This window comes from Taklimakanibacter albus (genome assembly GCF_016595235.1).
Classification (GTDB): domain Bacteria; phylum Pseudomonadota; class Alphaproteobacteria; order Rhizobiales; family Aestuariivirgaceae; genus Taklimakanibacter; species Taklimakanibacter albus.
In genome coordinates this window covers 2,157,400-2,213,463 of sequence record NZ_JAENHL010000008.1, presented here as the reverse complement: position 1 = coordinate 2,213,463, position 56,064 = coordinate 2,157,400, and the positions used below count along the sequence as shown (strand labels likewise).

Below are 56,064 nucleotides of genomic sequence, written 5' to 3'. Positions count from 1 at the left end.
TGCGGTAATGCGGGACCAGCGCGTGGGCATTGGAATGCGAGAAGATGAACGGCCGTGCGCAGATTTCGATCGCCTCCATGCTCGTGCGGTAGCCCGTATGTGAGCCATCGACGATCATGGCGGCGCGGTTCATCGCCTCGATGAGACGGATCCCATAGCGGCTGAGCCCGGCATCGGTTCGCTCGACGCAGCCGTCGCCCACGAGATTCTTCTGATTATAGGCGAGAAGCACATGGCGGACACCGAGCTCGGCAAAAAGCTCGACGAGCTCGACCGAACCGTCGAAAGGCTCGGTGCCCTGAAAATGGAAGCCGACCGCCAGAAGGCCCTTCTGCTTGGCCGCCATGATCTCATCGGCGGTGGTCGCGAAGCTCAGCGTGTCAGGCCGGGCGGCGATATGATCTTTCACTCGGGCGATATGCCGGATGGTCGAATTCAGCGAATTCTCCGGCACGCTGACCGTGAGCGACACGAAATCGACACCCGCTTTCTTGAAGCGGGGCAAGGTGATGTCCTGGTCTACCATATGATCGGTGAACCAGGGCAGCGTCATGTCGCAGATGATCGGATTATCCAGTGTCTCGATGATAGTCATGATCAGGTGTCGAGCCAGACCTGCTCGGCGCAGCGGCTGCCCATCTGGTCGCTGTTCGGATTGGGCCGGAACCCGCCGACGCGCGGGGTATGGGCATCAATATTGTCGGCGAAGACCGGAATCAGATAGCCGCCGCTTTCCCAGACCAGGTTCTGCATGCGGGCATACATGCCTTTGCGGGCCGCGACATCGGCCGTCGCGCGCGCCTTCACCAGCAGGGTGTCGAATTCCTCGTTCTTCCAGAATGTGTCGTTCCACGGCGAATCGCTCTTGTAAGCGAGCGACAGCATGAGGTCGGCGGTCGGGCGGCCGCCGAACCAGCTCATATAAAATGGCTTCTTCATCCAGATATTGTCCCAGTAGCCGTCATCCGCCTCCTTGACGACATTGACCTCGATCCCCGCCGCTTTGGCCGATTGCTGGAACAGCAAGGCCATATCGACGGCGCCGGCGAAAGCGCCGTCCGCCGCGCTGAGATCGATTGCGAGGCCGGTGAGGCCGGCCTTGCCGAGATAGAATTTCGCCTTGTCGGGATCATAGGCATGCTGCGGCAAAGCGGCGAAGAGCGGATCGCTTGCAGGCACCGACTGATCATTGCCGATACTGCCATAGCCGCCCAGCGCCAGCCTCAGGATGGCGTCGCGGTCGATCGCATGTTTGAGGGCGAGCCTCACATTGCTGTCATTGAACGGCGCGACACGCGTGTCCATGACGAAGCAATAATGGGTGCGTCCAGGCGACGACACGACCTTGGCCTTGCCCGAGCTCGCGAGGCGTGCGGCGGAACGGCTGTCGACGCGGTTGATGATGTCCACCTCGCCGGCCTGCAGCGCATTGAGCCGCGCCGTCCAATCATTGATGGCGATGACCTCGGCCGCATCGACGTAAGGGTGGCCGTCACGGAAATAGCTCTTGTTGCGCTCCGCATAGGAACGCACGCCCGCATCGAAGCTCTTCATGGCGAAGGGGCCGGTCCCGATCGGCTTGCTCCAGTCGCGGAAACCGTGGGGCACGATGCCCAGATGATAGTCGGCAAGGACATAGGGGAAATCCGCGTCGCCGCCGGCCAGCTCGATCTCGACGGCCGTCTTGCCGTCGCTCGCGATGCGCTTGATGCCGCTCAGCAGCGCCTTGGCGCCGGATTTCGAATCCGCCGCGATATGCCGCGTCAGGGAGTAGACGACATCGTCCGCGGTGAGCGTCTTGCCGTCGTGGAATTCGACCCCGTGGCGGAGCTCGAAACGCCATTTGTCGAGCGTGGTATTGCTGCTCCATTTTTCGGCGAGGCCTGCAAGGAGCTCGGTCTTGTCGTCGAGATCGACAAGGCAGCTATAGACCTGCTGGTTCAGATTGGCGCCGACGGAGTTCTGCGTCGTCGCCGGATCCATGCTGTCGGTCGTGCTGGCGCCGCCGAGTCCGAGCCGGAGCGTGCCGCCGCGTTTCGGCTCGCTGGCCTGCACGAAATGTCCGCCCGCAAGGAGACCAAGCCCGCCAATGCCGGCGCCCAGCAGCGCGCGCCGGTTGATGCCCTGCTGCCCTAGTATGTTTCCGCGCTTGTTCTGCGTCATCGCCGTTTCCCTCTTCATCACGTCGGGTGATTTGTTGATTCACCGCAGGGCTTTGGCAAACGAGATTAAGAGCGGCAGGGGTGTGAGCTTTATTCACAGGCGCTTTGATCGTTTCTTCCGCGGGGATTTCCCATCGGCGGGGGTATTTCGCAGGATGGGTTCGGCGGGCGGCCGGCGCAGCTGCGTTTCGGAGAACAGCCAGTCGATGAAGGTCCGCACCAGCGGCGAGCGATTGAGCTCGCGCCGATACACGATATAGAAAGCTTCGGGCGCGACGATGTTGAGATCGAGCGGCACGACGAGGCGGCCTTCGGCAAGCAGATCGACGCCGGTTAGGCTGTCGCACAACGATAAGCCGTGGCCATGGATCGCCGCCAGCGTCGCCAGATGCGCATCCGACATCACATGCTGGGACCCTGTCGCCAGTTCCGGCAGACCCGCGGCGCCGAGCCAGGTGTTCCATTCGCGTCCGTCATCGGCATGCAGAAGCGTGTGTTTGCTGAGATCGGCCATGCTGCGGATCGGCTGCGTGTTGATCAGAGCCGGGCTGCACACCGGAAAGAGTGATGGCTCGAACCACAGCTTCCAGTCGCGATTGGGCCACGCCTCGATCCCATAGGTGATCCAGACGTCAATATCCGGCGCATTGACGCGCTTCTTGTCGTTCGAGGCGATCAGCTTCAGCCGGACTCCCGGATGTCGTTGCGAGAAACGGCTGAGGCGCGGAATGAGCCAGAAGGTCATCAGCGACGGCAGGCAGCTGATCGCGAGGTCTCCTTCGGCGCTGGGCTGGGTGAGGAGCGACACCGCGTCGGTGATCGAGGCGAAGGCCTGGGTCACGCGCGGCAGCAGGGCGGCGCCCTGCGGCGAAAGCCTGATCGCGCCGGCATCGCGGATGAACAGCGCGGTCTTCAAGGTCTTTTCGAGCGCCCGAACCTGATGGCTCACCGCGCCATGGGTGACATTGAGCTCGGCGGCGGCGCGTGACATGGAAAGATGGCGGGCCGCGGCTTCGAAGGCGCGCAGCGGATTGAGCGGCGGCAGTCGCTTCGCCATCGTCACTTCACCGGCAGCGCATGCGAGCGTTTCACCTCGCCGAGCGCGAAGCTCGATTCGATCGAGGCGACGCCGTCGAGCCTGGTGAGCTTCTCCTTGAGAAAGCGCTCATAGGCTTCGAGATCGCTCACCACGATACGCATCAGATAATCGCGCTGCCCGGTCATCAGAAAGCAGTCGACCACTTCCGGCCAGCGCGAGATCGCCTGAGCGAAGCGGTCGAGCTCTTCCTCGCGCTGGCGCTCGAGCTTGACGGAGGCGAAGACGCTGATCGGCAGGCCGACCTTGGCCGGATCGATGACCGCGGCATAACCCTTGATGATGCCGGCTTTCTCCAGATTGCGCACCCGCCGGGCGCAAGGCGAGGCCGAGAGCCCCACCTTGTCGGCGAGCTCCTGCACCGGCATGCGCCCGTCCATCTGCAAGGCGCGCACGATCCTCAGGTCGATATCGTCGAGTTTCATTGTTGGTGATTTCTGCTAATATTTTGATCCTGATAGATGGATATCGCCAATAGCAGCTATCAGACAAGCTGAAATTGGTAAAACTCTCTGCGTCAGTTTTGTTAGCTTGAAGCCCCTTCCGGAGCTGACGATGACCGATCCCCGCTTACCCCTTCTGTCCGATCTCGAGCGCAAGGTTCTGTGGCTCGCCACCTGGACCATCCACAACGCCAACAACATCCGGCCCAAGACCGACGGGTTGAAGGTCGGCGGCCACCAGGCGTCTTCCGCCTCGCTCGCCACCATCATGACGGCGCTTTATTTCGCCGTGCTCGGGCCTGAGGACCGCGTCGCGGTCAAGCCGCATGCGAGCCCGATCTTCCACGCCATCCAATATCTCTTCGGCAACCAGACACTCGAAAAGCTCGAAGCCTTCCGCGCTTATCACGGCGCCCAGTCCTATCCGTCCCGCACCAAGGACATCGACGATGTCGACTTCTCGACCGGCTCGGTGGGCTTGGGCGTCGCCCAGACGCTCTTCTCCTCGCTCGTGCAGGATTATGTGCGCGCCAAGGGCTGGGCGGCGGAACGTCCGGAAGGCCGTATGGTGGCGCTCATCGGCGATGCCGAGATGGATGAAGGAAATATCTTCGAGGCTTTGCTCGAAGGTTGGAAACATGGCCTGCGCAACACCTGGTGGATCGTCGACTATAACCGCCAGAGCCTCGATGCGGTGGTGCGCGAGGGCCTGTGGCAGCGTTTCGAATCGATCTTCCGCAATTTCGGCTGGGATGTCGTCATCCTCAAATATGGAAGGCTGCTCGAGGAAGCTTTCGCCGAGCCGGGTGGTGAACGTCTGCGTGACTGGATCGACAGCTGTCCCAATCAGCTTTATTCGGCCCTGACCTTCCAGGGTGGTGCCGCCTGGCGCAAGCGCCTACGTGACGATATCGGCGACCAGGGTCCGGTCTCGCAATTGATCGAGCGCCGTTCCGACGACGAGGTGGCGCGGCTGATGAGCAATCTCGGCGGCCATGATCTGCCGTCCTTGCTCGAAGCTTTCGAAGCGGCGCAGAAACATGATCGGCCGGTCTGTTTCATCGCTTACACCATCAAGGGCTTCGGCCTGCCGCTCGCCGGTCACAAGGACAATCATGCCGGCCTGATGACGACGACGCAGACGGAAACCCTGCGCGAAACCTTGAAAGTCAGGCCCGGCCATGAATGGGAGCCTTTCGAAGGTCTCGCCACGCCGGCGGCTGAGCTCGCCGCTTTTCTCAAGAAGGCGCCGTTCATTCAGAAGGGTGCCCGCCGATTCGCGAGCCCGCGCATCGCGGTGCCGGCCGAAATCACCACGGCGCAGCCGGCGACGGTCTCGACGCAGGCCGGCTTCGGCAATCTCATGAACGAGATCGGCAAGAGCGACGGCGATCTGGCGCGCCGCATCGTCACCACCTCACCCGATGTGACGGTCTCGACCAATCTCGGCGCCTGGGTCAATCGCCGCGGGCTGTTCGCGCGCACCGAGATGGCCGACACCTTCAAGAAGGAACGCATCGCCTCGACCTTCGCCTGGGAATTCTCGCCCGAGGGCCAGCATTTCGAGCTCGGCATCGCGGAGATGAATCTCTTCATCATGCTGTCGGCGCTGGGGCTCTCGCATTCGATCAATGGCGAGCGTCTCATTCCCATCGGCACGTTGTATGATCCCTTCATCGAGCGCGGCCTCGATGCGCTCAATTACGCCTGCTACCAGGATGCACGTTTCATTCTCGCCGCCACGCCGTCGGGCGTCACGCTGGCGCCGGAAGGTGGCGCCCATCAATCGATCGCGACACCATTGATCGGCATGGCGCAGGACGGTCTCGCGAGCTTCGAGCCGGCCTTTGTCGATGAGCTCGCGGTTATCCTGCGTTTCGCTTTCGACTACATACAGCGCTCGGGCGAGGCCGAGGTCGATGAGACGACGTGGCTGCGCGATGCGGTCGGCGGCTCGATCTACTTGCGCCTCTCGACGCGGCCGATCGACCAGCCGACGCGGGCGATGACGCCCGAGCTCGCCGACGGCATCGTCAATGGCGGCTATTGGATGCGCAAGCCCGGCCCCAATGCCCAGGTCGTCGTCGCTTATACGGGGTGCCTCGCGCCCGAGGCGATCGAGGCCGTTGGGCTCATGGCGGAAGACCGCCGCGATGTCGGCTTGCTCGCCATCACCTCGGCCGACCGGCTCAATGCCGGCTGGACCGCGGCGCAGCGCGCCCGCGAGCATGGTCTCGTCCATGCCAGGAGCCACATCGAGCGCCTGCTCGCCGAGGTGCCGTCGCATTGTGCGCTGGTGACGGTGATCGACGGCCATCCGGCGACCCTCGCCTGGCTTGGCGCCGTCCACGGCCACCGCACCCGCTCGCTGGGCGTCGAGCATTTCGGCCAGACCGGCACGATCGATGATCTCTACCGGCATTACGGCATCGACGCGAATGGCATCGTGGCCGCCGCCCAGGCCGTCTCGCCCGGCCGGCCGATCCGTCAGCTCAAGCTGATGAGCTGAGTGACCTCTTCATCACGGCGAGGACGCGATCTCGCGCCAGGTCTGCATCTCGCGCACGCTGTCGATGAAGGTCCGGATGAACGGACTGCCCAGGCGCTCGACCGAATAGGCGGCCGCCAGTGCCGTCGTCTCTTCCAGATCATTCGGCTGATGAAACACGACGCCCGATGCGTCGCGCTTCAGCGAGGCGGGTACCAGGGATACGCCTTGGCCCGCCGCGACGAGCCCCAGAATGGTGAGCATCGAGTCGCCGATCTGATCGATCTCGGGCGAGAAGCCGGCTTTGCGGCAGGCGACGATGATGGAATCGAACAGGCCAGGTCCCAAGGGGCGGGGGAACAGCACGAATCTCTCGCGCGCCATATCGGCGAGCTTCAATTGCGGCCTCCCGGCCAAAGGATGGTCGTTCGCCAGAATGAGCGCCAGGCGCTCCTGCACCAGGATCTCGATATTGATGCCGCGCCCGGGCACCGGCGGGCGCAGGAATCCGACATCGATTTCGCCGCTGCGCAGCATGTCGCCTTGCTGGCTGGTCGAGCCTTCGACGAGACGAAGATCGATCTCGGGATGAGCGCCGCGAAAATTGCGCAGGATCGGTGCCATCAGCGACGTCGCCGAGCTCACGAAGCCGACGGTGAAGGTCTGCGCCGAGTCTCGCTTGGTCAGGAGCAGCGCGATATCGACATCGCTCAAGATGCGCCGCGCGCGCGGCAGAAAACGCCGGCCGGCCGGCGTCAGGCTGACACCGCGGCGATTGCGGACGAACAGCGCGACACCCAGCTCTTCCTCAAGCTGGCGGATCTGCTGCGACAGCGGCGGCTGCGAGACATTGAGCCGCTCGGCGGCGCGGCGGAAATGCAGCTCCTCCGCCACCGCCACGAAATACCTGATATGCCGAAGCTCCATATGGCTTAGTTTTTCTTGTTATGAACGCTAGATTTTCTCAAGAAGGCCCGAAATAGTCAATCTAACTTCTTGAATTCTAAGAATTATATTTGAGAACTGTCTTTCAGTCCAGTGATATTCCATGAATATCACAGCTTCCAAAACCGATATTGGACGATTTTCCCGGCGGCTCATAACGATACAGGCCATCCAAGCCGTTCAGGAGGCCGCTTATGTCCAATCTCGCGCAACAGATGCTCATCATCGACGGGCTGCAGGCGGATGAATGCGACGAGAGCGTCTTCGCCGAATGGCGCAAGGGCGGTGTCACCTGCGTGCACATGACCTGCATGGAATATACCTTCGACAATACGCGCGCTGCCCTGTCCGCTTTGTCGCGTTGGCGCCGCGCCTTGCGCAATCATGCCGACCTGATCCGCCCGGCCCGCTGCGCCGACGACATTCTCTCAGCCCAGGCCGAAGGCAAGACCGCCGTCCTGCTCGGCTTCCAGAATACCTTGCCGCTGGAGGACGATCTGGCGCTGGCCGAGATTTTTTACGATCTCGGCATTCGCGTGATCCAGCTCACCTACAATCATCAGACTCTTATCGGTTCGGGTTGCCAGGAAACCGTCGACACCGGCCTGTCGCTGTATGGCAAGCGGCTGGTGAAGGAGATGAACCGGCTGCGCATGCTGGTCGACACGTCGCATTGCGGCCTGAAGACGACCATGGATGCGATCGAGACCTCCGAGGCGCCGATCGCGGTCACGCATTCCAACCCGGCGAGCTTCGCCAGTGACGTCGAGCTCACCCATCGGCTGAAGAACGACGAGACATTGCGCGCCCTTGCCAAGCGTGGCGGCATGTTCGGCATGGCACTGTTCCCGGCCATGCTGCCGGGCGGCATGCGCTGCACGCTGCAACGCTTCTGCGACATGGTCGAGCATCTCGTCGGTATCGTCGGCATCGAGCATGTCGGCCTCGGTACCGATTTCGTCTGGCAGCGGCCGCTGTCCTACATCAAGCAGGTGCGTACCGGCCGCAGCACTTTCGACTGGGCGCCGGTCGTGCCGCCGAAATGGCCGGACTGGATGAAAACGCCGGCGGACTTCCCGCGCATCATCGACGAGCTCTCCGGTCGCGGCTGGAAGGACGACGATATCGCCCGCTTCATGGGGCGCAACTGGCTGGATTTTTATCGCCGGGTCATCGGCTAAAAAAGGGAGCGCGACATGACACGCAAGGACGTCGATACGCTCATCAAGAATGCCTTCGTGATCACGATGAATCCGCGCCGCGAGATGATCGAGCGCGGCGCCGTCGCCATCACCGGCACCCGCATCGTCGCGGTTGGTCCCACCGATGAGCTCATGCGGTCGCATTCCGCCCGCCATCAGATCGATGCGCAGGGCGGCATCGTCCATCCGGGCTTCATCGACACGCATGTGCATTTCATGAATGCGGCGCGCGGCGCTTTTCCCGACACGATGGACCTGTCGACCTCGATGAACATCTACCGTCAGTGGTGGGACGGCGTCGATGACGAGGATGAATATGCATCGTCGCTCTTGAACTGCATCGAGATGCTGTCGAACGGCACGACCTGCTTCCTCGAGGCGGGGACCGTGCACAACCCGCATGCCGCCGCCGAGGCGGCCGAACGTGTCGGCATGCGTGGTTTTGTCGGCGATCCGTTCCTGTGGGACATGCCGGCCGCACCAGGCGTGCATGTCATGTCGCGCGCGCCCCGGGCACTCGACCGCAGCCTTTCACTGCTCGGCTCGCAATTGAAGCGCAACAGCAAGCCCGACGGTCTGGTGCGCGGCTGTGTCGTCCTGTTCGGTCTCGGCAGCGCGTCGGATGAGCTGGTGAGGACCGCCAAGCGTATCGCCGATGAGAACAATGCGATCTTCTCGCAGCATCAGTCCTTCGGGCCGAACGACGCCGCTGCCGATGAGAGGCGTCTGGGCAAACGGGCGCTCTGTCACTTCGCCGATATCGATGTGCTCGGGCATAATTGCACCTTCAGCCATATGAACGATCTCTCCGGCGACGAAATGGCGATGGTGCGCCAGGCCGGCATGTCGGTGGCCTGGTGCCCCGGCACGGCGATGACGCTCGCCACCGGCGCGACCGTCAAAGGGCCGCATCTCCATATGCATCGCGACGGCGTGAATACCGCGCTCGCTTCCGACGGCGCCAATTCGGCCTGCCGCTATGATATCGGGCTGCAGGGCCTGCTGGCGCTGCTCGCCTCGCGCGAGCGCACCCAGAAGCGCGATTCCTTCTCGGCCGAGGATGTCATGGAGCTTGCCACCGTCAATGGCGCGCGGGCGCTCGGCATGGCGCATGAGATCGGTTCGCTGGAAGTCGGCAAGCGCGCCGATATCGTCATCCGATCGACCGACCTGCCCGAGGCGCAGCCGGGCGTCGATCCGCTGCAGACGCTGGTCTATTGCTGCGGCTCGAAATCGGTCGCCTCGGTTCTGGTCAATGGCGAGACCGTCTGGTCAGCCGGCCGGCCCCGGCGCATCGAAGCGGCGCAGATCTATGAGCTTGCCCGTAAATCGACCGACCGCATGTGGACCAAGCTCGGCCTCAGCCGCCAGTCGCGCTGGCCGATCGTGCAATAGGCGAGGTGCGATATGACCCTGTTGCCCGAAGGTCCATTGGTCGACGCTTCCTGGCTCGCGGCGCATCTGTCCACACCAGGCCTGCGCATCATCGATTGCCGGCATCGTTTCGACGATCCGTCCTACGGCGAGCGCGCTTTTCGGTCGGGACATATTCCGGGCGCCATCCATTTCCGCCTCCAGTCGCATCTCACCGGCACGAAGGGAGACGGCCGCAGTCCCTTGCCGAGCGAAGCTGAGTTCGCTGCGGTGGCGGGTGACGCCGGCATTGGCGGCGGCGATAACGTCGTCTGTTATGATGACGGGCTTGGCGGCATTGCGGCGCGTGCCTGGTGGCTGTTCCGGCACTTCGGCCACGACAAGGTGTTCGTGCTGCGCGACGGCTTCGCCAGCTGGACCGGCGCGGTCGAAACCGGTGAGACCGCAAGGCCCGCGCCTCGGTCATTTCCCATCCGTCCGTCCCTCATGTCGCGCATTCGCGCATCTGAAGTCCTGGCGGGCCCCTCCACCGCGATCATCGATGCAAGGGGCGCGCCGCGTTTTCGCGGCGAGGCGCCGCCGCTCGATCCCGTAGAGGGACATATTCCGGGGGCCATCAACATCCCGGTCACCGCTACGCTTCTCGAAAATGAACGCCTGCAGCGTGTGATCGCCTCGGCGGACCGCATCATCGCCTACTGCGGCTCCGGCATCGTCGCCTGCAACATCGTGCTGGCCTGCGCCGAACTCGGCCGCAGCGATGTCGAGCTTTATGCCGGCTCATGGAGCGACTGGGCCCAGCGCCGCCTTCCCGCCCAAGCGGGCGAAGAAATCGAGCCATTGCAATTTCAGCACGGAGGTTCTTGAGATGACACGCAGGATAGTGCCGGACAGCCACGCTTTCACGCCTTCGATTTCCCGCCGTCGCCTGCTGCAAGGTGCAGCCGCGCTCGGCATGGCCGCAGCTCTTCCTGGCTTGAGCGGCCAGAGCCGCGCCGCCGAACCCAAGCGCGGCGGCCATCTCGTGGCCGGCATCGCCGGCGGCTCGACGACCGACACGCTCGATCCCGAGACCTTCAACGACACTTACATGGTGGTCGTCGGCTCATCGACGCGCGACAATCTCACCGAGATCGCCGCGGATGGCTCATTGCGCGCCGCGCTCGCCGAAAGTTGGGAGCCCTCGAAGGACGCCAGGACCTGGACATTCCGCCTGCGCAAAGGCGTCGAGTTCAGCCATGGCAAATCGCTGGACAGCCAGGACGTCATCGATTCGATCAATTCGCATCGCCGTCCGGACTCGAAGTCCGGCGTGAAGGGCAACCTCACCGACATCGAAACGATCACCGCCGACGGCAAGGATGTCGTCGTCGTCAAGCTTGCCAGCGGCAATGCCGATTTCCCGTATCTCATGACGGATTTCCATCTCAACATCCTGCCGTCGAAGGACGGCAAGCCGGATTGGGCTGCGAAGGCCGGTACCGGCGCCTATGTGCTCGAGGAGTTCAATCCCGGCGTGCGCAGCCGGCTCAAGCTCAATCCCAATCGCTGGGATCAGGCGAGCGGCTTCCTGGAATCGGCCGAGCTTCTGCATGTCAACGACGTCGCGGCGCGCCAGGCGGGACTGATCAGCGGTGAGCTGCAGGTGGTGAACCGGATCGACCTGAAGACGGCCGGCCGGCTCAAGTCGAACAGTGCGGTCCGCATTCTCGATGTGCCGAGCCTGGCACACCACACCATCCCGATGATGGTCGACCAGTCGCCCTTCGATAACAAGGACGTGCGGCTGGCGCTCAAATATGCCATCGACCGTGAGGAATATGTCGCCAAGATCCTCATGGGCTTCGGCCGCATCGGCAATGACCAGCCGATCGGGCCGGGCTCGACCTATCGCTTCCATGCCGATGACGTGCCGCAGCATGCCTATGACCCTGACAAGGCAATGTTCCATCTCAAGAAGGCCGGCATGGACAGCCTGAAGGTCGATCTCCACACGTCGGATGGTGCTTTCACCGGCGCCGTCGATGCGGCCATCTTGTTCCAGGAATCCGCCCGCAAGGCGGGGATCGAAATCAATGTCGTGCGCGAGGCGAATGACGGCTATTTCTCGGACATCTGGCCGAAGACTTCGTTCCGTTATGCCTGGTGGTCGCAGCGCGCGACCGAGGACCAGATGCTGTCGGTGAATTATGCGGCGGATGCGCCGTGGAACGACACCCATTGGAAGAACGAGCGCTTCGAGAAGCTTCTGCATGAAGCGCGCTCTGAGCTCGATGACGAAAAGCGGGCCGAGATGTATCGCGAGATGCAGATCATCGTCAGCGACGATGCCGGGACGATCATTCCCGCTTTCATCAACAATGTTCATGGTGTCGCCGCCGCGGTCGCCACCGGTGACCAGATCAGCTCGAGCTGGGAGCTGGATGGCGGTCATTTCGTCAAGCGTTGGTGGCTGGCCTGATCGGGGAGGCCGGTCATGCCGCTTCTGCCGGACACGGATGGCGACGCGCAGCTGCAGTTCCTGAAGCTGGCCTGGCAAGGCGTGCGCCGGCGTCTCTGTGGCGCGCAAATTTCGATCAGACAGACAGGGAGTGAGGACATGCCTACGATCCACGTTGAAATGCTCGCCGGACGCTCGAATGACCAGAAGCGGGCGCTGGTGAAGGGGCTGACGGAGTGCTTCACCTCGCATTGCGGTGGCACGCCTGCTTCCGTCCAGGTCGTGATCTCCGAATTCGGCAAGGATCAATGGGCGGTTGGCGGCGAACTGATCAGTGATAGAAAGACCTGACCAAAAGAGAGGCCATCCGTTTGCGTATCCTGCTCGTTCTTAGTCATCCGCGGCAAGATTCGCTGACGCATGCCGTCGCCGAGGCCTTTTGCACGAGCGCCCGCGCGCATGGGCATGAGGTCGAATGGGCGGATCTCTATCGCGAAGGTTTCGATCCGCTGCTGCATGAGCCGGACGAACCCGACAGGTCCGTCATCGGCAAGCGGTATTCGGACGCCGTGCAGGCCGAGATGGCGCGGGTCGATCGCAACGAAGCCATCGTCATGGTGTTTCCGGTCTGGTGGTGGTCGGTGCCGGCCATGCTCAAAGGCTGGATCGACCGCGTCTGGAATCGTGACTGGGCTTATGGCGCGAGGACATTGCCGCATCGGCACGGCCTGATGATCGGCGTGGCTTCATCGACCGAGGCGAGTTTTGCCAAGCGGCGTTATATCGACGCCATGCGTATTCAGCTCGAAACTGGGACGATGGCCTATTGCGGCATCGCGAACTCCCGGCTGGAGCTTCTTTATGAATCGACACGAAATCCGGCGGCATCAGCCGACCTGGTGCGTCGGGCGCACGAGCTGGGGAAGCACTTTCCGTCCAGCGCGTGATCAGGAAAAGTGGATGCCGGTTTTCCGTCCGATCACGCGCCAACTAAAGAACCCAAGGGCTTCACACGTTAAGACGATGCTCGAAATAGGCCTGATGCTCGCGTGACAGCCTGCAGGCGAGCTCGACATCCTTTGCTCCAATCGCATCGACGATCGGCTGATGACTCAAGGCCGCCGCCATGAAGTCGATGCCGGGCTCCGACAGCGTGACACGTGTGTGGATCTCGAGATGCAGCGAATCCCATAATTTCAGCAAGAGCTCATTGCCGGCCGCCGCCACGATCATGCGATGGAAGGCGACGCTGTGGCGGATCATCTTCTCGATGTCCCGGGTAGCGGCGGCCTCGCGCATGAGGTCGACCTCACCTTGCAGGGCCGCGATATCGAGCAATGGATTCACTGTGGCGAGCCGGGCCGCCGCTTCTTCGATCGCGCCACGCACCAGATAGATCTCGCGCTGCGCGCTGGTGGCGAAAGGTTTCACGAAGGAGCCGCGCCGCGGTTTGGCCGTCACCAGCCCGGCCATTTCGAGATCACGCAACGCCTCGCGGATCGGCATCTGGCTGGTGCCGAATTCCTCGGCGAGCCGCATTTCGACGAGTCTTTCACCGCTTTTGTAATGGCCGGTTGCGATACGTTCGATGAGCGTCTTGCGGATGCGGTCGGCGAGGGAGGGAGCGCTGGTCTGGGAGGTGTCGTTCATTTGGGGATTGATTATCGATAATCGTTAAGTTAGCCTTGACGCACAATAGCGCATGATCCGGAAAAGTGGAATCCGGTTTTCCGCAAAGATCATGCGCAATCGAAAGAACCGGACGCGCGATGAAAAGCGCCAACCGGCCTGAAAATGGGAGGTTGGAATGTCCGTCACGCTTTCGGCGGCCAAGCAGGCACGCCTCGTTCCAGCAGTGCAGGCCAAAGGTGGCCGCATCATTGCCGGCGGCACGCTCATCGTCGCCGATCTGAATTACGGGGCGGACTCCGTTGCTCTCATCACCCTCGACAGGCTGGGCCTCGACAAGATCGCCGTGAAAGGCGGCAAGGTGACCCTCGGCGCCATGGTCACCATGGCGGCGGTCGCCCGCGACCGGCGGCTCAAATTCCTGCATCCCGTCGCCGATTCCATCGGCGGCCCGGCGGTGCGGGCGATGGCGACGATCGGCGGCAATCTCTTCGCCCCGTCGCCTTATGGCGACATGGCCGCGGCCTTTCTGGCGCTCGATGCCGAGATCTCCTTTCATGACGGCAAGGCGACGCGCAAGCTCCCGATCGAGACCTTTCTCGCGCAGCGCCGCAAGCTCCAGAAGCACTGTGTCGTCTCGATTTCCTTCGCTGCTCCGAGCGCCGGCACCTTTCACTATGTGAAGGTGGTGCGCCGCAAGCCGGTGAGTGCGTCGGTCGTCACCATCGCGGCGGTCATTCCTCAGAAGGCCGGCAAGATAAAAGGCGCCCGTATCGCGCTCGGCGCCATGGCGGCGAACGCCATCCGCGCGCGCAAGGCCGAAGCCGCCCTCGAAGGCCGCAAGCTTGGCGACGACATCATCGCCGCCGCGGCGAAGCTCATCGCCGCGGAAGCGTCACCCGCCGACGATGCCTATGCCACGGCCTGGTATCGCCGTGAGATCGCGCCTGTGCATTTTGCCCGTCTCCTTGCCGCATAAGGGAAGAGAAGCATGACCAAGGTTGCCGTGGAATTCACGCTCAACACGCGGGAGCAGAACGAATTCGTCGAAACCGGCTCGACGCTCCTGTCGGCCTTGCGCGACAGGCTCGGCCTCTATGGCACCAAGGCCGGCTGTCATCAGGGCACCTGCGGCGCCTGCACCGTCATCATCGATGGTGAGCCGCATCTATCCTGCCTCACGCTCGCCGAGCGCTGCCGGGGAAAAGATGTCACCACGCTCGAAGGCCTGGCGCCGGCTGGCGCGTTGCATCCCTTGCAGCAGGCTTTCATGGACGGTTTTGCCGCCCAATGCGGCTTCTGCACGCCGGGCATGATCCTCGCCGCCAAATGTCTGCTCGACCGCAATCCAGACCCGACGCGCGACGAGGTCGTCGATGCGATCTCCGGCAATATCTGCCGCTGTACCGGTTATGAGCCGATCATCGCCGCCATCCTGACGGCCGCCCAAGGCTTGCGCAAGCCAGCCCGAAAGCGCGCGTGAGGGAGGTGGCCATGGAGTATCGCAAGGACTACTTCGCCGAGACGCAGACCCAGGACCTCACCGAGGTCGGTGTCACGCGCCAGCGCTCCGACGCGCTGGGCCATGTCACCGGCAAGACGCAATATTATGCCGATCGTCAGTTCGCCGGCCTGCTTCATCTCAAGATGGTGCGCAGTCCCCATCATCACGCCCGCATCAAGTCGATCGATGTGGCGAAGGCGCTGAAAGTGCCGGGTGTCGTGCGCATCCTCACCGCCAAGGACGTGCCGCAGAATATCTACACCATTCTCTGCCTCATCCAGGTCGAGCCCAATGACGAGCCGGTGCTCGCCTTCGACAAGGTGCGCTTCAAGGGTGAGCAGATCGTCGCCGTGCTCGCCGAAAGTGAAGCCGCGGCGCGCGACGCCGCCGCCAAGGTGAAGATCGTCTATGAGGTGCTGCCGGCCGTCTTCGATGTCGAGGAGGCGCTGAAGCCCGGTGCGCCGCTCGTCAATGAATATCATGGCCGCAACTACTTCACCTATGAAGGCCATCATTGCCGCCGGGTGCGTCATGGCGATGTCGAGCGCGCTTTTGCGAAAGCCGACCATGTCGTCGAGGAGATGTATCAGTCGTCGCCCATCGAGCACGCGCCGACCGAGACCACGGGCTGCATCGTGGTGCCCGACCAGAATGACCGCTACACCTGCTACTCCAACACCCAGGCGCTCTATTTCACCCTCGACAATACGGCGCTGATCCTCAATTCACCCTTCCATAAATTGCGGCTTGTCGGCGGCACGGTCGGCGGCGGCTTCGGCGGCAAGGTCGATGTCATCACCGAGCCGATCGCCTTTCTCGCCGCCATGCTGACGAAGCGGCCGGTCAAATATGAATATAGCCGCGAAGAGGAGATGCAGGTCTCCTCGCCCCGCGCCGCCGAGCGCATCTATATCAAGGACGGCCTGATGAAGGACGGCCGCATCACCGCCCGCAAGGTCACGCTTTATGTCGATGCCGGCGCCTATTCGCGCCACTCGCCCTATGGCACCACCAAGGCCGCCGCCCATATGCCGGGGCCTTATACGATCCCCAATGTCTGGGTCGACTGCCATTGCGTCTACACCAACCGCACGCCGTCGAGCGCCATGCGTGGCTTCGGCGTGACCATCGGCGACTTCGCGCTTGAAGTGCAGATGGACAAGCTCGCCCGTCTGATCGGCATGGACCCGATGGAGTTCCGCATCCTCAACGCCTATCGCGACGGCGACATGAAGGCGCATCAGAAGCAGGTGGAGGGAGCGGCCCTCGTCGAATGTGTCCAGGCGGCGGCCGATCTCGCCCGATGGCCGATCGATGATCGATCCAAAACGGCATCATCCCTGAAGCGGGAGGTATGACATGACCAGGAAACGCGGCCGCGGCATGGCGGCGGTCAATTACCCGACCGGTATGAATCTGGGCGGCGATCCCTCGCAAGCGCTCATCCACGCGACGACGACGGGCAGCTTCGTCGTCACCTTGTCGAGCGTCGATCTGGGGCAGGGCCTCAAGACGGTCATGGCGCAGATCTGTGCCGAGACGCTGGGCGTCCCGACCGACAATATCATCATCGACACCGCCGATACCGATACCGGTCCTCATTGCATGGGCACTTTCGCCTCGCGCGGCACCCATCGCATCGGCAATGCCATCATCATGGCGGCCAAGGAAGCGCGTGCCGTCATGCTCGAAGTGGCGGCCGAGGAGCTGGAGGTCGATTCGAACGACCTCACCACCGACGGCGCCGGCACCATCCATGTGAAAGGCAGCCCGCAAAAGTCTATATCCATATTCAACGTGGCGCTCGCCGCGCATTTCAAGCACGGCAAATCCATCTCCGGCCGCGGCATCTTCCTGCAGCCGCGCTCTTACCCCGAGCCCGAGACCGGCAAGATGACGCCCGCCACCTGTTACGCCCATGCCTGCACCGTGGCGGAGGTCGAGGTCGACACCGAAACCGGCGAGGTCGCTGTCCTGTCGCTCAAAAGCGCTTATGAAGTCGGCCGCGCCCTCAATCCGCGCATGGTCGAGCAGCAGATCATCGGCGGCGCCTGGATGGGCATCTCGCATGCGCTTTATGAGACGACCGAGCCTTATTATCCCGACCGCGCGCATGGGCCTGTCGATTTCAACCAATATCTGATGCCGGGTCCCGGAGATCTGCCGGAATTCGCCAATGTCGTCATCGAGCGCCCGGCGGCGGACGGTCCCTTCGGCGCCAAGGGTGTCGGCGAGATGACCGCCAACTCACCCATCCCGGCGATCGCCAATGCGATCTTCGATGCGGTCGGCGTGCGGGTCGATTCGCTCCCCATCACACCTGAGAAAGTCCTGCGCGGTATCCGCGCCTTGAACGCTTGAAGCCAGAGAGGAAGTCCCATGCTGAAAGTCATGTCCCTGATGAAGCGCCGCGCCGATATGAGCTTCGCCGATTTCCGCCGCTGGGCGCAGGCGGATCATCCGATCCTTGCCCAGAAGCTCCCGGGCCTGCGCGGCTACCGCATGAATGTTCCCAAAGAGGAGAACCCTGACAATCCCTATGATGCGGTGAGCGAAATGTGGTTCGACAATGCCGAGGCGCGCCTCGCTGCCATGGCGACCGACGCCGGCAAGGCGGCCGGCGGCGATGCGGCATCGCATTGCGCCAGCCGCTTCCATCTGCTCGTCGACGAGAAAGTCTTTGTCTGAGCCGGGCATCGCATCGCCTGACGATCTCGCGGCGCGCCTCGCGCGCGAGCTCTATCTCGCCGGCGAGGAGCTGGCGACCGCATCCTTCCTGGCGCTCAAGCTCGGCAAGCCTCTGTTGCTCGAAGGCCTGCCGGGCGTCGGCAAGACCGAGGCCGCCAAGGCATTGGCCTCCGCTCTCGGCGTCGAGCTGATCCGTTTGCAATGCTACGAGGGCATCGATGCCGGCCACGCGCTTTATGAATGGAATTACGCGCGCCAGTTGTTGGCATTGCGCCGCGATGCCGCCACCGATCTCTATTCGGACGAATTCCTGATCGAGCGGCCCTTGCTACGCGCCCTCAAGGCGCCGGAGCGGACGCTGCTCCTGATCGATGAGATCGATCGCGCCGATCACGAATTCGAAGCCTTCCTGCTCGAATTCCTGTCCGATTTCCAGATTTCCATTCCCGAACGTGGCACCTTGAAGGCTGCTTCGCCGCCGGTGGTGATCCTGACCTCCAACCGCACCCGCGAATTGCACGAGGCCTTGCGGCGGCGCTGCGTCTATAGCTGGATTGCCTATCCCGAGCCCGAGCGCGAGGCGCGCATCATCATGCTGCGCACGCCGGAGCTTGCCGAGGCCACGGCACGTGCCGTTGTCAGCGCGGTAAACGGTCTGCGCCGGCTGCCGCTCGCCAAGGCGCCCGGCATTTCCGAAGCCGTCGACTGGGCGAAAGCCGCGCAGATGCTCGAAGCCGGCACCGGCCGCTGGCCGGAAGCCTTCCGCCGCGCCATCGGCGTCGCGCTGAAAGACGAAGAGGATCTGGCCCTGGCGCGCGACGGGCTGGATGAGCTTCTCACCAAGGCTTGCGCGTCATGAAGCTGCCGCGCGCCGCAGCCCTTCTCGTCGATTTCACGCAAGTGCTGCGCCGGCATGATTTCTCCTTGTCGCATGAGCAGGTGGTGATGTTTCTGGGCGCCGTCCGTTTGCTGGGGCCCCGCAGCATCGACAGCATCCGCCAGGCGGCGCTGGCGACCCTGGCGCCACCGGTCGACCGCTTGCCGGAATTCGACGCCTTGTTCCGCGCTTTCTTCTTCGAAGAGGGCGATGCCGTCGTGGCGGCCAGAAGCCTGCCCGAGCAGGACGCACCGGTCCGGGATAAAGGCATTCAGCCGGACAAGCCGCCCGAGGCGGGCGACGAGAGTCGCTCGGGCAAGGCGGCGACGCCAACGGAAATGCTGAACCTCCGCCGGTTCGACGCGCGTGAGGAGAACGCGGCCATTGCCCGGCTGAACAAAATGGCGCCCCGCGCTTTGCCGCGCCGGCGCAGCTTCCGGAAAGTCGTGAGCAAGGACGGCGAGGGAATCGATCTGCGCCGCTCGCTGCGCCGCATCGTCGAGCATGATGGTGATGTCATCGCCGTGATGCGCAGCCGCCGCAAGACCACGATTCGCCCAATCGTCCTGCTCATCGACATATCGGGCTCGATGAAGGCGCATACGGCGGACTATCTCCTTTATGCGCATGCGCTCACCACGCTCGCCGGCAAGGTCGAGACCTTCACTTTCGGCACCCGTCTCACCCGCATTACCGGAGCGCTACGCCAGCGCCGCCGGGAGATCGCGCTGGCGCAGGCATCGGCGCTTGTCGGCGACTGGGACGGCGGCACCAGGATCGGTCCGGCGCTCCAGTCCTTCCTCGCCAATCCACGTTATGCGGCGCTTTTGCGGGGCGCCGTGGTGCTGGTCCTGTCGGACGGCCTCGAGCGCGGCGATCCGGCGCCGATGCGCGAAGCCGTGGCGCGCATTTCATGGCGTGCTTTCCATCTCGCCTGGCTGACGCCGCTTGCCGCCGATCCGCGCTTCCGCCCCGAGACCGCGGCGCTCAAAGGCATCCTGGATTACCTCGACCGGCTCGGCAATGGCGGCTCGATCGCGAGCCTGATCGATAATACATTAAAAATAGGATCCAGATCATGACCGGCATCGTCGATGCGCATCATCATATCTGGCGGCAGCAGGATCTGCCCTGGCTGTCGGGTCCCATGCTGCCGCGCATTTTCGGTCCCTATGAGCCGATCAGGCGTGATTATCCGATAAGCGAATATCTCGCCGACATCGCCGAGGCCGGCGTCACCCGCTCGGTCTATGTCCAGGCCAACTGGGCCAAGGAAGATTTCGAGAAGGAAGTGGCCTGGGTGCAGCGCACGGCAGATGAAAGCGGCTGGCCACAGGGCATTGTCGGTTATGCCGACCTGATGGTCGATGATGTCCGACCGCAGCTCGACCGTCTCAAAACCTATCCTTTGCTGCGTGGCATCCGCATGCAGCTTCATTGGCATGACAATCCACAATACCGTTTCGCTGCGCGACCCGATCTGATGCGCGAGCCCGTTTTCCAACGCAACATGGCCCGTCTCGCCGATTACGGCCTGACCTTCGACCTCCAGGTCTTCACCAGCCAGATGGCCGATGCGGCGGAGCTTGCCGCTTCGTTTCCCACCATCACTTTCATTCTTCAGCATGCCGGCATGCTGGAGGATCTGTCACCGCAAGGCTGGGCCGCCTGGCGCGACGGCATGGCGAGGCTCGCGAAACAGCCGAATATCGTCTCGAAATTGTCGGGCCTCGGCACCTTCGTCCACCAGGTCGACGGCAAGCTCATAACGGACATCGTTCGCGAGACGGTGACGCTCTTCGGGCCGGAGCGTTGTCTCTTCGGCTCCAATTTCCCGATCGAGAAATTATGGGCGAGTTATGCTGAGCTGATCGCCGCGCACCGCGCCGCTATGGCGGGTTATGCGCCGGCCGACCAGGAGATGATCCTGGCCGGCACGGCGAAGCGGGTTTACCGGCTCGGCTGAACCAGTGTATCGGACCGATTGATAATTGGTATCAATATTGATACCAATTTGATTGTGAACAGGCTTAGAAGGTTGGAAGCCGATGCGATCAGTCGATCCTGCATCCGGGAAATACGGACCAAGGAGTCACCGGAAGAAGGAGACAGACCGGATGGTCAAGATCGAAGTTTTTGATAGTGTATGGGATGCCATCGAGGACGATCCCATTGTAGCTCGTGCTTTGGAGCGCCGCGCCAATCTGATGCAGCTCATCCAGGACAAGCTGGAAAAGGGCAAATGGAGCCAGCCCGAAATCGCCAAGATGCTTGGCATCACCCGGCCGCGCGTCTCCGACCTCATGCGGGGCAAGTTGAGCAAGTTTTCCCTTGAGGCCCTGCTCGGCTTTCTCGACCGCATGGGCGCCGATGTGCAGATCAAGGTCGAGATGCAAAAGAAAAAGACGGCCTGAATCATCAGGCCGGCGATCACAGTGAAAGCGGATTACCGGCTCGGCTGAGCCAGTGCCGCCCTCTGGCGGATCAATGCGAGAACCGTGTCGATGGTCGGCGTCGGCTTCTGGGTGAGCTTGCCCAGCTCCTGCACCGCGGTGACGAGCGCGTCGATTTCGAGCGGCCGGCCGAGTTCGAGATCCTGCAGCATCGAGGTCTTGTGTGCGCCGACGGCCGCCGCACCGGCGATGCGTTTGTCGACATCGATGGCGAATTTTATGCCGAGCGCCTCGCCGATGGCCTGCGCCTCGACCATCATCGCGCGGGCAACTGCACGCACCGCGTCATCACTACAGATCTGCTCGAGCGTCGCACCGGTCAGTGCCGAGATCGGGTTGAAGGACAGATTGCCCCACAACTTCACCCAGATCTCGCTGCGGATTTGCGGCCGGATCGGCGCGCGCAGTCCCGCCGCGACGAAGACCTCGGCGAGTTTGGCGATGCGGTCGGTCTTTTCACCCGACGGCTCACCGAGCGGCAGGCGATCGCCTTCGACATGGCGGATGATGCCCGGCGCCTCGATCTCGGCGGCCGGATGCACGACGCAGCCGATGGCGCGTTCAGGTCCGATCGTATTCCAGATGCGCCCGCCCGGATCGACCGCCTCGATGCGTTGATCTTCGTAAGCACCGGGCTGCTTGTAGAAATACCACCAGGGCACGCCATTCTGTCCGGTGACGACCGCGGTGTCGGCGCCGATCAGCGGCTTGAGACTGTCGAGAATGCCCGGAATGGAATGGGCCTTCAGCGCCAGGAAGATATAATCCTGCGGCCCCAGCTCCTTGGCGTCGCTGGTGGCGGTGACTTTCACCACCGTCTCGCTGTCGCCTTCGCGCAGGATGAGCCCGTTGCGCCGCATCGCGTCGAGATGTGGCCCGCGCGCGATGAGGCTCACCTCCGTTTCGCCCTTGAGCGCGAGTTTGGCGCCGACGAGCCCGCCGATGGCGCCCGCCCCGAAGATGCAGATCTTCATTCGCCGAGACCCAGTTTGGCGGCGAGGCCGATGCGCTGCAACTTGCCGGTGGCGCCTTTCGGAATCTCCTCGAGGAAGACGAGCTTGCGCGGCACCTTGAAGTCGGCGAGGCGGCCCGAGGCGAAATCGCGGATCTCGCGCTCGCTCGCCTGATGGCCTTCGCGCAGCACGATCGCCGCCGCCACTTCCTCACCGAGCTTGTCATGCGGCATGGCGAACGTGACGACCTGCTGCACCGCCGGATGATCCATCAGCACCTCGTCGACTTCGCGCGGCGAAATCTTCTCGCCGCCGCGATTGATGATCTCCTTCAGGCGACCGGTGATGCGCACATAACCTTCTTCATCCATCGTGCCCTGGTCGCCGGTATGGAACCAGCCATGGGCGAAGGCCTCGTCATTGGCCTTGGGATTGCTCTCATAACCCGCCGTGACATTGGCGCCGCGGATGACGATCTCGCCGGTCTCGTTCGCTTTGAGGAGCGATCCGTCGAGGCTCATGATCGCGACATCGGGGCCGGCGGCGATGCCGACGCTGCCCGGTTTGCGCGCTTTGGGCGGCAGCGGATTCGACGCCATCTGATGCGCCGCTTCGGTCATGCCGTAGGCTTCGATCACCGGGCAGCCGAAGGTCGCCTCGGCTTCGGCCATCACTTGTGGCGGCAGCGAGGAGGACGAGGAACGGATGAAGCGCAGTTTGGCGCGTTTGATGCTGTCTTCATTGCGCGCGGCGCGCCCGAGGATCGCCTGATGCATGGTCGGCACCGCCGTGTACCAGGAAGGTTTTGCCTCATCGAGCCAGGCGAAGAATTTGAGCGCGTTGAAGCCCGGCGTGCAGGTGATCGAGGCGCCGGCCGAGAGCGAGGAGAGCACCGCCGCGATGAGCCCATGAATATGGAACAGCGGCATGATGTTGAGGCAGCTGTCTTCGGATTTGAGCGACAGAGTGCCCGCGATATTGCCGGCCGAGGCGGTGACGTTCCGCTGGCTCAGGGGCACGATCTTCGGGCGCGACGTGGTGCCCGACGTGTGGAGCACCAGCGCCACATCGTCCGCTTGCGCCGGGCCTTTGAGCTTCGCTTCGCCGACCGCCTGGCCTTCGATGCTGAAATCACCGGCCGCTGCACCTTCCGCCACTTTGAGGCGCAGGATCGGCAGCTTGAGCTTGGCGGCGGCTGCCTCGGCCGCGGGACTCCCGGCATCATCGAGGAGCAGAGCGCGGGCATTGAGATCGTTCAGGTAGAATTCGAATTCTTCGGCGCGATAGGCGGGGTTGAGCGGCGCCGTGGTGGCGCCGGCGCCGATGGCGACGAAAGCGCTCGCCATTTCGGGGCCGTTCGGCAGCACGATGGCGACGCGGTCATTGCGCCCAATGCCGAGCGCATTCAGCCGATCGATCGTCCGTTGCGTCAGGTCACGCAGCCCCTTGAAAGTGAGGCCCGGCCGCCCCGGCGCGCCCAGCGCCACATCCTTGTCGGCGCCGGCTTTGAGAAGTTCAGTCAGTGTCGAAGCAGTCATTATATTATAACCCCACAGCGCAACCGTCGCGGCGCCCTTCCGACGCCGCCACCCAGCCATCCGGGCCAAGTCTATAGATGATTTGCGCGGCGCCAAAGTCGAGATAGGTGCCACCGGTCGTCGCATGCCCGAAAGCCTCGAGTGCCGTTCGGGTCGCCTCGGGCCAGGCCGCTTCCAGCGACAGCTTGCCGTCCTCGAAGCGCCAGCGCGGCGCATCGATCACCGCTTGCGGATTCTGGTTCTTGGCCAGCATGCGGCAGGCGACCTGCACATGTCCTTGCGGTTGCATCGAGCCGCCCATGACACCCAGAGCGGCGACGGTCTTGCCGTTCTGGGTGGCGAAGCCCGGAATGATGGTATTGAGTGGCCGCTTGCCGGGCCCGACGATATTCGGATGATCCTTGTCGAGCACGAAGCAGCAGCCGCGATTATGCAGCGCGATGCCGGTGCCGGAAATCACGACGCCCGAGCCGAAGCCGCGATAATTCGACTGGATATAAGAGACGGCCATGCCGTTCTGATCGGCGGCGGCGAGATAGACCGTGCCATGTGTCGACTGCCGGGCGGGCTCGGGCGCGCTGACGCGGTCACGCGTGATCTGCGCCGCGTGATCGTCGAGCCGCGCCGGATCAAGGAGCTCGGCGGGGGTGAGCCGCATGGTCGCGGGATCGCCGACATGGGCGCGCACTTCCGCCATGCCGATCTTGGTCGCCTCGATCTGCAGATGCACGAACTCCGCGCTGTCGGCAGTGAGGCCGCCGATATCGAGCCGGTCGAGAATGCCGAGCGCGATCAGGGCCGAGATGCCCTGGCCGTTGGGCGGCAATTCATGGATGTCATAGCCGGCGAAGCCGATACTGATCGGATCGACCCAGTCGGGCCGGTGATCGGCGAGATCGGAGAGGGCGATCGCGCCGCCTTGCGCCTTGGCCGCTGCCACGATCTTCTGGGCGAGGCTGCCGCGATAGAACTCTTCGCCCTTGCTGCTGGCGATGAGCCGCAGTGTCTCGGCCTGGCCGGGGCAGCGGAAGAGCTCGCCGGCCTGCGGTGCGCGTCCATGCGGCAGGAAGCTTTCGGCGAAACCCGGCTGGTCACGCAGACGATCGACCTGATTCTGCCAGATCTGCGCGATGACCGGCGAGACGAGAAAGCCTTCGTTCGCATAGCGGATCGCCGGCTCGAACAGGGTTTCGAACGGGAGCTTGCCGAAACGTTCATGCAGCACCACCCATCCGGCGACGCCGCCCGGCACGGTGACGGAATCCCAGCCGACTTCCGGCATCTTGTCACGGCCGTCGAAACGGGCGCGATGCCAGTCCTTGGGTGCCCGTCCCGAGGCATTGAGGCCGTGCAGCGTCTTGCCGTCATGGATAATAGCGAAGGCATCGCCGCCGATGCCGTTCATCGTCGGCTCGACCACGGTGAGCGCGATCGCGGTGGCGAGCGCGGCATCGACCGCGCTGCCGCCTTTCGCCAGCATTGCGAGGCCGGCTTGCGCGGCGAGCGGCTGCGTCGTCGCCACGCAATTGCGCGCCAGTACCGGCATGCGCGACGAGGCGTAGGGAAAGGTCCAATCCATGAGGCTGCCTCCGGTCAGAGGGTTGCGTTGAGCTGAGGGATGAAGGCGTCGAAAGTGCGGCCCAGCCTGAGATACATATCATCGATCTCTTCGCCGGTGATGATCAAGGGCGGTGACAGAGCGATCGTATCGCCGAGCGCCCGCACGATCAGCCCGTGTTTCTGCGCCTCGGTCTGGAACATCATGCCGACGCCGCGCGCCGGCTCGAAGGACGCCTTGCTCTTCTTGTCGCGTACGAGCTCGACGCCGGCCAGGAGCCCGATGCCGCGGACCTCGCCGACAAAGGGAAGATCGAGGAGGGCGCGGGCTTTGGCGAGGAACGGCTTCGCGACTTTCTGAACATGGCCGACGATATTGCGCGTCTCATAGATGCGCAACGCCTCGAGCGCCGCGGCGGCGCAGACCGGATGGCCCGAATAAGTATAACCATGGGCGAAGCTGCCGATCCTGGCGCTGTTGTCGCGCAGGACTTCATAGATCGGCTCCGATATGGCGGTGGCCGAGATCGGCAGATAGGAGGCCGACAGCGCCTTGGCCATGGTCACCATGTCCGGCTGGATGTTGAACGTCTCGAAGCCGAACATGTTGCCGGTGCGCCCGAAGCCGCAGATCACCTCATCGGCGATGAAGAGAATATCGTGGCGCTTCAGGATCGGCTGGATCTTGTCGAAATAGGTCTTGGGCGGAACGATGAGGCCGCCCGCCCCCAGCACCGGCTCGGCGATGAAGGCGGCGATCGTGTCGGCGCCCTCGCGCAGGATCAGGTTTTCGAGCTGCTCGGCGAGGCGCGTGGCGAAGGCTTCCTCGCTCTCGCCCTCCTTGGCGAAGCGGTAGTGATGCGGGCAGTCGCAATGGCGCACGCTCGCCATCGGCAGGTCGAAATCGAGATGGTTGCGCGTGAGGCCGGTGAGGCTCGCCGCGGCGATGGTCACGCCGTGATAGGCCTTCATCTGGGCGATGATCTTCTTCTTGCGCGGCCGGCCGAGCGCATTGTTGTAATACCAGGCGAGCTTGATCGCCGTGTCGTTGGCTTCCGAGCCGGAATTGTTGAAGAACACGCGGCCGTTGGGCAGCGGCAGCATCTTGATGAGCTTCTCGGCGAGATCGGTTCCCGGCTCATGCGCCTTGTGCGCGAAGAGGTGGTAGAAGGGCAGCTTGCGCAACTGCGCGGTGATCGCCTCGACCATGCTCTCCTCGCCGCCGAAGCCGAGCGAGGCGCTCCACAGGCCGGCGACGGCTTCTATATAGTCGCGTCCCTCATCGTCACGGACATAGATGCCCCGGCCGCTCGAAATGACGGTCGGCCCGATGCGCTCATGCAGTTTCAGATTCGTATAGGGGTGCAGGGCATGGGCGATATCGCGGGCCTGCGTGGAATTCGCGTGAATGGTCACTCTTTTTCTCCTGGAAAACGTCTCCTGAGCAAAATGGTATACCAGAAAGTATTTTTTACAAGCATGTTTTGTGTTCAATCTGCTTGACAGCTTTGGAAATCGGGGTCAGATTTGGCATATGATCCTGCATACCAAAGCTGAAAAGCCCACCAGCACGCTGAAGCAGAACGTCTATGACGCGCTCAGGGGCATGATCCTCAGCGGCGAGGTGAGCCCCGGCGAGCAGTTGCGGGAACGTGATCTGAGCGAGAAGCTGGGCGTCAGCCGCACGCCCTTGCGCGAGGCGCTGAACCAGCTGGAGCGCGAGGGCCTGGTCGAAAGCCAGCCGCATCGCGGCTACTTCGTCCCCATTCTCGATCTCAAGACCGCCGAGGAATTGCTCGACCTGCGTCTGATGCTCGACGCCTATGCGATAGCCCTCGCCGTCGATCAGATTTCCGAGCAGGGCCTCGAAGAGCTGAAAGGCGTCATGGCGCGCCTCGCTGAATTCGCCGCCAAGCCCGAGCTCGCAATCGAGGAGCTTGCCGAGGAAGTGCGCGTCGGCATGCAGATCCACGAGATCGTGGCGCGCGAATCCGGTCATCGTTTTCTCTATGAGACCCTGCGCCAGCTTTATGGCCGCCTGTCTCTGTTGATCTGGGTCGATGTGTTGTGGGTCGACAAATGGGACCTGACCCGCGCCGAACATAAGGAAATCGTCGAAGCGATCATTGCGCGCGACAAGGAGCGGGCGGTCACCGCCACCAAGCTCCATGTCAAGCGCTCCCGCGACGACCTGATGCGCGTCGTGCAGGCGCAATCCTTGCTGCACGGGAAGTCGAGGGGACGTCTGGAACGGCCTTGAGGCAAGTGGGACGCACAGTCCCGGTTTAGTTGGAGGAATGAATGCAAATAGAAAAGAAGATCGAATCTCTGGGCATCAAATTGCCCGACCTCGGCGTCTGGGATTCGAATATCGGCACCGCGCAGAAATATTACGGCCAGCAATATGGAAAGATGAAGCCGTTCCATCGTTCCGGCGGCCTGCTCATTCTGTCGGGCCATGTGCCTGATCTGCCCGATGGCACCGTGCTGCATCCGGGCCGCGTCGGTGCCGAAGTCACCGTCGAGCAAGGTTATGCGGCGGCGCGCCAGACCGGCATCAATTGCCTCGCCGGCATCAAGCAGGCGATCGGCGATCTCGACAAGATCACCAATCTCGTGCGCACACTCAATTTCGTCGTCTGCGCGCCGGGCTTCACCGATCCCAATCTCATTTCCAGCGGCCTGACCGATCTCTTCGCCGAAGTTTTCGGCCCCGAAAAGGGCATTGGCTGCCGCGCCACCATTGGCGTCATGTCGCTCGCCAATAACCATTGCTACGAGACCTGGATGGACCTCGAGGTCCGTTCGTAACGGTCCGCCGAACGGAGAGCGGCTCTGCGCGAGCCGCTCTTACTCATCGCGACAAATCATAAGAATAACGAGCTTAGGGAGAAGTACGATGCGTAAAGCCTTTCGATATATGACGGCGGCCGCGGCGCTTGCGGCCATCGCGAGCTTCACGGCGTCTGCGGCCGGGGCCGCGGAAGAAGTGAAGATCGGTTTCACCGCCGCTTTGAGCGGTGACTTCGCCGCCTATGGCGAGAACATGCAGCGTGGTCTCGAGCTGGCGATCGGCGAGATCAACGCCAAGAGCGACAATGGCGGCATCACGCTCGCCATCACCACCGCCGATGACCGCGGCCTGCCGAGCGATGGTGTGCTCATCGCCCAGCGTTTCTGCTCCGACGAGACGGTCGACATCGTCATGGGCTATTCCTTCAGCTCGGTGGCGCTTGCCGCCGCGACCATCATCAATGACTGTCAGCTGCCGGTGCTTGCCTCGGCGGTGACGAGTCCCGATCTTGCCGGCGTCAGCCCGTACTTCCGCCGCAACGTCTTGACCGATGCGGTGCAGGGCGAGCTGGCCGGCACCTATGCCGCCAAAGTGCTGGGCGCCAAGCGCATCGCCGCGCTCAACCAGCAGGATGATTACGGCATCGGCGGTACCGACGCCTTCGTCGCCGCCGCCAAGGCGGCGGGCGCCGAGATCCTGAGCCGTGAGGCCTATGTGCTCGGCACCAAGGACTTCAAGACGCAGCTCACCTCGATCAAAGCGCAGACTCCCGATCTCCTGTGGGTCGGCGGCTTCTATACCGAAGCGGCCAAGATCGCCCAGCAGGCGCGCCAGATCGGCCTCGATGTGCAGATTCTCGGCAGCGACGGCCTGTTGAGCCCGAAGCTTATCGAGCTGGGCGGTGCCAGCATCGACGGCACCATCCTCTATGGCATGTTCGATCCGAGCGTCGCCAAGCCGGAAGTCCAGGCCTTCGTGAAGGCCTATAAGGATAAATATGGCGAGGAACCCAATGCCTGGGCGGCGCTTGCGTATGATGCCGGCTACACGCTCAACGAGGCGGCGAAGCTCGCCGCGGCCAAGAACGGCAAGGTCGACCGCGTCGGCCTCAACGCCGCCTTCGCCGAGATCAAGGCCGTGCCTGGCGTCACCGGCCCGACCACCTTCCAGGAGAACGGCAACCGCGAAGGCACGGTCGTCTATCTCCAGGTGAAGGACGGCAAGTTCATCCTCGCGCCCAAGCAGCTGAACTGATCCCCGTCATAAAGGCGCATCGGAGTGTTTCGCTCCGATGCGCGCAAATCCGGACACGCTAGGCGAGGGCGCTCATGGATATTCTGCTTCAGTTCTTCATCAACGCACTGATGCTGGGGGCGATCTATGCCCTCGCCGCCGTGGCCTATACGCTGGTCTATGGCATTCTGGAGATGATCAACTTCGCCTTCGGCGAGTTGTTCATGTTCGGCGCGTTCCTCGTGGTAAGCTTCATGCTGCCGCAAGTGAGCCTGTTCGGTGTCATGGTGCCCATGCCGGGCCTGCCTTTCCTTCTCGCCGCGCCGCTCGCCATCTTCATCGTGGCGGGGATGGGGTATCTGATCGAGCGCTGCGCTTATCGGCCTTTGCGTTTCGCGCCGCGTCTCGCGCCCTTGATCACCGCCATCGCGGTTTCGGTCGCCTTGCAGAATCTGGCACAAAGTGTCTGGGGCGCGCAGGAGCTCGCTTATCCCTCCTTCTTCCTGCTCGAGGCCAAGCCGATCCAGATCGGCGGCGCCTATATCTCGATGGTCGAGATCGCGGTGATCGTCACCGCCGCGGTGGTCATGACCGCTCTCCACTTCTATGTGAAGAAAACGCGCATGGGCCGCGCCATGCGCGCCGCGGCGCAGGATGTCGAAGCTGCTGCCTTGATGGGCATTCCGGTCAACCGCGTCATCGCCATGGCCTTCATCATCGGCTCGGGCCTCGCCGCTCTGGCCGGCATCTTTTATGGCGCCGTCTATCTCTTCGCCCATCCGCATATGGGTTTCATGCCGGGCCTGAAGGCGATGGTCGCGGCGGTGCTCGGCGGCATCGGCAATATTCGCGGCGCCATGCTGGGCGGCATCGTGCTGGGCTTCGCCGAAACCTTCGGCGCCGCCTATCTGCCCAATGGTTCCGCCTATCGTGATGCCATCGCTTTCGGAATCCTCATCCTGCTCCTGCTGTTCCGCCCGCAGGGCCTGCTCGGCACGCGCCTGCCCAATCGTCTCGCCGACCGCGGCGCCATGGCCTTCAAAGGCTCGGCCTCGGCCATCGATGCGGGGCTCGCGCGTCTGAGCGCCTTCTTCGCCGGCCGCGATCTCGTGCGTTACGCCAGTTGGGGAATACTGGCGGTGGTCGCCGTCTCGGTCTTCTTCATCTTCCCGTCGCCTTATTGGGCGCGTGTCTTCGTCTTCGTGCTCATCTATGCGCTGCTCGCCAGCGGCCTCAATATCGTCGTCGGCTTTGCCGGCCTGCTCGATCTGGGTTTCGTCGCCTTCTGGGCGGTCGGTTCCTATTTCACCTCGATCCTCTTCGTCGAGGTGCTGGCCAAGGGTTATGGCGTCGATGTGAGCTCGGTCTGGTGGCTCTTCTATGTCAACCTGCTGCTGGGCGGCGGGCTCGCGGCGCTCTTCGGCATGATGCTGGGTTACCCGACTTTGCGGCTGCGCGGCGACTATCTCGCCATCATGACCTTGGGCTTCGGTGAGATCATCCGCCTCGTCGCCACCAACTGGGTCGATCTCACCCGCGGGCCGATGGGCATTCGTGGCATCCCGGTGCCGAGCCTCTTCGGCTACAAGCTCGGTTCGCCGGTGCAGCTTTATCTCTTAGGTCTCGTGCTGCTGGCGCTCGCCGTCTTCCTCATCGCCTTGATGGTGCGTTCCTATCTCGGCCGTGCCTGGGTGGCGATCCGCGAAGACGAGGCGGCGGCCGAAGCGATGGGCATCAACACCGCGCGCTACAAGCTTTATGCTTATTCGGCCGGCGGCTTCTTCGGCGGCGTCACTGGTGTGTTCTTCGCCCATTCGCAGCAGTATATCAGCCCGCTCAGCTTCACTTTGTTCGAGAATATCCTGATCCTCATGCTGATTGTGCTGGGCGGCATGGGCACGCTCGCCGGGCCGATCATCGGCGCCGCCATCTGGGTCGTCTTCCTCGAAGTGGCGCGCGACATGCCCTTCATTCAGCAGCACCCCGAATTGCGCTTCATGGCGCTCGGCGTCCTGCTCGTCGTGCTGATGATCTTCCGGCCGCAGGGTCTCCTCGGCCAGAAGCGCCAGCCCCTGATGATGTCATGAACCGGAGAGTGACGATCATGCCGGATCAGGCCACCGCTCTCCCTCTCGACGACAAGGTCCTGCTCGACGTCAAAGGCGTCGGGCGCCGCTTCGGCGGCCTTGTGGCGCTCGCCAATCTCGACGTGGCGATCAGGCCCGGTGAAGCATTGGGCCTCATCGGCCCGAATGGCGCCGGCAAGACGACCTTCTTCAACATCATCGCCGGCGCCATCCCGGTGTCCTCGGGCAGCATCCATCTCGACGGTGAGCAGATTTCCGGCCTCTCGCCCGACCGTATCGCCGGCAAAGGCATCGCCCGCACCTTCCAGAATATCCGCCTGTTCGACGAGATGAGCGTGCTGGAAAATGTGCTGATCGGCCGCCATCGTTTCTTCCGCGCCTCGCTCTTCGGCCTCATCTTCCGCACGAAGAAAGCCCATGCCGAGGAGAACCTCTCAAAGGAAGTGGCGCGCCAGGTCCTCGAACGTGTCGGCCTCGCCGACAAGATGGCGCAGCCCGCCCGCAGTCTCTCCTACGGTGATCAGCGCCGTCTCGAAATCGCCCGCGCGCTTGCGCTCGAGCCCAAGCTGCTTCTGCTCGACGAGCCGATGGCCGGCATGAACCCGACCGAAAAGGCCGATCTCTCGCGCCTCATCGTCGAGCTCAACCGCTCGGGCATGACCATCCTCCTCATCGAGCACGATATGAAGGCGGTGATGGGCATCTCGAAGCGGGTCATCGTGCTGCATCACGGCGAGATCATCGCCGATGGCTCGCCCGACGCCGTGCGCGCCGACCGCACCGTCATCGACGCCTATCTGGGCCGGAGGGGTTAAGCATGACGCTGAAGGTCGAGAACATCAAGGTCGCCTATGGCATGATCGAGGCGCTGCATGGCGTCTCCTTCGCCGTCGCGGACAAGTCGGTCGTCGGCCTCATCGGCAGCAACGGCGCCGGCAAGACCACGGCGCTCAAGGCCATATCGGGGCTTCTGCCGCTGAGCGGCGGGCGCATCACGCTCGATGGCCGGGACATCAACGGGCTGGCGCCTGAGGCCATCGTCAAGCTCGGCATCGTCCATGTGCCGGAAGGCCGCCGCATCTTCCCGCGCATGACGGTGCGCGAGAATCTCGATCTCGGCGCCTTCACGCGCCATCGCGATGCGACCGTCGAGCGCGATCTCGGCTGGGTCTATGAGCTTTTCCCGGTCCTGAAGGAGCGCGAGGAGCAACTGGCCGGCACCCTGTCGGGCGGCCAGCAGCAGATGCTCGCCATGGGCCGCGCTCTGATGTCGAAGCCGCGCCTGTTGATGCTGGACGAGCCGTCGATGGGCCTGTCGCCGATCATGCAGGACAAGATCTTCGACCTCGCCCGCGAGATCAACGCGTCCGGCACCACCTTGCTGCTGGTCGAGCAGAATGCCCGCGCCGCGCTGGAGCTCGCGACCCATGCCTATGTGCTCGACACCGGCGCCATCGCGCTCGACGGCAAGGGCTCGGAGCTCGCCCATGACGAGCGGGTGCGGAAAGCCTATCTCGGCGAAGAATAGCTCAGCTGGATTCTTCGGTGACGAGGCGATAGCCGACGCCGGGCTCGGTCTGGATATAGCGCGGATTGGCCTGGTCGTCCTCGAGCTTGCCGCGCAACTGCCCGATCAGCACGCGCAGATATTGCATATCCTCGGTATGGGCCGGTCCCCAGATGGCGGTGAGAATCTGGCGATGGGTCAGGACCCGTCCGGCATTGCGCAGCAGCAAAGCGAGGAGATCGAATTCCTTCGGCGTCAGCTTGAGCGGCGTGCCGTTTTTGGCGGCGCGGTGATCCGTAACATCAAGCGTGATCTCGCCCTGGCTGAGCATCGGCGCCGCATTGGCCGTCGGATTATGGTGGCGCAGCGCCGTGCGGATACGCGCCAGCAGCTCGCCGATGCCGAAGGGCTTGTTCACATAGTCGTCGGCGCCGAGATCGAGCGCCTCGATCTTCTCCGACTCGCGGTCGCGCGCCGAGACGACGATGATCGGCACCTGCGTAAAGGCGCGCGCCTGCCGGATCACGTCCTTGCCGTCGAGATCGGGCAGGCCCAGATCGAGCAGCACGACATCAGGCGACGTGGTGGCGATCATGCGGATCGCCTCGGCGGCGGTGGCGGGCGCCGACACCACGAAGCCGCCGGCGGTCAGGCCGAGCTTGAGAAAGCGCTGGATCTGGGGTTCGTCATCGACGACGAGAATACGTATGTCGCTGGTCATGCCCCATGATAGCACGGCGCGTTGCCCGGGGTGTAGTCACCGCTTTTTGGTCCCTCACCCTGAGGTGCGAGCGAAGCGAGCCTCGAAGGGTTGCTTCAGCATCACCACTCTATCCCGATGAGGGATTTCGAGAGGTGTTTCTCTACCCCAGATAATTCTTCAAGATCGACGCCCCCAGCGTGTATTTCGGATCGACCATGTTGCCGAGCCGCACCTTGCCCGCCTGGGTCAGGAGGAAATAGGCCTCATACTGGTCGAAGCCGTAATCGGCGACCATCCAGTGGATGAGCTCCTTATAGGCGATGCGCGCCGCATCCTCCATCGGCCTCGTGCTGCCGATCGCCATGATGAACTTCTCGGTCTCGAGCCGCGGCCACGCGATCTGCCAGTTCTTGATGAGATCGACCTGCACCGTCGTGGTCGACGGCATCTCGACCGCGACACCGCACAATTCGCCGTCGCCTTGCGTGCCGTGGCAGTCGCCGAGATAGAGATAGGCGTCCTTGTGATGCACCGGGAAATAGACGACGGCCCCCGGCGCCACGTCGGGCAGGTCCATATTGCCGCCCCAGTAGTCCGGCTGCAGTGACGAAACGGCTTCGATCTCGGGGCTCACCCCCAGCGTGCCGATGAACGGCTCATAGGGCAGCGTGATCTTGCTGTTGAACTTGATGCCCGCTTCCGTCACTTCCATCTTCTTCACGCGCTCGGGCAGCGGCGGATTGAGGAGGGCGGTGTTGCCGGTGGCGACGAGGCCGCCGAATTCCGGGATCAGCGCCGTGGTGCCGACCGGCTGCGGTCCGCGCGGCTTGATGCTGTGGATATGGACGCAGAGCACGTCGCCTTTTTCCGCGCCCCTGACCGCGATCGGTCCGTTCTGCGGATTGACGAAGGGCATGTGCAGCGTCTTCGACGGCATGTCCTGTTCCGTCTTGATGGCGCCCTCGAAAGCGTCATGGGTCTCGGCGATGACGATGTCGCCGGGCTCTATCGCCAGCACCGGGTCCGCATAAGGTCCATAGACATAGTGATATTTGCCCTGCTTCTCGACGGTGAGCTCGTGTCTTTTGCCCGCTTTGCCGCGCGCCACGCCTTTGCGCGCCATGTAGCTCGTCTCAAGCCAGTTGCTCATCAGCGATCTCCCTCACCGGCTTGAATAACCCCCATCGATCGCGATCGCCTGGCCGGTCATGAAGGCGGACGGATCGGAGGCCAGATAGACCGCGAGTTCGCCCATCTCGTCAAGCCGCCCGGCGCGCGGGATGGGATGCATCAGGCGCTTGGCTTGGATCGCCGCCGCGGGATCGGGCTCGGCCTGCGCCACTTCGATCGACAAAGGCGTCTCGACATAACCGGGGCACATCGCATTCACCCGCACATTATGGGGCGCGAAATCGAGCGCCATGGCTTTCACCATGCCGATCACGCCGGCCTTGGCGCCGCAATAAGCGACACGTTCGGCCCGTCCGACCAGCCCGAACATCGAAGAAACGATGATGACCGAGCCCTTGCCGGCGGCGAGTAGATGCGACGCGGCATAACGCACGCTTAAGAAAGCCGGCATCAGCGTGTGATCCATGATGCTCTGGAATTCCTCCGGCTCCGTATCGAAGATCGAGGTGCGCCCGGCGGCGCCGGCGCTCATCACCAGCGTGTCGAGCCCGCCGAGGAAATCGCAGGCCGCGGCGGTGACGCGCTGCACGTCGTCCTTCAAGCTCGCATCGCCCGGCGCACTTCCTGCCTTGCCGATTTTGGCGAGCTGCGCCACCGCTTCGTCGAGCACGGTCTTGCGGCGGCCGGACAGGAAGACGCCCGCCCCTTCCTGTATCAGCGCCTGTGCGATGGCGAAGCCGATGCCGGTGCCACCGCCATAGACAAGCGCTTTTTTGCCTTCGAGACGGTGGCTCATGATCAGCGGACCTCGAACTGCAGGATAGCGGCCTTCTCGACCGCTTTCCAGTCGATGCCGATGCCGAGACCATGTCCCTTGGGCGCATGCACATAGCCTTGCTTGTCGGTGCGGATGACGTCGAACGAACCATATTCGAAAGCGGGATACGGCACCGGCTGCTCGAAATAGGTGCAGTTGCGATAGGCCAGCATCACATGCAGATTGGCCGCCTGGGTCAGCGTATAGCCCCAGCATTGGATCTCGACATCCATGCCCAGCGCTTCGGCAAGCCCCATGATCTTGCGCAAGGGCGTGATGCCGCCGCAGATCGTGGCATCGACGCGCAAGGCACTCCAGGCGCCGGCCTTTGCCGCCTGGGTCAGCATCTGGAGATCGGTCCAGGTGTTGCCGGCGGCGATGACGGGCACCGTGCTCTGCCGGCGGATCTCGCGATAGCCTTCGATATCGCTGTCGACGAGGGGCGCCTCGAACCAGCGGAAATCGAGATCGCTCAACAGGCGCGCCGCCTTGAGCGCGCCCTGGAGGTCGTAGCGCTGCTCGACATCGAGCATCAGCTCCAGGTCCTTGCCGTCGAAATGTTTCTTCACCGCTTCGCACATCGGCAGGTCGCGCTCCGGCACGCACCAGCAGTGGAATTTCACCGCTTTGAAACCCTCATCATGGCGCTCGCCGACATAATCTATGTAAGCCTGGTTGTCGGCGAGGAGTGGCGTCGAGGCATAGGACAGGATCTTGTCGCGCGCTCCGCCGAGGAACTGATGGAGTGGCATCTGCGCCTGCCGTGCCGCCATGTCCCACAGCGCGATGTCGACGAGCGAATGCGCCTGCGGCACCATCGGCGTGCCGAGATTGCGCATGTCCTTCCACACCGTCTCGCGCTCGCCCGGATGCCGGCCCAGCACGTCGGGCAGCACATGGCGCAGGGTCTCGCCGACAGCGCGGTCGAAACAATGTGGCGTGATCATCGCCGCCCCGGCAAAGCCTTGCAGCCCGCTGGCCGCGGTCAGCCGCAGGATGATGTTGGACATGAACTGTCCGGTCATGCCTTCCGCCCAGGTGTAGCGCTCGACATCGGGTCCGACGACGAAGACTTCCGCTCTTTCGATTCTATGTTCGTTCATGATTCCTGTTTCCGTTATTTGCTTTCACCGTGCCAGCCGAGATGGCTGAGGAAGTCGCGGGTGCGCGGCACCTTGGGCGCGGTGAAGATTTCTTGCGGCGTGCCTTCCTCGATCACCCGTCCCTTGTCGAAGACGGCGACACGGTTGGCGACGCGGCGGGCGAAGTCCATCTCATGGGTGACGACCAGCATGGTCATGCCTTCATCGGCGAGCGTCTTCATGACGCTCAGCACCTCGCCGATCGTTTCGGGATCGAGCGCCGAGGTCGGCTCGTCGAACAGCATCAGCGCCGGCTCCATCGCGAGGGCCCGGGCGATGGCGACACGCTGCTGCTGGCCGCCCGACAAAGCCGAAGGGTGAGAGGTTTCCTTATCGGCGAGCCCGACCTTGGCGAGAAGCTTGCGCGCCCGCGCATCGGCCTCGGCCTGGCCGAGTTTCAGCACCGTGGTCGGCCCGATGGTGACGTTGCGGAGCACGGTCAGATGCGGGAACAGCTCGAAATTCTGGAACACCATGCCCATGCGCTGGCGCACCAGCCGCACCGAAGCCTCGCTGCTCCTGACCTCATGGCCGTCGAAGCTGATGCGGCCCTGATCGAGCGGGTCGAGCGCATTGGCGCAGCGCAGCAGCGTCGATTTGCCGGAGCCCGACGGCCCGATGAGACACACGACCTCGCCGCGATGCAGCGTCAGGCTGACGCCGGCAAGGGCGGTGAGCGCGCCGTACCGTTTGACGACATTCTCGAAGACGAGGATCGGGGCGGCAGTCATTCGGCGACCTTGAAACGATGGTGGATCCAATCGACGAGCTTCGCTTGCGGATAGCCCATCAGCCAGTAGAGCGCCGCCATGGCGGTCAGCACTTCGAGAATGCGATAGGTCTCCGCCCGGATCTGCAGCGCCACATAGGACAGCTCCGACACCGCGATGATCGAGACGAGCGAAGTGTCCTTGAACAGCGACACCCAGGTCGAGGCGAGCGCCGGCAGCACGCGCATCAGCGCTTGCGGCGCCACGATGCGGCAGAACACGCTGACGCGGCTCATGCCGAGCGCCAGGCCGGCATTCCACTGGCCTTGCCTGATCGAGACGATGCCGGACCGGAAGGTCTCTGAATTGAAGGCAGAGATATTGCAGGCGAGGCCGACGATCGCGGTGGCGATCTGCGACAGCTGGATGTCGAAATAGGCCGGCAGCACATAATAGACCCAGTAGATCTGCAGGATCAGCGGTGTGGCGCGGAAGAATTCGACGAAGGCGGTGGCGGCCATCGCAAGTGGCTTGATGCCGGAGAGTCGCAAGAGTGCCAGCGCCAGCCCACCCGGAATGGCGAGCAGCATGGTGACGACGGAGAGCCAGATGGTCATCCAGGCGCCGTCGAGCAGGCGCGGCAGGCTCGACCAGACGATGTTCCAGTCGAAGGTCATGACGAGCCCAGATGCGAAAAGCGCCGATACAGCCGGTCGACGCCGCGCGCCACCGGATAGCAGAGGATGAAATAAGCGAGCATGGCGGCGGTATAGAGCTCGAAGGGGCGGAAGGTCTTGCCGGCGACGATCTGCGTCTGGCGCAGAAGCTCAGGCACCGCGATGACGGATGCGATGGCGCTGTCCTTGATGGCGATGACGAACAGCGAGCCGAGCGCCGGCAGCATGCGGATAATGGCCTGCGGCAGAATGATGGTCCTGATCGCCTGGAACCGGCTCATGCCCAGCGCCAGCGCCGCTTGCATCTGGTTGCGGCGTACCGAAGTCAGGCCGGCGCGGATCGTCTCCGACACATAGGCGCCGAGATGCAGTCCGAGCCCCGCAATGCCGGCGGTCACCGCATTGATCGACGCGCCGATGAGCAGCGGGAAGGCGAAGAAGGTCCACACCAGGATGACGAGAAGCGGAATGGCGCGCATGCTGTCGACATAGAAGCCGAGCATGACATTCGTCATGCGTCCGCCATAGGTGCGCAGCGCGCCGACGAGCGTGCCGATGACGAAGCCGAGCGCCGTCGACATCACGCTGACGAAGATCGTCATGCCGAGCGCCTTGAGCAGAAACGGCCAGCTCGTCAGGATCGGTGTGAGGTTGATGTCCAAATTTTATCCTCGCCCCGCGCCCTCTCCAAGATTCCCCCTCTCCCGCTTGCGGGAGAGGGGGCCCGACAGGGCGGGTGAGGGTGTTGGTTCGACCGGTTGTACTTTGTCAGGTTCTAAGTAGGTGTCGAGAGACACCCTCATCCGGCGCTTCGCGCCACCTTCTCCCGCAAGCGGGAGAAGGGGAAGATGACGGGACGGATCGGCCCGCTTACCCGCCCGCCTTCAACAGCTTGATCTCTTCCGCCGTCACCTGGTCTTTCATCTCATCATAGACGGCCTGCAGCCAGGCGAGGAAAGCCGGGTCCTTCTTGTCGACGGCGAGACCGACATCGGTCGCCATCTCGGTGCTCTTGAGGCAGTCATCGCCCGACGGGAAGGAGACGAGACCCTTGACCTGGCGCTCGAGCGCCGGCCAGGCGACATTGTCGATGGTGGCGAAATCGGCGCGCTTGGCGAGAATTTCTTCGACCGGCGCATTGGCGCCCGAGCCCGCCACGCCTTTGAGTGTCGCTTTGGGGAAACGCGTCGGCGCCCAGGTCTCGGGCGGCGTGCCGGTGAAATAGACCATGGTGAGGCCGTCGCGGTTGAGATCGTCGACCGTCTTCACATCCTTGAGCTTGGGATTGTCGGCAAGACCGAACATGCACAGGCTCGAGCGCGAATAGACGACGAAGTTCACCACTTCCTGGCGCTTCGGCGTCACCGCCAGCGGCGCGATCGAAATGTCGGCTTCACCCGTGGCGAGGATCGGCACCTTGGTTTCATGGCTGACCGGCACCACTTCCAGCTTCACGCCGAGGCGCTTGGCATATTCCTCGGCGAGCAGCCAGGCCGGGCCGGAAAATTGCGGACCCGAGCCCGAGGTGTTTTCGGGCAGCCAGGGGAATTCGCCGATCGCCGCGACCTTGAGCGTGCCGCGCGCTTTGATGGCATCGATCTTCGGGCTGGCCCCGGCCGCCGGCACATCGGCGCCGGCGAAAGCGCTTCCCGCAAATCCCACAAGCAGCGCCATGGCAAGCGCCGCCGGACGGAGAAAGTTCAGCTTCATCGTTCACTCCCTGAATGAGCCGGCTTCCGGGCCGGCCGTCCTTTGTGGCCGGGTGGCCCGGCCTTCCTCCCGCGCCGATGGTTGCGCGTGATGGTCTATTTGTATACAATTAGTTTGAATGCGCAATAGGGAATTGAGAATCGCTGCTGAAACCATGAAGAAGATGGGGAATGACCATGGCTGACGCCCCGATTCTGCCCTTTGCCCGCTCGCCGAGCCTTGCCGACCAGGCAGCCGAGGCGATCGTCGGCGGCATTGCCGCCGGCATCTTCAAGCCGGGCGAAAGACTGGTGGAAGCCAATCTCGCCGCCACCTTGCAGATGAGCCGCGTGCCGTTGCGCGAGGCGCTGAAGATCCTCGAGGCGCAGGGCATCGTGGCGAGCACGCCGCATCGCGGCACCTTCATTCCGGCTTTCGACGACAAGCGCATCGATCAGATCTGCGAGGTCCGCATCTCGCTCGAGAAGATCGCGCTCCGCGACGCGCTCGCCAACCGCGCGGCGCTCCCCGCTCTGGTGAAGCAGCTCGATCAGATCATCGCCAGCATGGAGCAGGCCGCTTCCCGCCTCGACTGGATGGGGGTCAGCAAAGCCGATCTCAGCTTCCATCGCGCCATCTGCGAAGCGTCCGAAAACGCCATCGTGCTGACACTGTGGGAATCGCTCGCCCGCCATGTGCTGATCGTCTTCGGCCAGGAGATCCGCGACGAGAAGGACGCGGTGGTCATGGGCCCGCATCACCGCCGCCTGCGCGACCTCATCGCCGCCGCCGACATCGACACGCTGCTGCGCGAGATTCCGGGTCACATATTGCGCCTGCGCGGCAGATAGCGTTTACCCTCGCCCTTCGAAGAGGGGAGAGGGAGGGGCCCAACGCGTCAGCGTTGAGAGGGTGAAGGGCATCTCCTGCGTGAACGTGACAGAGTTTGCGCCGACAACTGGAGGAGTGCGGATGCTAACCCATCCCCAATTCCTTCTTGCGCTTCTGCGCCCAGGCGCCGATCAGCCGGTCGGCGATGATGCCGATGAAGGCGATGCCGAGACCGGCGAGCAGGCCGCGGCCGGTATCGGCGCCGGGCAGCGCCTTGTAGATCTCCTGGCCGAGATCGCGTGAGCCGATGAGCGCGGTGATCGCCACCATGGCGAGCGCCATCATGATCGTCTGGTTGATGCCGAGCAGGATTTCCGGAAAGGCGATCGGCAATTCCACCTTGCGCAGGCGTTGCGCCGCCGTCGCGCCGGCGGCGGTCGCCGCTTCGACCGTCGCCTGCGGCACGCGCAGCAGGCCCAGATAGGTGAAGCGGATGGCCGGCACCGTCGCATAAGCGAGCATGGCGATCACATTGGAGAGATCGCTGGTCTGGAACAGCATGATCACCGGAATGAGATAGATGAAGCTTGGAAAAGTCTGCAGCGTGTCGCAGACCGTGTTGATGATGCGCGCTGCGAGCGGTCGCCGCGCCGCCCAGATGCCGAGCGGTATGCCGATGATCACGCACAGCACCGTCGTGCTGGTGACGAGATAAAGCGTCAGCATCAACGGCGTCCAGAAGCCGGCGAGCATCAGGAATCCCAGGAGACCGACGGGCAGCAGCGCCAGCCGCCAGCCGCCGAAATGCCAGCCGATCATCGCCGGAATTCCGATGACCACCGGCCAGGGCAGGAACAGATAGAAGTCGCGCAACGGCAGCAGCAGCCAGATGGTGATGCTGTCGCGGATAGGCTTCACATAGGGAAACAGATTGCGCGAGATCCAGCGCACCGCGTCATTGATCGGCCCGCCATAAGAGAGCGTCAGCTCCTTAGGATATATGGCGAGCGCCGGGAACATCCGTGCCGCCGCGATGGTGACGACGACAAGGACGCCGAAGGCCACGAGATACCGGTGGCGCCGGACCCAGGGCGTTCCGGGCGCGATGCGTTGCGGGTTGCGCCGCATGAAGGCCTGCGTCATGCGGTCGAGCACGATTGCGATGAGCGTGATGGCCACCCCTTGCTCCACCGCCTTGCCGATCTGCAATTGCTGCAGCGAGAAGAGCAGCTTCTGACCGAGGCCCGAGGCGCCGACCAGCGAGGCGATGACCGCCATGGCGAGCGTCTGCATCACCACCTGGTTGAGGCCCAGGAGTAAGGTGCGCTCGGCCGCCGGCAGCTCGACCTTCCACAGAAGCTGCAACGGCGTGCAGCCCGCCATGTGGCCCGCCTCGATGACATCGCGCGGCACGGTGCGGATGCCGAGGATGGTGCAGCGCGCCATCGGCGGCAGCGCGAAGCCGAGCGTGGCGAGCATCGCCGGCACCTGGCCGAAACCGAACAGGATGACCACCGGACCCAGATAAGCCATATGCGGCGTCGCCTGCATCACGTCGAAGATGACATTGAGCACGCGTTCGGCGCGCCGGCTGCGTGTCGCCCAGATGCCGAGCAGCAATCCGCTGATCGCCGCCAGCGGCACCGTCACCAGCACGATCGCCAGCGTCTGCATCGCATCCGGCCACAGGCCGAACAGAGCGAGATAGAAGCTCGCCAGACCGCAGAGCAGCGCCAGCGGACGTCCGCCGATCCAGTGGCCGAGAAGGGCGGCGCCCAGCACGATGGCGGGCCAGGGCAGCGGCGGCCATTTCCACGCCGGAATGCCGCGATAAAGCAGCGCTTCCACCAGCGCCAGCGGTTGCGCCAGCAGCCAGGCGATGGCGCGCGTCACCGGCTTCGCCGTTTGCGCGAACCAGGCGAAGAAATCGGTGACCCAGCCGCGCACCGGGATCACCAGCGCTTCGGGCCATTTGTCGAAAACGGGAACGAGCTGCGCCAGGACGAGAAGGGCCGCGAGCACCGCCACCATCGCGATGAGATCGAGAGGCGGCGCGCGCGCCGCGGCGGGCCTGACGACCGCGGCGGAGCTCGTCATCTGGCGCCGTCCGGATAGAGCGCCGCGATCATGCGTTTGCGGTCGATCGCGCCGACCGGCTTTCCATCCGCGTCGATGACGGCGATCGCCTTGTCGGAGGACAGCACGAGCGCCGCCGCATCGCCGATCTTGGCCGAGGCCAGCACATTCACGCCATTGACCGGCACGTGCTCGCGTGAGGCAACGGCGCCGACGGTGAGGATGCGGTCGCGCGGCGCATTGCGGGTGAATTCGCGCACATAGTCGTCGGCCGGCGCCGACACCATGTCTTCCGGCGTGGCCAGCTGCACCAGTCTGCCGTCCTTCATGATGCCGATGCGGTCGCCGAGCCGGATCGCCTCGTCGAAATCATGGGTGATGAATACGATGGTCTTGCGCAAGAGCTTCTGCAATCTCAGGAACTCGTCCTGCATCTCGCGGCGGATGAGCGGATCGAGCGCCGAGAAGGGCTCGTCGAGAAACCAGATGTCGGGCTCGACGGCGAGCGAACGGGCAATGCCGACGCGCTGCTGCTGGCCGCCCGACAGCTCGCGCGGGAAATAATCCTCGCGGCCCTCGAGCCCGACGAGCTTGATCATCTCGCGCGCCCGTGTCTCGCGTTCCTCGCGCGCGGCACCGCGCACTTCGAGCGGGAAAGCCACATTGGAGAGCACGCTGCGATGCGGCAGCAGCCCGAAATGCTGGAACACCATGCCCATCTTGTGGCGGCGCAAGTCGATGAGCTCGGCCGGCGTCGCCTTGAGCAGATCGTTGCCGTCGAGCAGGATCTGGCCCTGCGTCGGATCATTGAGACGGGTGATGGCGCGGATGAGCGTCGACTTGCCGGAGCCCGACAGCCCCATGATGATGAGGATCTCGCCCGGATAGACATCGAAGGAGACGTCGCGCACCGCGCCGATATAATTCTCGCGCGCGAAGTCCTCGTCCTTGGGCGCCTCGCCATGTCGCTTGAGGAAGCCCTGGGGATCGGGCCCGAAGATCTTCCACAAATGCCGGCACGAGATCTTGGCGGGTGCGGTCATGGCCTCACTTCAATTGCAAAAAACCGGAAACGGGCGCGGCTGCATGCGCCGCGCCCTTCGCTTTGGTTCAGCGCAGGCTTACTGCAGCCAGGCCTTCCACACCGCCTCATTGTCGGCGATCCACTTCTTCGCGGCATCCTCGGGCGTCATGCCGTCGACATCGACCATCGCGGCTGCGGCGGCGATCTGCGGATTGGTGAAATTGACCTTCTTGAGGAACGCTGCCGCCTTCGGCCATTTCTCGCCGAGCTGCTTCGAGCCGGCCTTTTTCAGATAGCCCTTGGCCGGTGCGCCGCAATCATAGACCGCGTCGGGATTGGAGCCCCATTTCGGATCGCTGAGGCAGGCCGGTTCATAGACCGGGAATTCCACGAACTGCCCGTCGAACTTGGCTTCGATGAAGTTGGGCGTCCAGTTGAACAGCACGATCGGCTCTTTCCGGTCATAGGCCGCCTGCAATTCGGCCCACAGAGTGGCGGCCTGGCCGACCGGCACTTCCTGGAAGTTCATCTTCAGGGCCTGGATGCGCTCCGAATAGTGCTTGCCCCAGTCCGCCGGCGGTCCGACGAAGCGGCCCTTGCTGCCGGTCTCGGCGGTGGCGAGCTTGCCGGCGCAGGCATCGAGCGCCTTCCAATCGGGCAGGCCCGGGCACATCTCATTCATGTATTTGGGATACCACCAGTCTTCGCGGGTGACCGCTTCATGCGCGCCATAATCGACCGCGCCGCCGGCCAGCGCCTTCTCGAAGGCTTCCGCCTGCGAGCCTTCCCAGACCTCGACCTGGAAATCCATGTCGCCGCCGGCAAGGGCCGTATATTGCAGCTGCGTGTCGGACGATTTGTATTCGACATTGGTGCCCTGCGCCTGCAGGATCTGGCCGAGGACATTGGAGAGCACCAGCTGGCTCGTCCAGTTGTTGGTGATGATCCTGATCGGATCGGATGAATCTTGTGCCGAGGCGCCGGTTGCGCCCGCTGCCAGCATGGCCGCGCCCACGACTCCACTTTTCACGAAACGCGTGACTGCTCTCATAATGATCCTCCCCGGCGGACGAGGCTTTGATCGCTCACGCCTCCCGCGCTGCTTTTTGCTTGTGAGCTGATCCGGGAAGGCTATCGGCCGCGTGTTAATCTGTTGGGTGAGCTTGGTGAAAACATTGGCGGTATTTGTGAAAAATTGTTAAAACGAAAGACATGAAGCCGTCCGCCGCTCATATCGTCATCGTCGAGGACGATCCCGTGACCCGGGCGAAGCTCGCCGCCTATTTCTCGGAGGCCGGCTATCGCGTGAGCGAGGCGGAGGACGGCGAGGCGATGCGCGAGATCCTGGCCGAGCGTCCGGCCGATCTTCTGATGATCGACATCCAGCTGCCGGGCGAGGACGGCCTGGCGCTGACGCGTGAGCTGCGCCAGGGCTCGGAAGTCGGCATCATCCTCGTCACCGGCCGCACCGATACGGTCGACCGCATCGTCGGGCTCGAGCTCGGCGCCGATGATTATGTGACCAAACCATTCGATCAGCGCGAGCTTCTGGCGCGCGTCAAGAATCTGCTGCGCCGGGTGCAGCGCGCCGCCTCGGCGCCTGAAGCCGGATCGGTGCGCCGCTTTCTCGGCTGGACGCTCGATCTCGGCAGCCGCACCTTGCGCGGCGCCGATGGTGATTTCGTCGACCTCACCCGCGCCGAGTTCAAGGCGCTGGCGCTGCTCTCGGCCAATCCGGGCAAGGTTCTGTCGCGCGACCGGCTGCTGCATGAGATCGCGCATCGCGATTGGGATCCTGCCGACCGCACTGTTGATGTGGTGATCCGCCGGCTGCGCCAGAAGCTCGGTGACGATTCGCGCCATCCGCGCATCATCGTCACCTCGCATGGCGAGGGTTATCTCTTTGCCGCCGCTCTCGGCCGCTCGTCCTGATATCCGTTCAGCAGCGTGGCCGCCTCGGTGCTCGCCACGCGATAGGCCGCCTCGCAGCGGTCGAGATGCCGAAGCACGGCCTGGTCGTCGCGCTTGCCGGCACTCTGCTCGAGCGCCCTTGCGTCGCGGCCGAGCTGTGTGAAGCCGGCAGCGGTGGCGGTGCTGAAGGTCGCATGAGCCATGGCTCTCAGGTCGTCGAAATCATACCGCTCCAGCGCCCCCCGCATGCGGGCGAAGCGTTTCGGCAAGGTTTCATCGGCGAGCGCCAGGATCCGGCGCATCGCATCGGGGCCGAGCTCTTCGATATCGGCGGCGAACAGCGCTTTGTCTATTGCCGCGCCTGTGTCGCTCACCAGCCCGATCGCCTCGGCGAGCGCTTCGAGATTGAGCGGCTTGGCGACATAGGCATCCATGCCCGATGCCAGGTAGCGTTCCACCTCTTCGGTGAAGACATGCGCCGACATGGCGATGATCGGTGTCTGTGCCCCCCCGCGCCTACGCAACTCCCGCGCGGTGGCGATGCCATCCTTGCCGGGCAGGCTGATATCCATCAGCACCAGATCCGGCGCGATCTCGGCGAAGCGGGCAACCGCCTCGTACCCATCCGGCACGGTTTCCGCACTGTGCCCGAGCATGGCGAGGAACTGACCGGCGACGAGGCGCGTGGCCGCATCGTCCTCGACCACCAGCACGTTCAAGGCCGGCCCCGTGCCATGGGCATTACGGCTAGCGCTCACGCGAATCGGCGTGGCGACCGTCGCCGGCGCCTGAGTGATGTCCAGGGTAAACAGGCTGCCTTCGCCGGGTTTCGAGGTGACGGTGAGACGGCCGCCCATCGCTTGCGCGAGGCCGCGTGAAATGGCGAGGCCTAGTCCGGTGCCGCCATAACGCCGTGTCACCGAGGCATCGGTTTGCGTGAAGGAGTCGAAGATGCGCTCCTGCTGGTCGGGCGCGATGCCGATGCCGGTATCCTTCACGCTGATGCGCAGCCGATCGCCGGCTTCCGTTTTTTCCGTCACGGTGGCTTTCACCGTGATCTCGCCTGTTTCGGTGAATTTGATGGCGTTGCTCACCAGATTGAAAACGATCTGACGTAATTTTCCGGCATCGCCCGCATAATGTTGGGCGAGCTTGCGGTCGACTTCGAGCGCGAGCTTCAGCCCCTTCTCCTCGGCCGAGGGGCGCATCAGCGCCATGACACCGGTCATGAGATCGGAGAGATCGAAGGTTTGCCTGTCGAGCGTGACCTTGTCGGATTCGATCTTCGAATAATCGAGAATGCTGTTGAGGATGCCGAGCAGCGTCTCGCCGGAATTGGCGGCCACCGTCACATGCTTGCGCTGCTCGGGTGAAAGTTCTTCCTCCTTGAGGATCCTCAGCATGCCCAGCATGCCGGTCATCGGCGTGCGGATCTCATGGCTCATGGTGGCCAGAAATGCCGATTTCGCGCGGCTCGCCGCCTCGGCCGCTTCGCGCGCCTGGGCATGACGCGCCACTTCCTGCTCGAGCTCCCCGGTGCGCTGATGCACCAGATCCTGCAGCTCCTCGCGGTGCCGGCGCAATTCCTCATGATTGCGCGCCCGCTCGACCTCGAGCGCCTGGCGCTTGCGCGTCTCGTCGCGGAAGGCCACGACGGCCGAGGACAAAGCGCGCAATTCCTTGGCCCCTTCCTCCGACACCTCGACCGACAGGTCGCCGACGGTCAGCTTCTGCATGGCCCCCGACAGGGCGCCGAGCCGGCGCACGATGCCGCGCTCGACATAGAACCAGACGATGAGGCCGGAAAGCGTGATCGCGATGAGCGAAAGCGCCAGGAGGACATAGAGCCCGGCATCGACCGCCTGCTGCGCCTGGGCCGATGCGGTGCGGGCGGCGCTCTGCGAGGCGTCGAGCATGAGCTGCGCCACCTGGCTCACTTGTGCCGAGAGATTGCGGTTCGCCTCCGCCACGCTTTCGAGATCATCGCCGATCGCGATCAGCCGCAGTCTCTCGCCGAACAGGCTGAGGCCCACCGGCGCATTGCCGGACGCCGCATCGAGGATCTTGAGGAAGCCCTGCGCCTGCTCGCGCCGCACCGGATCGTCGATGCTCGCCACCCGGCGGCGCACCACGCGCAGATGCTCCTCATAACCCCGCGCGATCTCGGCCACTTCATTGCGGTCGGTGGTGCGGGTGAGCTGATTGGCGAGGAGGCCGATCTGCGAGCTCCTGAGGCGCAGCTCCCACATGCGGTCGAGCAGATAGATGTCCTGCTCGATGAGACGGTCGAGCGCCTGATAGGCTTCCTCGCGCCGCGCCGGGTCGTCGATGAGCCCGTAGAGGCCCGAGATCACGGCGGACGTGCCGGCGGATGTATTGGAGACCAGCGTTTCCGACAGATCGACGATCGCGGTGGCGGCGCGGATGGTGCGCTCGGCGCGGTCGGCGAAGCTCTGCTGCAGCTGCAGTCTTTCCTTCACCAGCCGGTTCTGCGCGGTGAGATTATGCATGAGCGCGCCCACCGTGCCGGCGAGCTTATCCGTGGTGGCGCTGTCGAGCGAAGCGAGGCTGGCGTCGCTCACCGACCGCTTGATGTCGGCGGCGAGGTCAGCCAGCTCGGCTTCCTGCGCGGCGCGTGATGTCTCGTTGCGGACCGCGTTCAGCGCCGGCGCGCTGGCGACCAGCCGGGCGCTGGTCTCGGCGGTGCGTTGTGCCGCGGCGACCGCCGGCAACGCTTCCTGGTTGATGCGCGATTGCGTGGCGGAGATGTCACGCAGGATGAGCCAGCCGGCGACGCCCGAGGAAAGCGACAGCGCGGTGATGCCCAGAAAGGCGAAGAACAGACGCGCGCCAATTCCCAATCTTGACAGCATTGCCGCTCCACCGGAAGTTTTGCTGCGAGAAGATGACCGAAGGGCTCATGATAGCGTGATGAGGCTCCTAAGAAAGAAAACTCTGCTGGCTGCGGTCCTGGTGCCGTTTCTCTCGCTGTCGCCTGCGGGCGGGCAGGAGGTCTGGCAGGTCGACCGTTGGACGCCGGCTTTCGATTATGGCGGCACGGCCGAGACCTACTCTTATGCACCGCTCACCGCCGCCGAAAGGCCCTGGCGCATCTGCGCCTCCTACCCGCATCTCAAGGATTCCTATTGGCTTTCCGTCAATTACGGCATGGTCGAGCAGGCCCGCCGCCTCCAAGTGCGGCTCGAAGTGGTGGAGGCGGGCGGTTATCCCAATCTGGAGCGCCAGAAGGCGCAGATCGCCCAATGTGCCGCCAAGGCCGATGCGCTGATCGTCGGCACCGTCTCGTATGATGGGCTCACGCCGGAAATCCGCGATCTTGCCCGCCGCATGCCGGTCATTGCCGCGGTGAACGACATTGACAGCAGGGGCATCTCGGCCAAGTCCGGCGTCTCCTGGATCGCCATGGGCGCCGCCATCGGTGATTATTTCACGCGGTTGCATCCCAAAGGCGGCAAGCCGGTCAAGGTCGCCTGGTTCCCCGGTCCCAAGGGAGCGGGCTGGGTCGATTTCGTGCGCCGCGGCATCGAGCCTGCTCTCGCGAAGAGCTCGGCCAATATCGTCGCGGTCAAATGGGGAGATACCGGTTTCGAGGCGCAGCTGCTTCTGCTCGAGGAAGTGATCGAGGAATATCCCGACATTGATTATGTGATCGGCAGCGCCGTCACCGCCGACGCCGCGGTGAGCCTGTTCCGCGCCAAGAATCTGACCGGCCGCATCGGCATCCTCGCCGACTATTTCACCCACAGCACCTATCGCGCCATCAAACGCGGCAAGGTGATCGCGGCCCCCACCGATCAGCCGGTGATGCAGGGCCGCATCGCTGTAGACCAGGCGGTGCGCGCGCTCGAAGGCACGCTGTCGGCACGCCATGTCGGCCCCCGGATCGAGATCGTCGATCAGGCGAGCCTCAAGCACATCGACGCCGGCAACAGCCTGGCGCCGGCCTGGTTCCGGCCGATATTCGAGGTGAAGTGATGCGTGAAGGGACGGCGCCGGCGCGCCGCGGCCTTACGGAGAGAAGTGCCAGCTCAAGCCCGCGCGCACGGCGTGGAAAGTGTTCTCGAATTCGAGCTTTTCGATCGGCGTCTCCACACCACCTGCTTCCACATCCGTGTTGCCGAGATCGGTGTAGCGATATTCGATCCGGGCACTCAACTCGTCGGTGAAGGCATATTCGAGGCCGCCGCCGAGGGTCCATCCCCATTCGGTATCCGAGTTCGAGTTATCGAAGTCCGACTCGTCTATGAAAGCGGAGACTTCGACCCCGCCGACCGCAAGGCCGCCTGTGGCGTAGATGAGGGCACGATCGAAGGTGAAACCGGCGCGCAGCCGCAGCGAGCCGAGCCAGTCGATTTCCTGGCGCGCGTCGCCGACATCTTCGTTGGTCGTACCATCGTCGGAGTGGATGATGTCGGTATCGCCGTCAAGGTCGGCATATTCGATGTCGCCCTCGACGCCGAGAACCAGGCTGTCGGATTGCCAATTGTAGCCGGCATGGAGACCGCCGAGGAAGCCATCCATCTTGATCGAGCCGTCATCCAACGGGTGAAAAGTTACTGCCCTGGCCGCCAAAGCGGCTTGTTCTTCCCCTTCTGGTTTGACGTCGTTGTCGCCCCAGCCATAGCCGGCCTGCAGGCCGACATAGGGTCCGGTCCAGTCATAGGCGGCAGGTTCGATGATATCGGCCGCCTGCGCCGCCGAAAGCATCGCGCATGTGGCAGCGGCGGCAAGAAGGAGTTTCTTCATAGTGGTTGTCCCCGTTGAATGGCCTCTCCGTAAGGTTTTGTAACACAGGGTAATTTGGAGTTGATCCGGTCTTCGCCCAGGATGAGAGGATTCTGGCCGACTGTGGCCTTTAAGTCACAGCAGCGCTTCGCTGGAAGCAGGGAGTTGTTTCAATCCGATCCATGAGCTGTGCCCCAGAGACGGACAGGCCTGTAAGTGCAGCAGTTTTGACGGAAATCCGGACCGCACCTCGCCGGTCTTCGAGGCGAAGTGATCCGTAGCCCTTGATGACAGCAAAGCGCTCACCCTTTCCCGCTCACCGTGGCCCAGTCGAGATCGAAGCGGGCGAGATACTTGCGCAGGCGGTCGGCATCGTTGCCGCTGGTCTTGGTGGCGCGGGACGCGGCGAAGAGCCGGCGGCCCGCGGCGCTGAGCGACGCGCTGTCGCGGCACACCGTGATCACTTGCGCGAGCTGCGCCTGGTCGAAGAGATCGATGCGGGCAAGGCGCCCTTCGGGGAAAACCTCGTTCAATATGTCGCTGAGCTGGCCGCGCCGGCCACCGGACCACAGGTCTTTCAGCCGTCCGATCTCTTCTGTGACGGTCTCTTCGTCGATGCGGCCCTTGGGCGCCAGCGTCACCATGCGGGTGATCGAGGCGGAGAGGTCGCGGAAATTGGCGCTCCATTCCGCTTGGGTCGAGGTGGCGAAAGTGACGAAGCGGGCGCGCGCCTCCTTGTTGAAGGTGATCTTGGCACCGTCGTCGCGCGCATGGCGCTCGAGCTCGAAATCGATATTAGGCTCGATATCCTCCGTCCGCTCCTTCAGCGCCGGCAGCATGAAGGTCCACAAGTTCAGGCGCGCCAGGAGATCCTCGCGGAATCGTCCCTGACGCACCGCTTCGTTGAGATCGCGGTTGGTGCCGGCGATGAGCTGGAAGTCGCTCGCTGTTTCCTTGTCGGCGCCGACGGGCAGGAAACGTTTCTCCTCGATGGCGCGCAGGATCATCGCCTGCTCGTCGAGGCCGAGCTCGCCGATCTCGTCGAGAAACAGGAGCCCGCCATCGGCCGATTTGAGCAGGCCCGGCCGCGCCGATTGCGCGCCGGTGAAGGCGCCCTTCACATGGCCGAACAGCGAGGACATCGCGGTGTCGCCGCGCAAGGTGGCGCAATTGACGTCGACGAACGGGCCTTCGATCTGATGGCGGCTCTTCTTGAGCTCATGGATGCGCCGCGCCAAGTGCGATTTGCCCGCGCCCGTCGGACCCATGAGAAGGAACGGCGCCCTGGAATTGATGGCGACCTGCTCGATGCGGTCGATCAGCCGGTTGAAGGCCGGGCTGCGCGTGGCGATACCGGATTTGAGGAAAGAAGCGGCGTCACGCTGCTCTGCCCTGAAACGGGTGGCGATGCGGTCATACCGCGACAGATCGAGATCAATGATGCGCATCGGGCTCGTGATGTCGCCGCGCGCTTTGCGGGGCGGTGAGAGCTGCATGAGCTTCGCCGGCACATGGCGCGTCTCGGCCAACAGGAACCAGCAGATCTGCGCCACATGCGTGCCGGTGGTGATGTTGATGAAATAGTCTTCGTTCTCGGTGTCGAAGTGGTGGCCGCGGGAGAAATCATGCAGCGCGCCATAGACCTCCTCGAAATCCCACGGGTCTTTCAGATTGATGATGACGGGTGCCACCTGGGTCTCGGGCGAGACCTGGGCGATGTCGCGTGTGAGCCTCTCGGTCAGGCCGGCCGCATGATGATCATGGATGAGCTCCAACCGGTCGACGATGAAGTCCTCCTGCTGGCACACGGCGATGGTCGGCCGCCAGCGCTCCCAGCGGCTCTCCCATTTGCCGGTATCGAGCGTCGTGCCCACGAAGCCGATGACGACGTTCTTCTTGGTCATAAGGAATTATACGATAGGATAATTTACTATCCAATAGTATTGGAGTTCAGGTAGATCGTTTATCCAAAATCAAAGTTCGGAAAAATAAATCACCAGTTATATCAATGGGATATAAAAAATATCACGCGGCCAGAACCGGTTGGCACGCGCGCTGCAATAGAGGTTTTCGTCAACAGAAGGACGAAGACCAATGGCAAGCAAATCCGTGTTTGCATCGACGATCGGAAAGCTGCTTCCGCGTGCGAATGCCTGGAACCGCGAGAAAGCCCCGGCCTATGGCTTGGAGCCGCGCGCCGCGCTGGCGCAACTGGCCGCCACCGGGACCTTCAACCGGACCTTCTATGCCGAGCCGCGGGAGCAGCTCGCCGAGGTCTTGAAGCTGGCCCGTTTCGTCGATGCCGCCTTCATCGCCAAGACGGCGATCTATGCGCGCGAAAAGGGTCATATGAAGGACATGCCGGCGGCGCTGCTGGCCATCCTCGCCACGCTCGACACGGGTGATTTCGCCAAGGCGTTTCCGCGTGTCGTGGTGAACGGTCGGATGCTGCGCAACTTCGCGCAGGTCATCCGCTCGGGCGCGGTCGGCCGCAAGTCCTTTGGTTCGCGGCCCAAGCGGCTGATCCTCGCCTGGCTGGCCCAGGCCTCGGATGAAGAGATCTTGCGGGCGAGCATCGGCAACGATCCCTCGCTGGCCGATATCATCCGCATGGCGCATCCGAAGCCGCAGTCGAAGACGCGCGAAGCGCTCTATGGCTATGTGGTCGGCCGTCCTTATGACGTCGCCCAATTGCCGCAGATCGTGAAGGACCTGGAAGCCTTCAAGCGCGACCCGACGCTGCCGGTACCCGACGTGCCGTTCCAGTTGCTGACCGCGCTTCCGCTGACGCAGAAGCAGTGGGCGGCGATTGCCGAAACGGCGTCCTGGCAGACTTTGCGCCAAGGCCTCAATACCTTCGCGCGCCACGGCGTGTTCGGTATTGCCGGCATGTCGGAGCGTGTTGCCGAGCGGCTTGCCGATCCCTACGCGATCGCCCGCGCCAAGGTCTTCCCCTACCAGCTGATGGCGGCCTATGCCGCCTCGGCCGGGGAAGTGCCGAAGGTCGTGCGCAACGCTTTGCAGGAGGCGATGGAAATCGCCATCGGCAATGTGCCGAAGCTCGACCAGCGTATCGTCGTGTGCCCGGACGTTTCGGGCTCGATGGCGTCGCCGGTGACGGGTTACCGCAAGGGTGCTTCGAGCGTGGTGCGCTGCATCGATGTCGCGGCCCTGGTGGCCGCGTCGTTCCTGCGCCGCAACCGCGAGGTCGAGGTGCTGCCCTTCGAGCAGGATGTGGTCGACATCGACCTCAATCCGCACGACACGGTGCTGACCAATGCGCAGAAGCTGGCCGGCATCGGCGGTGGCGGAACCAACTGCTCGGCGCCGCTCGAGCGGCTGGCGCGCCGTAAGGAGAAGGTCGACCTCGTCGTCTTCGTTTCCGATAACGAATCCTGGGTGGATGCCGCCAAGGGTGGTTACGCGGGAACGGCGACGATGCGGGCCTGGTCGAAGGTCAAGCGGGTGAACCCTGGGGCGAAGCTCGTCTGCGTCGACATCCAGCCCTACACGACCACGCAGGCCGTGGAGCGTGCGGATATTCTGAATGTCGGAGGTTTCTCCGACGCGGTCTTCGAGATGATCCAGGCTTTTGCCGAGAACGGCTTGAGTGCGGATCATTGGATCGGCGAGATCGAGAAGATCAAGCTGTAACAATAACGGACTTCGGGGCGTCGCCCCCGGAGTCCATCGGATTGGTGAATGCGGACAGGACTACAGTGGTATCTGCAACTGGCCGGAAGGCCGTCTTGTCCGATCTTGTCACCGCCAGCGGGCGAATGCCTGCGGGACTACAGCACCAGGTAGAGTAGAGCGCCTGTCTGTCATGGACAGGAGGTCGGAGGCGCAATCCTCCCGCCGGCGCAAGCCGGTCGTAGCTCAGGAAACGTCTCGCAAATTTCGTCGCCTGATGGATTAATGAAGAAACAGACCCTTACGAATGCCGATGGAACTACAGACTGTTAATCTCCAGGTCGCGGGTTCGAGTCCCGCCAGGTCCGCCATCTATGGACCTGTAGCTCAGATGGATAGAGCGGGTTGTTTCATCACCTCCTTGTCGTAAGGGCCTTGTCTAGTTGAGTGAAGAAAAAGAACATGGAAAAGAACATCACCAGGCTCAGCAAATTCCTGAGCTATGTCTTGCGCCACGCGCCCGAGGAAATCGGCCTCGTGCTGGGCGAGGGCGGCTGGGTCGCGACGGATGATCTCATCGCCAAAGCGCGCGCCAATGGCCAGGATCTGACGCCGGATATCCTGCGCGAGATCGTCGCGACGAATGACAAGAAGCGCTTCACGCTATCTCCTAACGGGATGCGGATCCGGGCGGCGCAAGGTCATTCGGTGGCGGTCGATCTTGAGCTTGCGCCCGCAGCCCCGCCTGCCGTGCTGTATCACGGCACGGCGGCCGCGGTGCTGGACAAGATCCTGGCTGAGGGCCTGAAGCCGCAGGCGCGCCGGCATGTGCATCTCTCCGCCGACCGGGAGACGGCGCGCAAGGTCGGCATGCGGCATGGCAAGCCGGTCGTCCTGCTGGTCGCGGCAAGCCGGATGCGGGATGACGGCCTGTTTTTCTACCAGGCCGACAATGGCGTCTGGCTGACTGAGGCCGTGGCGCCGCATTATCTGACTGTGAAGGACTGACGACGATGGAACGCTCTTACGATTTTCTGGCCGATGCGGCGCCGCATGAGCATGGGGCGCCGGTCAAGATGTGGACGCGCGGCGTGCCCGTCGACGAGGCATCGAAGAAGCAGCTCGCCAACACCGCCAGCATGCCCTTCATCTATAAGTGGCTGGCGGTGATGCCGGATGTGCATTTCGGCAAGGGCTCGACCATCGGCTCGGTGATCCCGACCGTCGGCGCCATCATTCCGGCGGCGGTCGGTGTCGATATTGGCTGCGGCATGATGGCGGTGCGCACCTCGCTTATGGCGGGTGACCTGCCCGACACGCTTCTGCCGTTGCGCTCGGCGATCGAGCAGGTCGTGCCGCATGGCCGCACGGTTGCGCGTGGCACGCGCGACAAGGGTTCCTGGCATGACCTGCCGGAAGCGACATCGGAAGCCTGGGACGGGCTCGCTTCGGGATTCGATGCGATCGTCGCCAAGCACCCGAAGCTCGCCAAGGCCAACACGGCGGTGCATCTCGGCACGCTCGGTACCGGCAACCACTTCCTCGAGGTCTGCCTCGATGAAGTGGACCGCGTGTGGTTCATGCTGCATTCGGGCTCGCGTGGGGTCGGCAACCAGATCGGGTCCTACTTCATCGAGAAGGCGAAGGAGGACATGCGGCGCTGGTACATCAACCTGCCCGATACCGACCTTGCCTATTTCCCGGAGGGCACCGAAAACTTCGCCGATTATGTCGAGGCGGTGGAATGGGCGCAGCATTTCGCCATGACCAACCGTCAGGTGATGATGCGCCATGCCATCGACGCCGCGCGCCGGGTGATCGAGAAGCCTTTCGAGGCGCATCTCGAGGCGGTGAACTGCCACCACAACTATGTGGCGCGCGAGCATCACTTCGGCAAGAACGTGCTCGTCACCCGCAAGGGCGCCGTGCATGCGGGCGAAGGCGTGATGGGCATCATCCCGGGCTCGATGGGGGCCAAGTCCTTTATCGTGCGCGGCCGCGGCA

At 63.4% G+C, this 56,064-nt stretch carries 52 protein-coding genes (2 of these 52 cut by a window edge); 28 read left to right on the top strand and 24 right to left on the bottom strand.

Annotated features, from left to right (window positions below):
- The 4 genes from JHL16_RS33535 to JHL16_RS33520 form a co-directional block, all read right to left on the bottom strand.
- A protein-coding gene (locus JHL16_RS33535; protein WP_200189175.1) for a dipeptidase crosses the window boundary here: on the bottom strand, window positions 1–595 show its 5' portion. 401 nt of this gene lie to the left of the window's left edge; only the first 595 of its 996 coding nucleotides appear in the window; the start codon lies at window positions 593–595; its stop codon lies off the left edge, out of view.
- A gap of 2 nt (window positions 596–597) precedes the next feature.
- On the bottom strand, window positions 598–2,163 hold the full coding sequence (locus JHL16_RS33530; RefSeq protein WP_200189174.1) for an ABC transporter substrate-binding protein: 1,566 nt from the start codon (window positions 2,161–2,163) through the stop codon (window positions 598–600).
- Window positions 2,164–2,256: 93 nt separating this feature from the next.
- Complete coding sequence (gene gcvA, locus JHL16_RS33525; RefSeq protein ID WP_200189173.1) at window positions 2,257–3,219, bottom strand: transcriptional regulator GcvA; 963 nt, start codon at window positions 3,217–3,219, stop codon at window positions 2,257–2,259.
- A gap of 2 nt (window positions 3,220–3,221) precedes the next feature.
- On the bottom strand, window positions 3,222–3,683 hold the full coding sequence (locus JHL16_RS33520) for an Lrp/AsnC family transcriptional regulator (RefSeq protein WP_165167801.1): 462 nt from the start codon (window positions 3,681–3,683) through the stop codon (window positions 3,222–3,224).
- A gap of 130 nt (window positions 3,684–3,813) precedes the next feature.
- Between JHL16_RS33520 and JHL16_RS33515 the strand changes: the two genes are divergently transcribed.
- Window positions 3,814–6,210 carry a transketolase gene (locus tag JHL16_RS33515; protein WP_200189172.1) on the top strand — a complete coding sequence of 799 codons (2,397 nt, stop codon included), beginning with the start codon at window positions 3,814–3,816 and terminating at the stop codon, window positions 6,208–6,210.
- A gap of 12 nt (window positions 6,211–6,222) precedes the next feature.
- On the opposite strand, the gene JHL16_RS33510 is transcribed toward JHL16_RS33515, so the two are convergent.
- On the bottom strand, window positions 6,223–7,116 hold the full coding sequence (locus tag JHL16_RS33510) for a LysR family transcriptional regulator (protein ID WP_200189171.1): 894 nt from the start codon (window positions 7,114–7,116) through the stop codon (window positions 6,223–6,225).
- A gap of 212 nt (window positions 7,117–7,328) precedes the next feature.
- On the opposite strand from JHL16_RS33510, the gene JHL16_RS33505 reads away from it, so the two are divergent.
- Genes JHL16_RS33505 through JHL16_RS33480 form a run of 6 tightly spaced genes read left to right on the top strand, consistent with a single transcriptional unit; the run spans window position 7,329 to window position 13,097 of the window.
- Window positions 7,329–8,315: a membrane dipeptidase gene (locus tag JHL16_RS33505; protein ID WP_200189170.1), complete on the top strand. Its 987-nt coding sequence runs from the start codon at window positions 7,329–7,331 to the stop codon at window positions 8,313–8,315.
- A 15-nt stretch (window positions 8,316–8,330) separates the two neighbouring features.
- A complete protein-coding gene (locus tag JHL16_RS33500; RefSeq protein ID WP_200189169.1) occupies window positions 8,331–9,731 on the top strand; it encodes an amidohydrolase family protein in 1,401 nt (466 codons plus the stop codon).
- A 12-nt stretch (window positions 9,732–9,743) separates the two neighbouring features.
- Window positions 9,744–10,577, top strand: a complete 834-nt coding sequence (locus JHL16_RS33495) for a sulfurtransferase (protein WP_200189168.1) — start codon at window positions 9,744–9,746, stop codon at window positions 10,575–10,577.
- 1 nt (window position 10,578) lies between these two features.
- Complete coding sequence (locus JHL16_RS33490) at window positions 10,579–12,171, top strand: ABC transporter substrate-binding protein (RefSeq protein WP_200189689.1); 1,593 nt, start codon at window positions 10,579–10,581, stop codon at window positions 12,169–12,171.
- Between the two features lie 15 nt (window positions 12,172–12,186).
- Window positions 12,187–12,501: a 2-hydroxymuconate tautomerase gene (locus JHL16_RS33485; RefSeq protein ID WP_200189167.1), complete on the top strand. Its 315-nt coding sequence runs from the start codon at window positions 12,187–12,189 to the stop codon at window positions 12,499–12,501.
- A 20-nt stretch (window positions 12,502–12,521) separates the two neighbouring features.
- The gene (locus JHL16_RS33480) at window positions 12,522–13,097 is read left to right on the top strand and encodes an NAD(P)H oxidoreductase (protein WP_200189166.1); all 576 of its coding nucleotides are present in this window, start codon (window positions 12,522–12,524) and stop codon (window positions 13,095–13,097) included.
- Between the two features lie 61 nt (window positions 13,098–13,158).
- Here the strand turns inward: JHL16_RS33480 and JHL16_RS33475 are convergent, their stop codons facing one another.
- Window positions 13,159–13,800: a GntR family transcriptional regulator gene (locus JHL16_RS33475; protein WP_200189165.1), complete on the bottom strand. Its 642-nt coding sequence runs from the start codon at window positions 13,798–13,800 to the stop codon at window positions 13,159–13,161.
- Window positions 13,801–13,957: 157 nt separating this feature from the next.
- Here JHL16_RS33475 and JHL16_RS33470 point away from each other — a divergent pair, with 157 nt between their 5' ends.
- From JHL16_RS33470 to JHL16_RS33430, 9 genes are all read left to right on the top strand, one after another.
- Complete coding sequence (locus JHL16_RS33470; protein WP_200189164.1) at window positions 13,958–14,758, top strand: FAD binding domain-containing protein; 801 nt, start codon at window positions 13,958–13,960, stop codon at window positions 14,756–14,758.
- A 12-nt stretch (window positions 14,759–14,770) separates the two neighbouring features.
- Window positions 14,771–15,262 (top strand): (2Fe-2S)-binding protein, encoded by a 492-nt coding sequence (locus tag JHL16_RS33465; protein ID WP_200189163.1) that lies wholly within the window; start codon window positions 14,771–14,773, stop codon window positions 15,260–15,262.
- An 11-nt stretch (window positions 15,263–15,273) separates the two neighbouring features.
- Entirely contained in the window at window positions 15,274–16,641 is a 1,368-nt protein-coding gene (locus tag JHL16_RS35375; RefSeq protein ID WP_200189162.1) for a xanthine dehydrogenase family protein molybdopterin-binding subunit, read from the top strand.
- A gap of 1 nt (window position 16,642) precedes the next feature.
- Window positions 16,643–17,644: a xanthine dehydrogenase family protein molybdopterin-binding subunit gene (locus JHL16_RS35370; protein WP_200189161.1), complete on the top strand. Its 1,002-nt coding sequence runs from the start codon at window positions 16,643–16,645 to the stop codon at window positions 17,642–17,644.
- Window positions 17,645–17,662: 18 nt separating this feature from the next.
- Window positions 17,663–17,971 carry an EthD family reductase gene (locus JHL16_RS33450; protein WP_137859711.1) on the top strand — a complete coding sequence of 103 codons (309 nt, stop codon included), beginning with the start codon at window positions 17,663–17,665 and terminating at the stop codon, window positions 17,969–17,971.
- Window positions 17,964–18,830, top strand: coding sequence for an AAA family ATPase (locus JHL16_RS33445; protein WP_246771247.1), 867 nt, complete (start codon window positions 17,964–17,966; stop codon window positions 18,828–18,830). Before JHL16_RS33450 ends, JHL16_RS33445 begins: the two co-directional genes overlap by 8 nt.
- A complete protein-coding gene (locus JHL16_RS33440; protein WP_200189159.1) occupies window positions 18,827–19,930 on the top strand; it encodes a vWA domain-containing protein in 1,104 nt (367 codons plus the stop codon). Before JHL16_RS33445 ends, JHL16_RS33440 begins: the two co-directional genes overlap by 4 nt.
- On the top strand, window positions 19,927–20,814 hold the full coding sequence (locus JHL16_RS33435; protein WP_200189158.1) for an amidohydrolase family protein: 888 nt from the start codon (window positions 19,927–19,929) through the stop codon (window positions 20,812–20,814). The genes JHL16_RS33440 and JHL16_RS33435 overlap by 4 nt, the downstream gene beginning before the upstream one ends.
- A gap of 151 nt (window positions 20,815–20,965) precedes the next feature.
- Window positions 20,966–21,262 (top strand): helix-turn-helix domain-containing protein, encoded by a 297-nt coding sequence (locus tag JHL16_RS33430; protein ID WP_200189157.1) that lies wholly within the window; start codon window positions 20,966–20,968, stop codon window positions 21,260–21,262.
- Window positions 21,263–21,294: 32 nt separating this feature from the next.
- Here the strand turns inward: JHL16_RS33430 and JHL16_RS33425 are convergent, their stop codons facing one another.
- The 4 genes from JHL16_RS33425 to JHL16_RS33410 are packed head-to-tail and all read right to left on the bottom strand — an operon-like array spanning window position 21,295 to window position 26,765.
- The gene (locus JHL16_RS33425) at window positions 21,295–22,275 is read right to left on the bottom strand and encodes a 2-dehydropantoate 2-reductase (protein ID WP_200189156.1); all 981 of its coding nucleotides are present in this window, start codon (window positions 22,273–22,275) and stop codon (window positions 21,295–21,297) included.
- Entirely contained in the window at window positions 22,272–23,792 is a 1,521-nt protein-coding gene (locus tag JHL16_RS33420; RefSeq protein ID WP_200189155.1) for an acyl--CoA ligase, read from the bottom strand. Before JHL16_RS33420 ends, JHL16_RS33425 begins: the two co-directional genes overlap by 4 nt.
- Before the next feature lie 4 nt (window positions 23,793–23,796).
- A complete protein-coding gene (locus JHL16_RS33415; RefSeq protein ID WP_200189154.1) occupies window positions 23,797–25,371 on the bottom strand; it encodes a gamma-glutamyltransferase family protein in 1,575 nt (524 codons plus the stop codon).
- Between the two features lie 14 nt (window positions 25,372–25,385).
- Complete coding sequence (locus tag JHL16_RS33410; RefSeq protein ID WP_200189153.1) at window positions 25,386–26,765, bottom strand: aminotransferase; 1,380 nt, start codon at window positions 26,763–26,765, stop codon at window positions 25,386–25,388.
- Between the two features lie 118 nt (window positions 26,766–26,883).
- Here JHL16_RS33410 and JHL16_RS33405 point away from each other — a divergent pair, with 118 nt between their 5' ends.
- The 6 genes from JHL16_RS33405 to JHL16_RS33380 all read left to right on the top strand — a co-directional run bounded on the left by JHL16_RS33405 (window position 26,884) and on the right by JHL16_RS33380 (window position 32,991).
- The gene (locus tag JHL16_RS33405) at window positions 26,884–27,609 is read left to right on the top strand and encodes a GntR family transcriptional regulator (RefSeq protein WP_200189152.1); all 726 of its coding nucleotides are present in this window, start codon (window positions 26,884–26,886) and stop codon (window positions 27,607–27,609) included.
- A gap of 41 nt (window positions 27,610–27,650) precedes the next feature.
- Window positions 27,651–28,160: a RidA family protein gene (locus tag JHL16_RS33400; RefSeq protein WP_200189151.1), complete on the top strand. Its 510-nt coding sequence runs from the start codon at window positions 27,651–27,653 to the stop codon at window positions 28,158–28,160.
- A gap of 88 nt (window positions 28,161–28,248) precedes the next feature.
- Window positions 28,249–29,397, top strand: coding sequence for an ABC transporter substrate-binding protein (locus tag JHL16_RS33395; protein ID WP_246771246.1), 1,149 nt, complete (start codon window positions 28,249–28,251; stop codon window positions 29,395–29,397).
- A 74-nt stretch (window positions 29,398–29,471) separates the two neighbouring features.
- Window positions 29,472–31,463 (top strand): ABC transporter permease, encoded by a 1,992-nt coding sequence (locus JHL16_RS33390; RefSeq protein ID WP_200189150.1) that lies wholly within the window; start codon window positions 29,472–29,474, stop codon window positions 31,461–31,463.
- Between the two features lie 17 nt (window positions 31,464–31,480).
- On the top strand, window positions 31,481–32,278 hold the full coding sequence (locus JHL16_RS33385; RefSeq protein ID WP_200189149.1) for an ABC transporter ATP-binding protein: 798 nt from the start codon (window positions 31,481–31,483) through the stop codon (window positions 32,276–32,278).
- Between the two features lie 2 nt (window positions 32,279–32,280).
- On the top strand, window positions 32,281–32,991 hold the full coding sequence (locus tag JHL16_RS33380) for an ABC transporter ATP-binding protein (RefSeq protein ID WP_200189148.1): 711 nt from the start codon (window positions 32,281–32,283) through the stop codon (window positions 32,989–32,991).
- Between the two features lies 1 nt (window position 32,992).
- Here the strand turns inward: JHL16_RS33380 and JHL16_RS33375 are convergent, their stop codons facing one another.
- From JHL16_RS33375 to JHL16_RS33340, 8 genes are all read right to left on the bottom strand, one after another.
- Complete coding sequence (locus tag JHL16_RS33375) at window positions 32,993–33,691, bottom strand: response regulator (protein WP_200189147.1); 699 nt, start codon at window positions 33,689–33,691, stop codon at window positions 32,993–32,995.
- A gap of 142 nt (window positions 33,692–33,833) precedes the next feature.
- Window positions 33,834–34,823 carry an acetamidase/formamidase family protein gene (locus JHL16_RS33370; RefSeq protein ID WP_200189146.1) on the bottom strand — a complete coding sequence of 330 codons (990 nt, stop codon included), beginning with the start codon at window positions 34,821–34,823 and terminating at the stop codon, window positions 33,834–33,836.
- 12 nt (window positions 34,824–34,835) lie between these two features.
- Entirely contained in the window at window positions 34,836–35,600 is a 765-nt protein-coding gene (locus JHL16_RS33365; RefSeq protein ID WP_200189145.1) for an SDR family NAD(P)-dependent oxidoreductase, read from the bottom strand.
- 2 nt (window positions 35,601–35,602) lie between these two features.
- Window positions 35,603–36,724, bottom strand: coding sequence for a mandelate racemase/muconate lactonizing enzyme family protein (locus JHL16_RS33360; RefSeq protein ID WP_200189144.1), 1,122 nt, complete (start codon window positions 36,722–36,724; stop codon window positions 35,603–35,605).
- Between the two features lie 14 nt (window positions 36,725–36,738).
- Entirely contained in the window at window positions 36,739–37,494 is a 756-nt protein-coding gene (locus tag JHL16_RS33355; protein WP_200189143.1) for an amino acid ABC transporter ATP-binding protein, read from the bottom strand.
- Complete coding sequence (locus JHL16_RS33350) at window positions 37,491–38,150, bottom strand: amino acid ABC transporter permease (protein ID WP_200189142.1); 660 nt, start codon at window positions 38,148–38,150, stop codon at window positions 37,491–37,493. The genes JHL16_RS33355 and JHL16_RS33350 overlap by 4 nt, the downstream gene beginning before the upstream one ends.
- The gene (locus JHL16_RS33345; RefSeq protein WP_200189141.1) at window positions 38,147–38,812 is read right to left on the bottom strand and encodes an amino acid ABC transporter permease; all 666 of its coding nucleotides are present in this window, start codon (window positions 38,810–38,812) and stop codon (window positions 38,147–38,149) included. The genes JHL16_RS33350 and JHL16_RS33345 overlap by 4 nt, the downstream gene beginning before the upstream one ends.
- Before the next feature lie 208 nt (window positions 38,813–39,020).
- A complete protein-coding gene (locus JHL16_RS33340; protein ID WP_200189140.1) occupies window positions 39,021–39,860 on the bottom strand; it encodes a substrate-binding periplasmic protein in 840 nt (279 codons plus the stop codon).
- A gap of 176 nt (window positions 39,861–40,036) precedes the next feature.
- On the opposite strand from JHL16_RS33340, the gene JHL16_RS33335 reads away from it, so the two are divergent.
- Complete coding sequence (locus JHL16_RS33335; RefSeq protein ID WP_200189139.1) at window positions 40,037–40,690, top strand: GntR family transcriptional regulator; 654 nt, start codon at window positions 40,037–40,039, stop codon at window positions 40,688–40,690.
- 124 nt (window positions 40,691–40,814) lie between these two features.
- On the opposite strand, the gene JHL16_RS33330 is transcribed toward JHL16_RS33335, so the two are convergent.
- The 3 genes from JHL16_RS33330 to JHL16_RS33320 all read right to left on the bottom strand — a co-directional run bounded on the left by JHL16_RS33330 (window position 40,815) and on the right by JHL16_RS33320 (window position 44,821).
- The gene (locus JHL16_RS33330) at window positions 40,815–42,767 is read right to left on the bottom strand and encodes an ABC transporter permease (RefSeq protein WP_200189138.1); all 1,953 of its coding nucleotides are present in this window, start codon (window positions 42,765–42,767) and stop codon (window positions 40,815–40,817) included.
- On the bottom strand, window positions 42,764–43,789 hold the full coding sequence (locus JHL16_RS33325; RefSeq protein ID WP_200189137.1) for a quaternary amine ABC transporter ATP-binding protein: 1,026 nt from the start codon (window positions 43,787–43,789) through the stop codon (window positions 42,764–42,766). Before JHL16_RS33325 ends, JHL16_RS33330 begins: the two co-directional genes overlap by 4 nt.
- A gap of 78 nt (window positions 43,790–43,867) precedes the next feature.
- The gene (locus JHL16_RS33320; protein WP_200189136.1) at window positions 43,868–44,821 is read right to left on the bottom strand and encodes an ABC transporter substrate-binding protein; all 954 of its coding nucleotides are present in this window, start codon (window positions 44,819–44,821) and stop codon (window positions 43,868–43,870) included.
- Window positions 44,822–44,982: 161 nt separating this feature from the next.
- On the opposite strand from JHL16_RS33320, the gene torR reads away from it, so the two are divergent.
- Window positions 44,983–45,702, top strand: coding sequence for a two-component system response regulator TorR (gene torR, locus JHL16_RS33315; RefSeq protein WP_200189135.1), 720 nt, complete (start codon window positions 44,983–44,985; stop codon window positions 45,700–45,702).
- Here torR and torS read toward each other — a convergent pair.
- Complete coding sequence (gene torS, locus JHL16_RS33310; protein ID WP_200189134.1) at window positions 45,666–48,554, bottom strand: TMAO reductase system sensor histidine kinase/response regulator TorS; 2,889 nt, start codon at window positions 48,552–48,554, stop codon at window positions 45,666–45,668. The genes torR and torS overlap by 37 nt on opposite strands.
- Before the next feature lie 58 nt (window positions 48,555–48,612).
- Here torS and torT point away from each other — a divergent pair, with 58 nt between their 5' ends.
- Window positions 48,613–49,677 carry a TMAO reductase system periplasmic protein TorT gene (torT, locus tag JHL16_RS33305; RefSeq protein WP_200189133.1) on the top strand — a complete coding sequence of 355 codons (1,065 nt, stop codon included), beginning with the start codon at window positions 48,613–48,615 and terminating at the stop codon, window positions 49,675–49,677.
- A 33-nt stretch (window positions 49,678–49,710) separates the two neighbouring features.
- Here the strand turns inward: torT and JHL16_RS33300 are convergent, their stop codons facing one another.
- Both JHL16_RS33300 and rtcR read right to left on the bottom strand, forming a co-directional pair.
- Complete coding sequence (locus JHL16_RS33300; protein WP_200189132.1) at window positions 49,711–50,448, bottom strand: outer membrane protein; 738 nt, start codon at window positions 50,446–50,448, stop codon at window positions 49,711–49,713.
- A 281-nt stretch (window positions 50,449–50,729) separates the two neighbouring features.
- Window positions 50,730–52,331 carry an RNA repair transcriptional activator RtcR gene (gene rtcR, locus JHL16_RS33295; RefSeq protein WP_200189131.1) on the bottom strand — a complete coding sequence of 534 codons (1,602 nt, stop codon included), beginning with the start codon at window positions 52,329–52,331 and terminating at the stop codon, window positions 50,730–50,732.
- A gap of 190 nt (window positions 52,332–52,521) precedes the next feature.
- On the opposite strand from rtcR, the gene JHL16_RS33290 reads away from it, so the two are divergent.
- From JHL16_RS33290 to JHL16_RS33280, 3 genes are all read left to right on the top strand, one after another.
- On the top strand, window positions 52,522–54,081 hold the full coding sequence (locus JHL16_RS33290; protein ID WP_200189130.1) for a vWA domain-containing protein: 1,560 nt from the start codon (window positions 52,522–52,524) through the stop codon (window positions 54,079–54,081).
- A gap of 441 nt (window positions 54,082–54,522) precedes the next feature.
- Complete coding sequence (locus JHL16_RS33285) at window positions 54,523–55,068, top strand: RNA 2'-phosphotransferase (protein ID WP_200189129.1); 546 nt, start codon at window positions 54,523–54,525, stop codon at window positions 55,066–55,068.
- Between the two features lie 5 nt (window positions 55,069–55,073).
- Window positions 55,074–56,064, top strand: partial view of an RtcB family protein gene (locus JHL16_RS33280; protein ID WP_200189128.1) — the 5' portion only. 245 nt of this gene lie beyond the right edge of the window; 991 of the gene's 1,236 nt are visible here — the first part of the coding sequence; the start codon lies at window positions 55,074–55,076; the stop codon falls past the right edge of the window.

What these genes read in the sequence shown, in the direction of transcription:
- JHL16_RS33530 (WP_200189174.1), bottom strand. Translation starts at nt 2,163, where the DNA reads ATGACGCAGAACAAGCGCGGAAACATACTAGGGCAGCAGGGCATCAAC.
- gcvA (WP_200189173.1), bottom strand. Translation starts at nt 3,219, where the DNA reads ATGGCGAAGCGACTGCCGCCGCTCAATCCGCTGCGCGCCTTCGAAGCC.
- JHL16_RS33520 (WP_165167801.1), bottom strand. Translation starts at nt 3,683, where the DNA reads ATGAAACTCGACGATATCGACCTGAGGATCGTGCGCGCCTTGCAGATG.
- JHL16_RS33515 (WP_200189172.1), top strand. Translation starts at nt 3,814, where the DNA reads ATGACCGATCCCCGCTTACCCCTTCTGTCCGATCTCGAGCGCAAGGTT.
- JHL16_RS33510 (WP_200189171.1), bottom strand. Translation starts at nt 7,116, where the DNA reads ATGGAGCTTCGGCATATCAGGTATTTCGTGGCGGTGGCGGAGGAGCTG.
- JHL16_RS33505 (WP_200189170.1), top strand. Translation starts at nt 7,329, where the DNA reads ATGTCCAATCTCGCGCAACAGATGCTCATCATCGACGGGCTGCAGGCG.
- JHL16_RS33500 (WP_200189169.1), top strand. Translation starts at nt 8,331, where the DNA reads ATGACACGCAAGGACGTCGATACGCTCATCAAGAATGCCTTCGTGATC.
- JHL16_RS33495 (WP_200189168.1), top strand. Translation starts at nt 9,744, where the DNA reads ATGACCCTGTTGCCCGAAGGTCCATTGGTCGACGCTTCCTGGCTCGCG.
- JHL16_RS33490 (WP_200189689.1), top strand. Translation starts at nt 10,579, where the DNA reads ATGACACGCAGGATAGTGCCGGACAGCCACGCTTTCACGCCTTCGATT.
- JHL16_RS33485 (WP_200189167.1), top strand. Translation starts at nt 12,187, where the DNA reads ATGCCGCTTCTGCCGGACACGGATGGCGACGCGCAGCTGCAGTTCCTG.
- JHL16_RS33475 (WP_200189165.1), bottom strand. Translation starts at nt 13,800, where the DNA reads ATGAACGACACCTCCCAGACCAGCGCTCCCTCCCTCGCCGACCGCATC.
- JHL16_RS33470 (WP_200189164.1), top strand. Translation starts at nt 13,958, where the DNA reads ATGTCCGTCACGCTTTCGGCGGCCAAGCAGGCACGCCTCGTTCCAGCA.
- JHL16_RS33465 (WP_200189163.1), top strand. Translation starts at nt 14,771, where the DNA reads ATGACCAAGGTTGCCGTGGAATTCACGCTCAACACGCGGGAGCAGAAC.
- JHL16_RS35375 (WP_200189162.1), top strand. Translation starts at nt 15,274, where the DNA reads ATGGAGTATCGCAAGGACTACTTCGCCGAGACGCAGACCCAGGACCTC.
- JHL16_RS35370 (WP_200189161.1), top strand. Translation starts at nt 16,643, where the DNA reads ATGACCAGGAAACGCGGCCGCGGCATGGCGGCGGTCAATTACCCGACC.
- JHL16_RS33450 (WP_137859711.1), top strand. Translation starts at nt 17,663, where the DNA reads ATGCTGAAAGTCATGTCCCTGATGAAGCGCCGCGCCGATATGAGCTTC.
- JHL16_RS33440 (WP_200189159.1), top strand. Translation starts at nt 18,827, where the DNA reads ATGAAGCTGCCGCGCGCCGCAGCCCTTCTCGTCGATTTCACGCAAGTG.
- JHL16_RS33435 (WP_200189158.1), top strand. Translation starts at nt 19,927, where the DNA reads ATGACCGGCATCGTCGATGCGCATCATCATATCTGGCGGCAGCAGGAT.
- JHL16_RS33430 (WP_200189157.1), top strand. Translation starts at nt 20,966, where the DNA reads ATGGTCAAGATCGAAGTTTTTGATAGTGTATGGGATGCCATCGAGGAC.
- JHL16_RS33425 (WP_200189156.1), bottom strand. Translation starts at nt 22,275, where the DNA reads ATGAAGATCTGCATCTTCGGGGCGGGCGCCATCGGCGGGCTCGTCGGC.
- JHL16_RS33420 (WP_200189155.1), bottom strand. Translation starts at nt 23,792, where the DNA reads ATGACTGCTTCGACACTGACTGAACTTCTCAAAGCCGGCGCCGACAAG.
- JHL16_RS33415 (WP_200189154.1), bottom strand. Translation starts at nt 25,371, where the DNA reads ATGGATTGGACCTTTCCCTACGCCTCGTCGCGCATGCCGGTACTGGCG.
- JHL16_RS33405 (WP_200189152.1), top strand. Translation starts at nt 26,884, where the DNA reads ATGATCCTGCATACCAAAGCTGAAAAGCCCACCAGCACGCTGAAGCAG.
- JHL16_RS33400 (WP_200189151.1), top strand. Translation starts at nt 27,651, where the DNA reads ATGCAAATAGAAAAGAAGATCGAATCTCTGGGCATCAAATTGCCCGAC.
- JHL16_RS33395 (WP_246771246.1), top strand. Translation starts at nt 28,249, where the DNA reads ATGCGTAAAGCCTTTCGATATATGACGGCGGCCGCGGCGCTTGCGGCC.
- JHL16_RS33390 (WP_200189150.1), top strand. Translation starts at nt 29,472, where the DNA reads ATGGATATTCTGCTTCAGTTCTTCATCAACGCACTGATGCTGGGGGCG.
- JHL16_RS33385 (WP_200189149.1), top strand. Translation starts at nt 31,481, where the DNA reads ATGCCGGATCAGGCCACCGCTCTCCCTCTCGACGACAAGGTCCTGCTC.
- JHL16_RS33380 (WP_200189148.1), top strand. Translation starts at nt 32,281, where the DNA reads ATGACGCTGAAGGTCGAGAACATCAAGGTCGCCTATGGCATGATCGAG.
- JHL16_RS33375 (WP_200189147.1), bottom strand. Translation starts at nt 33,691, where the DNA reads ATGACCAGCGACATACGTATTCTCGTCGTCGATGACGAACCCCAGATC.
- JHL16_RS33370 (WP_200189146.1), bottom strand. Translation starts at nt 34,823, where the DNA reads ATGAGCAACTGGCTTGAGACGAGCTACATGGCGCGCAAAGGCGTGGCG.
- JHL16_RS33365 (WP_200189145.1), bottom strand. Translation starts at nt 35,600, where the DNA reads ATGAGCCACCGTCTCGAAGGCAAAAAAGCGCTTGTCTATGGCGGTGGC.
- JHL16_RS33360 (WP_200189144.1), bottom strand. Translation starts at nt 36,724, where the DNA reads ATGAACGAACATAGAATCGAAAGAGCGGAAGTCTTCGTCGTCGGACCC.
- JHL16_RS33355 (WP_200189143.1), bottom strand. Translation starts at nt 37,494, where the DNA reads ATGACTGCCGCCCCGATCCTCGTCTTCGAGAATGTCGTCAAACGGTAC.
- JHL16_RS33350 (WP_200189142.1), bottom strand. Translation starts at nt 38,150, where the DNA reads ATGACCTTCGACTGGAACATCGTCTGGTCGAGCCTGCCGCGCCTGCTC.
- JHL16_RS33340 (WP_200189140.1), bottom strand. Translation starts at nt 39,860, where the DNA reads ATGAAGCTGAACTTTCTCCGTCCGGCGGCGCTTGCCATGGCGCTGCTT.
- JHL16_RS33335 (WP_200189139.1), top strand. Translation starts at nt 40,037, where the DNA reads ATGGCTGACGCCCCGATTCTGCCCTTTGCCCGCTCGCCGAGCCTTGCC.
- JHL16_RS33330 (WP_200189138.1), bottom strand. Translation starts at nt 42,767, where the DNA reads ATGACGAGCTCCGCCGCGGTCGTCAGGCCCGCCGCGGCGCGCGCGCCG.
- JHL16_RS33325 (WP_200189137.1), bottom strand. Translation starts at nt 43,789, where the DNA reads ATGACCGCACCCGCCAAGATCTCGTGCCGGCATTTGTGGAAGATCTTC.
- JHL16_RS33320 (WP_200189136.1), bottom strand. Translation starts at nt 44,821, where the DNA reads ATGAGAGCAGTCACGCGTTTCGTGAAAAGTGGAGTCGTGGGCGCGGCC.
- torR (WP_200189135.1), top strand. Translation starts at nt 44,983, where the DNA reads ATGAAGCCGTCCGCCGCTCATATCGTCATCGTCGAGGACGATCCCGTG.
- torS (WP_200189134.1), bottom strand. Translation starts at nt 48,554, where the DNA reads ATGCTGTCAAGATTGGGAATTGGCGCGCGTCTGTTCTTCGCCTTTCTG.
- torT (WP_200189133.1), top strand. Translation starts at nt 48,613, where the DNA reads ATGAGGCTCCTAAGAAAGAAAACTCTGCTGGCTGCGGTCCTGGTGCCG.
- JHL16_RS33300 (WP_200189132.1), bottom strand. Translation starts at nt 50,448, where the DNA reads ATGAAGAAACTCCTTCTTGCCGCCGCTGCCACATGCGCGATGCTTTCG.
- rtcR (WP_200189131.1), bottom strand. Translation starts at nt 52,331, where the DNA reads ATGACCAAGAAGAACGTCGTCATCGGCTTCGTGGGCACGACGCTCGAT.
- JHL16_RS33290 (WP_200189130.1), top strand. Translation starts at nt 52,522, where the DNA reads ATGGCAAGCAAATCCGTGTTTGCATCGACGATCGGAAAGCTGCTTCCG.
- JHL16_RS33285 (WP_200189129.1), top strand. Translation starts at nt 54,523, where the DNA reads ATGGAAAAGAACATCACCAGGCTCAGCAAATTCCTGAGCTATGTCTTG.